A 57225-nucleotide genomic window follows, 5' to 3' on the forward strand; every position below is an offset into this window, starting at 1 on the left:
GAAGCGTGCCTCTTTTCTTTTGACGTTTTTAAGGAGTAAGGATATTTAGCAAGATTCGATTTCTGTGACAAAGGAGACGTCCTGGCCATTTAAAATGCGGTTGGTGGTCCGGACGGCGCACATCTTACCGCACATGGAGCAGGTGTGACGCTCGGCGATGGGGGTGCTTTCGTAGTAGCGCTGGGCCTTTTCCGGGTCCAGGGCCAGCTTGAACATCCGGGGCCAGTTCAGGGCGTGGCGGGCATCGCCCATGGCATTATCCCGGTCCCGGGCGCCGGGCAGGCCCAGGGCAATGTCAGCCGCATGGGCAGCGATTTTAGAGGCCATAATCCCTTCCCGGACGTCGTCTAAGTCCGGCAGGCGGAGGTGCTCGGCCGGGGTCACGTAGCAGAGGAAGTTGGCCCCATGCTGGGCGGCAATGGCCCCGCCAATGGCTGAGGTGATGTGGTCATAGCCTGGGGCAATGTCGGTGACCAGGGGCCCAAGGACATAGAAGGGAGCCCCGTGGCAGATCCGTTTTTCCAGGGCCATATTGGCGGCGATTTCGTTCATGGCCATGTGGCCCGGCCCTTCGACAAGGACTTGGACATCGGCGGCCCAGGCCCGCTTGGTCAGGTGGCCGATCTCAATGAGCTCGGAGATTTGGGCGGCATCGGATGCATCGTCAATGCAGCCGGGCCGGAGGGCGTCACCGATGGAGATGGTGCAGTCATAGGCCCGTAAAATTTCCAGGACCTCATCATAGTGTTCGAAAAAGGGGTTTTCATTGTCGGTCATCATCATCCAGGCAAAGAGGAGGGAGCCCCCGCGGCTGACGATGTTCATCCGGCGGCCCTCCCGGCGGAAGGCTTCCACCGCCCGGCGGTTAATGCCGGCGTGGATGGTCATGAAGTCGACCCCTTCCTTGGCGTGGGCTTCGACCACTTTTAGGAAGTCATCGGCGGTGATGTTCATCAGGTCCTTTTCCAGGTAGCCGATGGCGTCATACATGGGGACGGTCCCGATCATGGCTGTGGATTCATTGACGAGGGCGGTCCGGAAGTCCCGGGTTTTACCGTAGTTGGACAGGTCCATAATGGACTCGGCGCCCATATCGATGGCCATCCGGACCTTGTTCATCTCCAGGTCATAGTCCTTGGCATCGCCGCTGATGCCTAGGTTGACATTGATCTTGGTCCGTAGGCCGTCGCCGATGCCCTCGGCGGAAATGCTCTTGTGGTTGATGTTACAGGGAATAGCAATTGTCCCTTGGGCGACCCTTTCGCGGATCCAGTCCGGGTCACGATGCTCTTTTTCAGCGACGAGGGCGATTTCCGGGGTGATAACCCCTGCTTTGGCAGCTGCCATTTGGGTTGGGTGGTTCATTGGCAGACCTCCTTACTGTTCAAATTGATGAAATAATTGAATCAGTGATGTCGGATCGTCGGCAGTCATCAGAGGGCTGCGTACGGCGTAACCGGCAGCACCGGTAGATAAGACGGTAGGGACCCTCTCCGGGGTGATGCCGCCAATAGCAATAACAGCTTTATCCGTTAGCTGGACACAGCGGGCCAAAAAGTCCAGGCCGGCTGCAGCCTTACCGGGTTTACAACTGGTTTCAAAAATATTACCGAGAAGAAAATAAAGGGTAGAACTCTCATTTAAAGCGCGGATTTCATCAGGCCTATGGACAGATACCGCAAAGGGGGTGCCGACCGGCTGGTCCTTGGCCACCGCAAAGGGGAGCTGGACATAGGTGCCCGGGTAGCGCATGACGGGGGCCCGCCAGTTTAAGATGAGCTGGACACCGGCAGCCCGGCAGAGGGGGGCCAGCTGGTCCACCAGGCTGAAGTAGGCGGAAAAGGACAGGTCTTTCTCCCGCAGAATAAGGGCCTGGGGCTGGGCTGAGATGATTTTCTCCAAGTGGGTCAGGAAGTTGCCGGCAACGAGCCGGCGGTCGGTGACCACAAAGAGCCTAGACATAGATGTCGTCGGCGTAGGAGGGCTGCATCCCGTGGGCCCGGATGGTATCGGCCATTTCTTTGACACTCCGGGTGTCGTTGATATCAAACTGGGCATCGCCGGTTTTTTCGGCCTCAGAGGTGTGCTCCCCAATGCCGGTAGATACCCCGCCGGAAACTTTGGTAGCGGCAATGGTGATGATGTTATCCCGGAAGCCGGCCCGTTCCCGGGTGGAAACGGTAATCGGCGCATAGGGGGCCAGGAGCCGGTAGGCGCAGATGATCTGGAGGAGCTGGGCCTCGCTAATGCCCCGGTGGGGGTAGTCGCTCTGGCCCTTGATGGGCCGGAGGCGGGGGCAGGAAAAGGCAATGGAGGCGTGGGGATACTTCTTCTGCAGCCGGGTGGCGTGTAGGCCGGTGGCTAAGGCGTCCCGCCGCCAGTCGGCCAGGCCGAGGAGGGCGGCAAAGCCAACGCCCCGCATACCGCCCATGAGGGCCCGTTCCTGGGCGTTAAAGCGATAGGGGAAGATCCGCTTGTGGCCGCCTAGGTGGAGTTCAGCATAAATGTCCGGCTGGTAGGTTTCCTGGAAGACAGTGACATAGTCGCAGCCGGCTTCGTGGAGCTCCCGGTATTCATCAGAGTTGACCGGGTAGATTTCTACCCCGACGGTGCGGAATTTTTTGCTGGCCATCCGGCAGGCTTCCGCAATGTAGGATACCGGTGAAGCCCCCCGGCTTTCCCCGGTGAGGATGAGGACCTCTTTTAGGCCGGTGGCGGCAATGGCGTCCAGTTCTTTTTCGATTTGGTCGTAGTCCAGTTTTAACCGGGCGATTTTATTGTGGCTGTTGAAGCCGCAGTAAACGCAGTGGTTTTCGCAGTAGTTGGCAATGTAGAGAGGGGTAAAGATAGAGACCGTATTGCCGAACTGCCGGCGGGTCAGGGCCTGGGCCTTGTGGGCCAACTCTTCTAAAAAGGGCTCAGCAGCCGGTGAAAGGAGGGCCGCAAAATCGGTCTCGGTCAGCTGGCCGGCATTTAAGGCCCGACGGACATCCTTAGCGGTGAAGGCGTCGAAGTCGGTGGTATAGATGGTGGAGACGATATCTTCCATCAAGCTGCCATCAATGACCTCCATCCCTTCCTGGTATTCCATATGGTTGGTGTTTTGGTCAATCATGGTCTTCCTCCGGGGCACGTAAGAAACCGGTCAGGGGAGAAGAGGCACTGGCCCCTTGTCCCGGGTCTAAGACCCGGCCCAACCGGGCATGGTAGGCAGCTCGACCGGCCTTGATGGCATCGGCAAAGGCCTTGGCCATGGCCGGGATATCTTCAGCGGTGGCAATGGCTGTGTTGACCATGCAGGCCGCAGCGCCCATTTCCATGCAGGCACAGGCTTCAGAGGGCCGGCCCAGACCGGCGTCCACAATAATCGGCAGGTCAATTTCATTAATTAATATTTGAATAAAGTCCTTGGTGGACAGGCCCCGGTTCGACCCGATGGGGGAGGCCAGGGGCATGACAGCTGCCGCCCCGGCATTGACCAGGTCCCGGGCCACATTCAGGTCCGGATACATATAGGGGAGGACGGTGAACCCTTCCTTAGCTAAAATTTCCGTAGCCCGGATGGTTTCGACATTATCCGGCAGCAGGTACTTGCTGTCCCGGATGACCTCAATCTTGACCATGTCGCCGCAGCCCAGTTCCCGGGATAAGCGGGCAATGGTGACGGCTTCGTCGGCATTGCGGGCACCACTGGTATTGGGCAAGAGGCTAACCCCTTGGGGGATAAAGTCCAGGATATTTTCCTCGCCGCCCTGGTTGGCCCGCCGCAAGGCCAGGGTGATGATTTCCGCCCCGGCATCTTCCACCGCTGCCTTGATAAGGGGCAGGGAAAACTTCCCGGAGCCTAGAATAAAGCGTGATTCAAAGCTATGGTTACCTAAAATCAATCGATCGTCTGACATAGGTCCTCCTCCTTAAGGTTCATCGTATCCAAGTAACAAACGTAAGACTAAAAGGGCCGCATGGTTGGCACACAGGGCCACCCGCGGGGCATATAAATGCCCATCGACCGCTACATCGCTTTCCCCGTCTCCACAAAGCCAGAGCCTGTCAAAGCGCTTTTCGCTGTGGATGAGGTTTCCGCTGGCGCAGCCGGCCATGCCTGAATTGGCAATGACCCGGGCCTGGGTTTGGGCCAGCAGGGTAGAAACCAGCATGGCCTTTTGGCCGCTGTCGTCAAAGGCCTCACAGACCAGGCTGCAGCTGGTGAAAACATCCGGAATATTGGCCGGCGTGAGCCGGTCCGGGTAGAGGTCCAGCTGGATGTCCGGGTGGACGGCCCTGAGGTTGGCCGCCGTGGCTTCGGTTTTCAGCTCGCCAACCTGGGCCAGGGTATAGTTTTGTCGCTGGATATTGGACAGGTCAACCCGGTCAAAGTCTGCCAATACCAAGTGGCCAACCCCCATCCGGGCCAGGGCCATGGCAATGTGAGAGCCCAGGCCGCCCAAGCCGGCAATCCCGACCTTGGCCGCCGCCAGTTTTTCAGTGGCAGCCAGGCCGTGCCGGGCCACCCGGATGGCATAGAGGTCATCTGCCAGCATCAGCCACCACCTACAAACTGGACCACTTCCAAGGCATCCTCTGCCTGGACCTGGGTCTCTGCAAAAGCCGCCTTGGGCAGGACGGCCCCATTTAAGAGTACCGCCACCCGGTTGCTATCGTAATCCAAAGATGCCAGCAGGTCGCTGACTGAGCAGGGCCCCTCCAGGCTTATTTCTTTACCGTTTACAAGCATAAGCGCCTCCCTTCCATCCAAAGGCATAAAAAAAAGACCGGCTATCGCCGGTCCATGCAGACACTATCGCTCCCTTTTGGTACTAACCAACAGGTTCAACGGGTTTAATCTCAGCTTATGCACCCCGGCTAATACCTAGTATAGGTCTCTCTTATGACCTTGTCAAGGGGGCCTTTTATTTAATCCATCTTGCTTAAAGTCAAATCACCGGCCTTGATGAGACCACGAGCCGTCAGCCCCTTGGCCACTAAAATAGAAATGACCGCCGGGGCAATAAAGTGCATGACCGCCATTTGCAAGAGGACATCCGGCGTGTGGCCCATGACCTCCAGCATGGCAAACTGGCCCACTAGGCCACTGGTCCCCATGCCGGCCCCGGAAGCACTGGAGGTCATGCCCAGGACCGCCGTTGAAATAGGCCCTAGGATGGCCGAAGCCACAATGGCCGGGAGCCAGATCCAGGGGTTTTTGATAATATTGGGCACCTGGAGCATACTGGTCCCAATTCCCTGGGCAATCAGGCCGCCAAGCCCGTTTTCCTTAAAGGAAATGACCGCAAAGCCAATCATGTTGGCCGCACAGCCGACGGTTGCCGCCCCGGCCGCCAGGCCCGTTAAGTTCAGGGCAATGGCCAGGGCTGCCGAAGAAATCGGCAGGGTTAGGATCATCCCCATGAGGACCGCCACCGCAATCCCCATGGGGATGGGCTGCAATTCCGTTGCCGAATTAATGACCTGGCCCAGGCTCTTCATCATCGCCGAGAAGATGGGGGAGAGGTAAATTCCCGTTACCCCGCCGGTCACAATGGTCACCAGGGGCACCAGGACAATATCCACACTGGTCTTCCCGGCCACCCGCCGGCCGATTTCCGCCGCTAGAAGCGCCGCCACAAAAGCCCCGACCGGCTCCCCGATGACCGCTGTCGCCAGCCCATCGGAAAAGGTCAGCGTCCCGGCCCCGATGGCCCCGACCGTCGCACAACTCATCACCACTAGGGAAGGGGCATTTAATATGTAAGCCACCCCGACCCCAATCGCCGGCCCCATGAGCCGTTGGGCTACATCCCCCACCTGGACCAGAATCTCTAAGCCACTCAGGGTCCCAATCTGCTTAATAATCAGGCCAATCAATAAGGAGGAAAAAAGCCCCCAGGCCATACCGTTTAAAACCTTCGTAATATAATCGCGCACAGAATACGCCTTTGCCATCATCGTCGCCTCACTTTGTTTAAAAGCTATAAATCGTGTACAATAGGTATCCATGATAGGAGAAAGGGTGATACCAATGACCTACGCCATCTTTGATATGGATGGTACCTTAATAGACTCCATGCCCCTCTGGCAGGACGTCGGCACCGCCTTTAGACAAAAACGCAAGCTCCCGCCCCTGGGCGATATGACCAAACTATTCCATAAAATGACCATCATCCAAGCCGCTGCCTACCTCAAAGAAGCCTACCAGTTGCCTGACAGCCTGGAAACCGTCCACGACGACATCCGGGCCATCGCCTGGCAGGCCTACGCCGAGCAAGTCCCCCTAAAGACCGGCGTCCTCGACGCCCTCGCCGCCTTTCAACAAGCCGGCATCCACATGGGCATCGCCACCGCCAATGAACGCCCCCTGGTCAATCTGGTCCTCGACCGGTTAGGCCTCAGCCCCTACATTCAAGCCGTCCACACCTGTTCAGAAGTCGGCGCCACCAAAAGAGAAGGCCCCGCCGTCTACCGGGCCTGCCTCCAGGACCTGGGCGGGGAGAGCCCCCAAGACTGCTACGTCTTTGAAGACGCCCCCCACGCCGCCGAAAGCGCCGCCTCCGCCGGCTTCCAAGTCATCGGCGTCTACGACCAAGCCTACGCCTATGACCTCCCCCGGCTAAAAAAAGCCAGCCAACACTACTTTGAAAGCGCCAGCCAATGGCCAACCCTCCTCGAGTGACTAGACAAGTGTAAAGACAGTGACGATTAGATTATACCATAGAATTCCCCGCTGGAAATAATAGATTTCCAACGGGGGATTTTTTGTGGGAAAAATCTCGTATCGCCGTTAGAATGACGCGATTCATTCAACCCGGGCCTTTTTGTATAACTGACTCCATTGGCCAGTCGCCAGCAGCGCACAAAAGGGAAATAGAAAGTTATTTCAGAGATTATTTAATTGAGAGATTTTGCTTAGCATAGTACAATATTAGCTAAGACGAACTGAAGATAAAATAAAGGAGGGGTTTGATGCTGGGTAAAATGCGGTTTGAAATAGCCGGGCAGAGGGCATTTAACCAGAGTATGTATGTAAACCAGGGAATACGACTTGGGTTCGTCACAATATTTACTCGAATCCTCTTATCCGAAACCAGGAAATAGGTCAATTAATAGTACAAAACATAATATAAAAGGTGCGTAAAAATATAACCAATAAGACTATGCGCCTAATTTTTTTGATTTTAAAGTCAGAGAAGGGTAAACAATGACTAAAGAAATGGAAAGAAATGAAGATTGTATTGAAGAGAAGGATCTTGTTTACTTAATTAGTACTCCGGAGAAACGTGGAGCTGTTTTATCGGTTTCAAGCGTAGGAGCTAGAAAAAGGTATCAGGTATTTATTGATGGAGCGGTAAAAACCTTTTACGCCGGTCAAATAGCGAGAGTCGATGATTCCAATGAGTATGAGTGGACACCGATCAACAAATTCAGAAGTATACTAACGGCGTATCAACTTAATAATCCCTCAATGCACGACTTGTATTCACTAAATTCAGCAAGAATTGATTTTGTGCCCTATCAGTTTCGACCGGCCCTCAAACTAATCCATGCTGATGAACCTAGAATATTAATTGCGGATAGTGTAGGCGTCGGTAAAACGATTGAAGCCGGCTTAATCATAAAAGAGTTAGCTGCTAGAAAAGATTTAAAAAATATCTTAATCATATGCCCCAAGCCCTTAGTGACTGAGCGTAAGTGGGAGTTGGAGATGAAACGCTTCGACGAGCAATTTTATCCTGTGGATGGGGCTACATTACGTCAAATTATTTTAGATACAGAATGCGATGGTAGATGGCCGTCGCGCTATAGCAGAATCATTATCCCTTACTCTATTTTAGACAGCACTATTTACGAAGGAAAAGGCAGGAAGACTAGTACAGGTTTTGGACTAAAAAATTTAAATCCGGCACCTCATTTTGATTTAGTTATTGTAGATGAGGCTCACCATATAAGAAATGGAAGTATGCAAAAAGAAAAAGCTTTTGCATATAAGAGTACCAGGTATTTTTGTGATCACGCTGATGCGGTCGTTATGTTAACAGCCACACCTCTCCAAACCAGTGATAGGGACCTCTTTACTTTATTGAATGTACTAAGGCCTGATGTCGTGATAGATGAATCTACTTTCTCTACAATGATGGAACCGAATGAATATATCTCAGAGGCTGTGCACGTTATTCGTTCAGCTGGTGAACACTGGCAACAGAAAACGATAAATACATTGAAATCTATAGAAGATACATCTTGGGGAGATAAGGTGATTTCTCGTCATCCTAACTATCAGGCGGTTATCAGCACGCTAAAAAAACCGAATTTGTCTCGTTCTGAGCGTGTTAAGCTAATTTCTAGAACGGAATCTTTGCATAGCTTTGATACCATGATCAATCGGACGAGAAGAAGGGATATCCAGGATTTCTGTATACGGCGGTCACATACATTGGAAACGAGGTTTACCGACTATCAGCGCAATCTGCATGATGCTGTCCAAAAGTTTGAAGCGGAAGTTCTATCGATTTTGCATAGTGAAAGCAGTATTTTATTTATGATGACCACGCTACGGCGACAGACGGCCAGCTGCATTTTTGGCTTAGCACCATTTTTAGAAGATATCATTCATCGCCGTCTTGGACAAATTAACGAGTATGTAGATCTGTTTATGGATGACTTGAGTGACGGCGCATGCAATAAATTTGTGAAAATGGCTGAAGAAATCATGGACCTAGCGAATAACTTGCCTACTGAAGATCCAAAATTTGATAGCGTACTGGAGATTATTAAGCAAAAACAAGAGCAGGGAAATAATAAAATCATTCTCTTTAGCACGTTTAGACACACATTAAATTATTTGAAAAGGAAATTGAACCAGGAAGGGCTCCGTGTCGCTCAAATTGATGGCAGCGTTGAGGATTTTCAGAGGTTAGAGTATCGCAGGCGTTTTGAACTTCATAAAGCAGATAGGGAGGCTATTGATATCCTGCTATTTACTGAAGTTGGATCTGAAGGCCTAGACTATCAGTTTTGCGACATGCTTATTAATTATGACTTGCCTTGGAACCCCATGAGAATTGAGCAACGGATAGGGCGGATTGATCGTCGAGGTCAACAAAGTGACGTTGTTAATATATACAACGTTATTACTGCAGATACAGTTGATGCGGATATATATCACCGTTGCTTAAATAGAATAGGTATATTTGAAAGAAGCTTAGGTGAATGTGAAGCCATTATTGGTGAAATGGCTAGCAAAATCGAGCGCATTATCGTCAATGATGAATTAACACAAGACGAAAGAGAAATAAAGCTTGAACAGATGGCCGATAATGAAGTGAGGCGTATACAAGAGCTAAATAATTTGGAAGAAGCACAAAAAGAGCTCTTTGGTTTTGACTTATCTAATATGAATATGACCACAGAGCTTGAACAGGCAACAAATGATTGGTTAAGTGCACCCTTGGTTCAAAAACTTATCGAAAATTATCTGGATGAACGGTTAGAAGAAGGCAATCATGTTATGGGTGATGATAAAATAAAAAGATTGCGTCTGAATGCTGGTTCCAGGCAAAAACTACTTGAAGATTTTAGAAATCTGGAAGTGGTGAGTGACTCAAGTTCAGTTGGTTGGGAGCGTTTTTTGAAAGGGGGCAAGGCAACACATGAGATTACTTTTGAAGCGGAAGCAGCAGAAGCAAATGAAAACATATTTTTTATCACTTCGATGCACCCGCTATCTAGACAAGCGGCAAAATATTATGCGACTGATCAAGTCGCACGTATTTGTATGACTTGTGATTATGACCAAATAGCTCCCGGAGAGTACCCCTTTTCTCTCTATGCATGGAAGTATACGGGGCTGAAAAATAATTTTGAGCTTATTTGTATATCTGAAGAGGATGACCTGTCTCAAAATTTGCTTGAAATTATTCTGGGTGACTGTAGGGACTTAAAGACGGTTTCAGATGCTGATTACAAGGAGGCCTGGGATCACTTAGAAGAAAGTCATATAAAAAAGTGGGAACAGTCAAAAAACCGCTATTTACAAGAAGTTAGCGCTACAAGTACATTCAGACTGGAAAGTTTAAAGGACAGTTTTGAGCGGAAGCGGACTCGCTTAGAAAAACAAATTGATGAAGCGCAAGATGAAGGTATAAAACGTATGAGAACGAGTGAGTTAGCAACTATAGAAAGAAGATACTCTTCAAAAGTTGAAGAAATCAGAGATTTAGCTGGTCGTGCAGATGTACACACCAGCCTGCTTGCAAATGGCATCATAAAGGTAAAATGAGGGATTGATTATGGGTATTATTGAAGAGTTGAAAGATAGATATTCTGATAAATTGACTGAAGATGAGGCCCTAGAGCTTAGTAGGATTTTAAGAGAGGAGATTAAGGAGAGTGACCTTGTAACGATAGATGACCATAAGGAATTTCTGGCACTAGTGACAAAGGTACGTAAATTAGCTGATCTTGGTTTGAAACTGTCTGGAAAAAATTGTAGACAAACAATAACGGACTTGTTGGCTGTAGGTGAGAATGGGGTCTACCAAAACAGTTTGAGGTTTTTGTATGAGCTGATACAAAATATAGATGACTGTGAGTATGACAGCATAGAAGACTGTCATCTAGACATAAAGTTTAATGCTCAGGGAGAAGTAGGCTATATCGAATTACGTTACAACGAAAGAGGGTTTACACCAAAAGATGTTTTTGCCATTACGGGTATTGCAGAAGCATCTAAAAATATATCAGCAGATAAGATGGAGATTGGGGAAAAAGGCTTAGGATTTAAGTCTGTGTTTGGGATTGCGGATAAGGTTTTGATTCAGAGTGGGAAATTTTCTTTTGAACTGGATAAAGAGGAGATTATGATTCCCAAACCGCAATATGACCATTTTGAAGGTATCTCCGGGAGTAAGCTGGTACTTCAAATGTCACCTCAAACCTGTCAGGATTTTTTTGGAAAAATATTTGATGTTTATAAGGACAAGGAGGCTCTTTTAACACAAAACCCCATCCTGTTTCTTAATAAGTTAACCCATTTAAAGATATATATGGATAGCTTTCGTCGTCTGGAATTTAATGTAAATAGGGTTCCGAAAGAGAAAGTAGGGGATTTATTCATTGAAAAAAATGTTGGCATTTCTATAGATATGGAATTTTCTACATGTGATAGAAAAATAGACCCTCAATCTAATGTTATTAATTGTTGCCGTTACACCATGCCTATTACCTATGGAAAAGAAGAGTGTTTTTCGCGGTATGGTAATAATGTTCAATTTGACGAACGTAAGCATAATTTGGTAGCTGTTATCCCTCTTGACGATTTAGAGGTCAAAACAGGGCTTTTATACTCCTTTCTGCCCACACAAATCAAAACAAATATTCCACTTTTTCTTCATGTGCCTTTTAAATTAGATGTTTCGAGAGAGTTTGTTGATCCACAAGGATACAATGCCTGGTTCAGTAAGTCGATTACCTACTTATCGGAATTTCTTAAAGTGGTTTATATAGACTTGGCTCATAATATTCAAAATAAGATTGTTGATTATATCCCAAAGTCTAGCGAGAGTATATTTAAAATCGGCGAAAATGAGAAGGTGGCTTGTCTGGATCATGAGGAGCTTAAGGGTGAAATCATCTGCAGTCAAAATATTTTTTATACAGCCATCGGTAACTATCAACCTGCTAACCGGGTCGTTTCATTCAGTAAAGACATTGAATTAGCTGATCCACTTGCAGTCTATCAGCTCTTGGGGGAACAGCGAGAGCTTTTCATCCCGTCAACGGCAAAGAACATGCGGCCTTTTGGTATAGAGATTATAAAAGAGGTGTACGAGAAATTATTTGAAAATGCAGTTGGAAATCCTGAGTATTTTGAGCAAATCATGAGTTGCTTAGAGACCTTAAAAGTGACAGAGGAGGACTATCGACTTTTAATAGAACAGTCTGACTCAATTGTTCTACGAGAAAGTGAACTTAGTGTTGTTGGCAAATATGTTAAATTTCTGAAAGAAGTACAGAGCGTTTCAGCTAACTTCATTCATCTGGGAAAGAAGCCGCCTGTCCAGGTGACTGGTGAAACGGCTCCTATTGATGAAAAAGCGCGTCAAGAAATTATTAAACTGGTGCAGGAGGCTAATCTAAAGTCAGTCTTTGAAAATTATTTTAATCAAAATAAGGATAAAATTTTCACAGTAAAATCAGAAGCAGACCTTGCCCTACTGGGAGAGAATGGGATTGTTTTGAAGAAGGGGGAAGAGCTCAACTCTTTAGCCATCTTGGTAGAACCCTTTGATTCTAATAAAATTTTTTCCTTATCTTTAAAACTAAGGGCTGCGACTAAGCGTTTAGATAGAATTGAAGAGGATGATGCTTGCTCTAACTTACAGTATTTGGAGCACTTGAGAGATGTTCGTAAAAGCATAAAAATAGCTTATGGGGAAAAGACCTACCAAGGTTATGTTTCAGTCATAAAAAAAATTGGCGCCAATCCAGATAGATTTTTGAACGAACTCCTGCAAAATGCCGATGACTGTTCTTTTTCGACAGATATAGTGCCCAGTTTTTCCCTGGAAATACAGGATAAGCTTATTAAGACGATTTCGAACGAAGAGGGCTTTACAAAAGCAAATGTTAGAGCAATAACAGCTATTGGGGATTCCACTAAAAAGTTTTTACAGAAGAAGGATTTCGAACCCATTGGTGAGAAAGGGGTTGGCTTTAAATCTGTATTTGGGATTGCTGACTCTGTTGAAATACACAGTAATGGTTTTGATTTTGAAATTAAGGCAACAGCACCAACCATTCCGGCTAAGTGTTCCGCCTTACAACATGGCAAGGGTACCGTTATGGTATTTAAGACCAAAGAAGGAGTGGGAGAAGGTCTTAGAAAAAAAGATAAGAATGAGCAACTTAGACTTTGCCTATGCCTGCGTAAATTAAAGCGTATTTCTTTTCCAGGGATAGATATCGAAATCAAGGACCTACCCTCGGAAAGGCAGATAACGTTAATAGGATCCAATAATAAGAAAGAAAACTACGCCTTAAAGCGATTTGAATATAACTTCATAGTCCGGGATGAAGCCGCTTTAAAGGACAGAAGGAGTGGTGGTAGGGAAATCAGCCGTGATCAAAAGATTACAATTTATGCTTATATAAACAAAGTGCCGGCTGAATCCTTTGTATATTCAGGCCTTCCGACGGAAATCAGGAGCGATGTGCCCCTCATTATTGATGCACCTTTTGACTTAACCTCATCTAGAGAGGGCATCCTAGAAAACCATTGGAACAATATCATTCGAGACGAAGTTTATCAGGCTGTTTTTTCTTTTATTGAACAAGAACAAAACCTGGCAAAAGGAGGCGGCCGTACAAGCATTGGTGGCTTGAATGTATTAGACTACGTGCACTTTGAATCGGTAGGTGGCCGACTCCAATCTAAGAATTTTGGGAATCACTACCTGAACGCATATGATTGGAGCGACTTGCTTAAAAACTTTCAGTTCATTCCGATCGTAGGCAGGGAAAATTTCGTTTCCCCCCAGGAAGGTGGAGTAATTATCCCGGAGTTTATGCTCAAGTTGACCAATAAGAGGATTCTTGAGAATTTTTTTAAGAAACCTATTCTGGATACTTCGGAAAAGGAGAAATATATCCCCCAGTTGAAGGAGCTTGGTTGTGAGAAAGTAGCAGAGGGGGAAGTCTTCAGTTTTTTGCAGCAATATGTGTCTCAATATATTCATGAAAAGGAATTTAGAAACGCACTTTATGATTACCTAGCTAAACAAAATGGAGCTTTGGGGCTACATGATGTAAAAAATCTCAGCATCTTTCCACTTAAGAATGAACAGGGGACTGAATATGTCCCGTACTCGGATGAAATATATTTAATGCCCGCAGTCAGTGAAACTAATATCGATATTGCTCAGTATCAAATTTTAGATACATCTATTATGAGCGCTAGTCTTGCAGATGCTATTTTGGGTGAGTATATCAGAATCCAGACGTTATCCCAAGAAGTGCTCGATGCTAGAGAGCAGGAGCAACGTATAAATCTCATAGAGTCATTAGATGGTCACGACGATTCAAAGCGTCTTGAAGAGGTGGCAAAATATTTACTTGATGATTTTAAAAAAGGAAAATTGAACCCCTCTATAATTAAAAGAGGTCTACAAGGGATACTAAAGAAAATTCCTATGTTAATGAGAAGCGGTGAATATAGAAGAGAAGGTAAGTTCATAGCAGGTCATTTGACAACCCGGGGCTCCTTGCTAAAACGTATTGTTGTAGGCGATGAATTTTTGGCTTTTGCTCACTTTCTTGAAATGTACCCCGTAAGTTCTATTCATTATGATAATCTGGTTTTGATAGATAAAGTTTCAGATGAAGATATAAAGGATCTATCCCAGCTGGATAATTATGAAGACATAATAAGAAGGCTAATCCGAGAAGGATATATTTCAGAGGAGCAGCTACAAAAGTTCAAGCTGGAATTTTTGGTTGATACGCAAGACAGCTTTGAATCTAAAGAGGAATTTCCTGAAGAATGCGTTGTCAACTACGGTAAAATACAAAAACATATAAAGGAACTATGGAGTAAGGATAAAAATAGATATATTGAAAAAAAAGTAACAAGATGGGAACCTGAACATGCCTTTGAAGAAAAAGTTTATGTGAATACAATGTATAGGAGTAAAGAGCATCACGGGGCATATTTCTGCCAGATGTGTGGGAAAGTATTTCCAGGGAAATATATTGAATGTGATCAAATTGAAAGGGAACCGGTGTATGCTTGGAAACAGATGCATCTCAATCTTTGCTTAGAATGCAGTAAAGACTTCAAATCTATGCGGGCTAATGACGATTTTTATGAGAAATTCCTAAGGAATTTAGAAGATCTGGATATTATTATTTCAACGGAACGAGGTTTTTTTGACATATCCATGGATTCTGAAAAAACTATACGATTTACTGCGAAACACTTGGCTGAAGTGCGGGAAATTTTAAAGAGGCAAAAGCAAGAGGGAAAAGGCCGGCGATTAAGACGCGTAAATAATAAGAGACCTTAGCTGTTATATATCTTATACTTATAGGGCTTTGGAGCATTAATAGTCCACAAGCATGACAGATTTATAAATTTTCCCTAAATTTTTCCCTAAAGGAAACTAATTTTGAAGGTCCTGGCGAAACGGCCTTACGCTCTCCGCCCACACACAAAAGCTCCCACACCTGAATGGTGCGGGGGCTTTGCTATATCTCTTACGCTCTCATGCCAGCTTATAGGGCTTTAATATCCACCAGGCTGGTGTTTTCTTCGGTGAAGTCACCGGCGATGCTGTCGATGAGGGCGTTGGCGGTGTCGAGGGAGGTGAGGGTGGGGATGCCGAGGCTGACGGCTTTGCGGCGCATGATGACGGAGTCCCGTTCGGGGTCGCGGCCGCGGGTGGAGGTGGAGATGATGTAGTCGACCTCGTGGCTTTCCAGGAGGCCCCAGGCGTTTTCGTCGGTGCCTTCGTGCATTTTATCGACTTCTGTGAGGTCGATGCCGACGGACCGGAGGACTTTGGCGGTGCCGCTGGTGGCGTAGATCCGGAAGCCTTGGTTGAAGAATTTTTTGGCGATGGGGGCGATTTCGTTTTTATCGGAATCGCGGACGCTGATGAAGACGCCGCCTTCTTTGGTGAGGGTGTAGCCGGCGCCGATGAGGCCCTTGTAGAGGGCTTCCAGCATGGTCTTGCCAATGCCCAGGACTTCCCCGGTGGACTTCATTTCCGGCCCCAGGTGGGTGTCTACGTCGATGAGTTTTTCAAAGCTGAAGACGGGGATTTTAACGGCGATGTGGGTACTGGCGGGGTAGATGCCGGTGCCGTAGCCCAGGTCTTGGAGCTTTTCGCCCAGGGAGACCCGGGTGGCCAGGTCGATCATGGGGACGCCGGTGACTTTGGAAATATAGGGGACGGTCCGGGAGGCCCGGGGGTTGACTTCGATGACGTAGACGTCATTGCCGTAGACAATGTACTGGATATTGGCCAGGCCGATGACGCCTAGGCCCCGGCAGAGGGCCTTGGTGTGGTCCAGGATTTGCATGGCGACTTTGGGGCGGATATTGGGGGCCGGGTAAACGGCGATGGAGTCGCCGGAGTGGATGCCGGTTCTTTCGACGTGTTCCAGGATGCCGGGGATGAGGACGTCTTGGCCGTCGGTGATGGCGTCGACTTCGACTTCAATGCCGGACAGGTATTTGTCGATGAGGATGGGGTTTTCCGCTTCGCCGGCGTTGATGATGACTTTCATATACTCCCGGATATCGGCATCGCTCCAGGCGATGATCATGTTCTGCCCACCCAGGACGTAGGAGGGCCGCATGAGAACGGGGTAGCCGATGTCGCTGGCGGCCTTGAGGGCTTCTTCTTCGGTGAAGACGGTGTGGCCGGCGGGGCGCTTGATGTCGAGCTCGGTTAAGAGGTTGTCAAAGCGTTCCCGGTCTTCGGCCATATCGATGCCGTCAGCGGTGGTGCCGATGATGGGGATGCCGGCCTTGGCCAGGTCAGCGGTGAGCTTAATGGCGGTTTGGCCGCCGTAGGCGACGACCACGCCGATGGGTTGCTCCAGGTCCAGGATGGGCTTGACGTCTTCCCAGGTGACCGGTTCAAAGTAGAGGCGGTCAGCGGTGTCGAAGTCGGTGGAGACGGTTTCCGGGTTGTTGTTGATGATGATGACTTCATATCCCAGGTTTTTGAGGGCCCAGACGGAGTGGACACTGGAATAGTCAAACTCGATCCCCTGGCCAATCCGAATGGGGCCGGACCCAAAGACGACGACCCGGTCCTTCTTGGAGGCCTTGACGTGGTCTTCGGCCTCGTTCAGGGCCCCTTCGTCAGGGGTGTAGAAGGCGGAGTAGAAGTAGGGGGTCTCGGCCTGGTATTCGCCGGCGCAGGTGTCTACCATGTGGTAGACGGGCTTGAGGGTCATGGGGAGGGCCTGGCCGGAAAGGGCCCGGAGGGTTTTATCGGTAAAGCCCATCTTCTTACCGGTGATGTAGTCTTCTTCGGAGAGGGCCTTGCCGGTGATGGCCTGTTCGTATTCGGCCAGGCGGCGGAAGCCATTGAGGAACCATTCGTCAATCATGGTGATGGCATGGAGCTCATCGACGGTCATCCCCCGGCGGAGGCCTTCGTAGCAGGCGAAGAGGCGGAGGTCGGTGGCTTTACCGATTTCTTGGCGGAGGTCTTCGTCGGAGAGGGCCTGCATGCCGGCATCGGCCAGGGTGTCGTGGCGGATTTCTGCGCCGCGAACGGCTTTCATGAGGGCTTCTTCAAAGCTCTTGCCGATGGACATGACTTCGCCGGTGGCCTTCATCTGGGTGCCCAGGTCTCGCTTGGCGTAGACGAATTTGTCGAAGGGCCACTTGGGGAATTTCACCGCGACATAGTCAACGGTCGGTTCGCTGGCGGCGGTGGTGCAGCCGGTGACGGCGTTTTGGATTTCGTCTAACCGGTAGCCGATGGCGATTTTAGTGGCGATTTTAGCAATCGGGTAGCCGGTGGCCTTACTGGCCAGGGCGGAAGACCGGCTGACCCGGGGGTTGACTTCAATAACAGCGTAGTCATAGCTTTCCGGGTGGAGGGCGAACTGAACGTTACAGCCCCCTTCCACTTCCAGGGCGTTGACGATATTCAGGGCGGCGGTCCGCAGCATCTGGAATTCTCGGTCAGCCAGGGTGATGGCCGGGGCGATGACGACGGAGTCGCCGGTATGGACGCCGACGGGGTCGACGTTTTCCATGGAGCAGACGATGATGGCGTTGCCGTCCTTGTCGCGGATGACTTCGAATTCGATTTCCTTCCAGCCGGAAATGCACTTTTCAACCAGGATTTGGTTGATGGGGGACAGGTCAATCCCGTGCTGGGCAATTTCAGCCAGGGCCTGGTGGTCATCGGCAATGCCGCCGCCGCTGCCGCCCAGGGTAAAGGCCGGGCGGACGATGACCGGGTAGCCGATTTCGTCGGCGTAGGCCAGGGCGTCTTCCACGTGGGTGACGACCTTGGAGGCGATGGTGGGCTGGCCGATAGCGGTCATGGTATCCTTGAAGATTTGCCGGTCTTCGGCCTTGTCGATGGTTTCCGGCTTGGCCCCTAGGAGGCGGACGCCCATCTTATCCAGGAAGCCTTCCTTGGCCAGCTGCATGGACAGGGTCAGGCCGGTTTGCCCGCCCAGGGTAGAGAGGACGGCGTCCGGTTTTTCTTTTTCGATGACCCGCTTGACGGTTTCCAGGGTGAGGGGCTCGATGTAGATGTGGTCGGCCATGGCCTCGTCGGTCATGATGGTGGCCGGGTTGGAGTTGATGAGGACAATGTCCAGGCCGTCTTCCTTTAAGGCCCGGCAGGCCTGGGTACCGGCGTAGTCAAATTCAGCTGCCTGGCCAATGACAATGGGGCCGGAGCCGATAACAAGTACTTTTTTTAAGTCTGGATTCAGTGGCACGATTATTCCTCCCCTAGTTCAAAAAAGCGTGCGAGCGCATCTAAACCGTCTAAGACACCGGCCCTGCCTTCAGGGCGAAATTGCAGGCCGATGGCCGGGGCGGTCTTGTAATCCAGGCCGGCGCAGGTCTGGTCATTGACACACTGGTAGCGGAGGTCTGCAATGGAGCTGTCCAGGCTTTCTAAGGCAACGGTTTCATGGTTGCTCTGGTTGGTTAAAAAGAGCCGGCCGGTTTGCAGGTCGCGGACGGCCTGGGCCCCGTGGTGGGCCGGAATGAGGGGGGTAACAGCCAGGCCTTGGGCTTGGGCCAGTAGAAGGTGGCCCAGGCCAATGCCCAGGAGGGGCACCTTGGCGGCCAGGACTTCTTTGATGACCGGGACCAGGTCGGCGTAATCGGCCAGGTCGCCGGGGCCGTCGGAGATGACGATGCCGGCAGTTTGCAGGTCAAGGAGGGTCTTGGCATCGGTATCTTTCGGCAGGGCACAGACGGTGTGGTCACCGGCTTGGAGGGCTTCATAAAGGCCCTGGCTGGCGCCTAAATTCCATAAAATAACCTGTCGGTCGGCAAGGCCACGACAGGTCGGGAATATGGAGTCTGACTGCGCTTTAGGCAGGTCTGACGTTGCCCGACCGGTGAGGACATCCAAGGATGCTTGTGCTGGATCGGTGGTAAGGACGGCCTTGACTTTACCCCGGCTGCGTAAGATTTTGGTTAAAGCCCGGGTATCAATACCGCTAATAGCAACGACATTTTCTTTTTTCAGGAAAGAAGGCAAGTCACCTTCCGAACGGAAGTTAGAGGGGGTATCACTTAATTGGCCAATAACGTAACCCTTAATCGCGGCTGACTTTGAAGACATATCGGCTTCATTCAGACCGTAGTTACCAATTAAGGGAAAGGTTTGGACTAAAATCTGGTCTTGGTGGGCCGGGTCGGTAATCCCTTCAAGATAACCGACAAGGCCGGTGGTAAAGACGAGATCGGCAATGACCGTCCCCTCAGCGCCGGCAGACTGCCCTTCAAAGCGGCTGCCGTCAGAGAGCAATAATATGGCTTTTTTGCGCATGGTCGCACTCCTTTACAGGTTATAAGCTGGTGATTAAAATCAAGATATTATATCATATCCCAAAGGGAAATCAAGTCTAGCCGATGCCAAAATCGGTGTTTTCCATTAAAATATCCACCCGGGAATTGTCTTTGATAAGGGGGTAGATGTGGTCTTTGAAAAGGGCGATGACGCCTGGGTCCGGTTGGATTTGCCGGCTGTTGGCCGTAAAGATATTCAAGGTGACCCGGTCAAAGTAGGTTAGGCCAATGGCCAGGTCCCGGGTCATCTGGGCCAGGTGCTGGCCGGGCAGGCCGAATAGGAGACAGGTCTGGTCAAAGTGCTGGGCCAGGTCTGCCGGCGTGACGTCAGCCGGAATCCCCTTATTGAGGTAGGCCTCCCGGACCAGGCCGTCAAAGGTTTCAATCCCGCTGCTGACCTTGAGGCTGATGCCGGCGGCCCGGCACCGGTCCCGTAAGGCCGGCAGGCTGTCCCGGTCTCGCCAGTGGCATTCGATGGTCAGGGTATGGATGCCCTTGTCTTGGCAGACCTTGAAGATTTCATCGACGGTTTGGGCGTCCAGGTCGCAAAAGGAGCCGGAATTAACCGCTTCCAGGTGTTGGTAGCGGCCGTCTACCTGGGCCAGGGCCTGGGCGTTTAAGGCGTAATTGGCGGCAGGGTCACTGGACCGGTCCAGGTGGTAGTCACAGTAGCGGCAGGCGCTCCACTTGCAGCCGCTGCCCCGTAAGAGGACAATTTCCCGGGGGCACTTGTCCGGCACGATGCCATATCGGTTTAAGTCTTGTATGAGAACCACTCCTCTCTGTTAGCGTCATCATAGCAGGCAAAAAAACAGTTTGCAAATAATCCGGTCGATTTCAGCAAATTTAGTAAATATACATGACGAACGGGCTAAAACATGGTATGATTATTTTTGAAAAAATGGCAGTAAAGCTTGTTTTTTTGGCAGTCAAACTTTCAGGAGGTAGAAGACGATGAAAAAAAGAATCCTAGGGTTAGCCTTGGCCGCAGGTGCCATTGGTGGCCTCGGTATGGCTAAGCGCGACTTAGTTGAAGCAATCGTAAAACTGGAAAGACCCCAAGCTGAACTCTTCACCAAATATGAAGGGGCAGGGGCTTATGCTTATATTATGAAAAACCAAAGCAAGAGCGAAGACCTCTTCTTAGACTGGATTGATTACAAGGGCTGGAAAAAAGCCGACCAGGTGGGTGAGGGTTATTTCTTTATTAATGATGACCAGGAAACCCTGATTTTAAACCGCGAGGCCTTCCTTGGTGGCCGCTACCTGGTATTCCGTGCCTCCAGACCGGTTGATGCTTAAAAAACAATGAAGGGGTGAGGTCATGCAGACGGACAAACATTTTGTCATTGTCACCGGCATGTCCGGTGCAGGGAAGACCCAGGCCAGTAAAGTCTTGGAAGACATGGGGTATTTCTGTGTAGATAATTTGCCGTCGCCACTCATCTCCCGATTTGCAGACCTGATTGTTACGAGCGAGGGTAACATCAATAAAGTCTGTCTGGTCGTCGATTTAAGGGACGGCTCCTTTTTAGACAGTATTGATGATGCGCTCGCTTATTTGCATGCCATCGGCATCCATTATGAAATCATCTTCCTGGATGCGTCTGATGAAGTCCTGGTGCGGCGGTTTAAGGAGTCCAGACGGAGCCACCCCCAAAGCCCGGCCGGGTCTCTTTTGACCGGGATCCAGCTGGAGCGGGAGGCCCTGGCCTATTTGCGTGACCGGGCCCAGACCATCATCGACACCAGCAACCTGACCAATGCCGACCTGAGGCAGACCCTTATTGATACCCTGACCTCAGAAGAGACCGGCATCCAGGTGATGATCACCTCCTTTGGCTTTAAGCACGGGATTCCCATTGATGCAGACATCGTTATGGATGTCCGCTTCATGGCCAACCCCTACTATGTGCCGGAGCTCCGCCAGCTGACCGGCCGGGACCCGGAGGTTCAATCCTATATTTATGACCGGCCGGAAACCCAGCGCTTTTTGCGCCACTTTTCCGACCTGGTCCTGGAGCTCCTGCCGGAGTACATCAAGGAGGGCAAGAACCAGCTCTCCATCGGGATTGGCTGTACAGGTGGCCAGCACCGGTCGATTGCCATGGCCATTGCCCTGGGCCGGCGGGTGGCAGAACAGGGCTATGAGGTGACGGTGAACCACCGCGACCATTAGTTGAGATGAGGTGATGGCTTGAAGCCACGCAAGCGACTTTCCAAATGGCTTTCTCCCGGTTTAGGGCTGAAACGCTGGGCCATTTTAGGCGGGGTAGCCTTAGGGCTTGTGGTGTTGGGCTTGTGGTCCATGGTCAACAACCAGACTGCCAAGCAATTCACCTATGATGTCGTCCATTTCCTACAACTGAATCTTCCAGACCTTTCCTTTTGGCAAGGTCTCATTTGCGTGTTTATCGGTATAGGGCTCATTCTTTACAGCAGTATGCAGGTTTCCAGTCGCTTTCACAGCACCAAGGGGTCCAGCATAGATGCTTATTATGAAGAAACCATCCTCGCCAATGGCCCCAAGATTGTGGTTATTGGCGGCGGGACCGGCCTGGGGGTCCTCCTGCGGGGGCTGAAAAAGTACACTTCTAATATCACCGCAGCGGTGACCGTTGGCGATGATGGCGGGTCTTCGGGCAAGCTCCGGGAGGCCTTTGATGTTATCCCGGTTGGGGATATTCGTAACTGCATTGTGGCCCTGGCCGATGAGCAGGATATTATGGAGAAGCTTTTCAGCTACCGTTTTGCCAAGGGGGAGGGGCTCAAGGGCCACAGTCTGGGGAATTTACTCCTCCTTGGATTGACCGCTGTCCAGGGAAACTTCCAGGATGCGGTGGCCAATATTGACCAGGTCCTACATATTTCCGGCCGGGTCCTGCCCATTACCATGGAGCCCCTGACCCTGGTGGCCAAGATGACTGACGGCAAGCGGATTGTCGGCGAATGCCATATTACCGATGCCGAGGCCGCCATTGCAAAATTAAGCATCCGGCCCGGTGATGCGGAAGTCCTGCCGGAGGTCCTGGCGGCCATTGCTGAGGCCGACGCCATTGTCCTCGGGCCGGGCAGCCTCTACACCTCGGTCCTGCCCAACTTGTGTGTGAAGGGGGTCACAGAGGCCCTGGCCAAGGCTCGGGGCCGGGTCTTTTATGTCTGCAATGTCATGACCCAGCCCGGAGAGACGACCAACTACACCGCCACCGACCACCTCCAGGCCATCCTTGCCCACAGCCAGGAGGGCCTGGTGGACTATGTTATCGCTGATGATGGCACTACCTCGTCGGATGTGGCCCTGGCCGACTTTATCACCGGCGGTGGGGCCCATGTCCAGGTGGATGCAGCCGGGATCAAGAAGCTCGGTGCCGACCTGGTGACCGCCCCCCTGGTTGCTTCAGATAATCCCTACCGGCATGCCTCCCTGCCCCTGGCCAAGACCATTATGGAGACCCTCTACAACGATAACTACTTTAGACTTCACCGGGGCCTGGTCAAGTCCTACTGGGACTGGCAAACCTACAAACATAGAAAGGATTTGGACACGTGAGCTACTCGGCAAAGGTAAAAAACGAACTGGTCCACCTGTCTGACTTGGATGAAAGGGAGCAGGTGGCTCAATTGGCCGGGATTGCCCGTATGGACGGGTCCATTCTCATCGGTGCAGGCAAGCAGATATCCCTGGCCCTGGTTTCAGAGCACGCCGCTGTGGCCCGCCAGGCCTACAGCTGGTTGAGACAATTATTTCATTTAAATGCCCGGATAGAAATCCAGCGGCATACCAAGTTAAAGAAAAATATCCGCTATGTGGTCCGGGTGCCCGGCCAGGGCCGGCTCAAGACGGCCCTGACCACCCTGGGAATGATGAATGAGGACGGGCTCCTCTTCCGATCGGATATCGCGCCGGAATTCACCGGCGGGGACCAGGTTCGCCGGGCCTATATCCGGGGCATCTTCCTGGGCAGCGGGTCCCTGACCGACCCCCAGCGGAGCTACCACCTGGAAATCGTCACCCAAAGCGAGGAATACGCCGAGCAGATCACCGACCTGGTGGCCGGCTATGGGATTGACTTCCGGATGAGCTACCGGAAGGAAAACTGTGTCCTCTACCTGAAAGAAAGCGAGCAGATCAGCGACTTTTTGGCCCTGATTGGTGCCCATGAGGCGGTCATGGACCTGGAAAATGTCCGGGTGGCCAAGGGGGTCCGCAACCGGGTCAACCGCCTGGTCAACTGTGAAACGGCCAATATGAATAAGGCCATTGATGCGGCCCTCCGCCAGGTAGAGATGATTGAGTACATCCAGGCTCAGGATGCCTTTGACAAGCTGCCCCGGGCCCTACAACAGGTGGCCAACCTCCGCCTCTTGGCCCCGGAGGCCAGCCTGAAGGAGCTGGGCGAAATGTGTGACCCGCCCATCGGCAAGAGTGGGATTAACCACCGGATGCGGCGGCTGGAACAATTTGCCGAAAAACTCAAGGCAGAAGGCGACGTTTGGTGATCATGATGATTGATTAATGACCTATCCATGCGTATAATAAAGGTAAATATGACGCACAAGGAGGCAAACATGGGTAAAAAAACGCTAGAAGATTACGATGTAGCTGGTAAACGGGTGCTCTTACGGGTGGACTTCAATGTCCCTCTGGATAAGGAAACCGGGGCCATCAGCAATGATGAGCGGATCCAGGCCGCCCTGCCGACCATCCGCTATTTGCTGGACCATGAGGCCCGGCTGATTATTATGAGCCACTTGGGCCGGCCCAAGGGCCAGGTGGTCGACAGCCTGCGGCTGGACCCGGTGGCCGACCGGTTATCGGCCCTCCTGGGCCAACCGGTGGCCAAGGCAGACGATTGCATTGGCGAGCTGGCTGAAAAGGCCGTCGCTGACCTACAACCGGGCCAGGCCCTCCTTTTGGAAAATGTCCGCTTCCATCCGGAAGAAGAAAAGAACAGCCTTGAATTTGTGAAAAAATTGGCTGCCCTGGGGGATATCTTCGTGAACGATGCCTTCGGGACCGCCCACCGGGCCCATGCCTCGACGGAGGGGGTTGGCCACTTTTTACCGGCCGTTGCCGGCTACCTGATGAAAAAAGAAATTTCCGCCCTGGCCCGGGCCGGCAAGCGGCCGGTCCGCCCCTATGTGGCCATTATTGGCGGGGCGAAAATCTCCGATAAAATTTTAGTCATTGAAGAGCTTATGAAAATTGCCGATAAGGTCATTATCGGTGGGGGAATGGCCAATACCTTCTTGGCCGCCCAGGGCTATGATATGCAGGCCTCCCTGGTCGAAACAGATAAGATTGACCTGGCCAAGGGCCTTTTAGACCAACAGGCCGAAACCGGCAAGGCCTTCTTACTGCCGACAGATGTGGTCGTAGCGAAGAGCCTGGATGATGCCGAAGGGACCGTCAAAAAGGTGGACGACCTGGCCGCCGGGGATATGGCCCTGGATATTGGGCCGGCCACCCGGGACCTTTATGTCAAGGCCCTGGAAGGGGCCCAGACCATTTTCTGGAACGGCCCCATGGGGGTCTTTGAAAAAGAAGCCTTTGCCCAGGGGACCAATGCCCTGGCTCAAGGGGTGGCCGATAGCGCGGGTTACACCATTATTGGCGGGGGCGACTCCGTCGCTGCTGTGGCCCAAGCCGGCCTTAGTGAACAAATCGATCATATTTCCACCGGTGGCGGGGCCTCCCTGGTCTTCTTAGAAGGACGGATGCTCCCCGGTTTAGCGGTATTGGAAGAACGGGAGGATGAGCCGGTATGAGAAAGCTACTCATTATGGCCAACTGGAAGATGAATAAGACCGCAGGCGAGGCGGTGGCCTTTTTTGACAGCCTACCGGCCCTGCCTGCAGAAGTGGATACGGCCGTTTTTGCCCCGCTGACAGCCCTGGATGCCCTATCCAAGGCGCCCTTGGCCGGGGTTGGCCTGGGGGCTCAGAACTTTCATCCAGCAGCTGCCGGTGCCTTTACCGGTGAGGTCAGCCTGGCCATGCTGGCCCCCTTTGGTGTCCGCTATGTCTTAACCGGCCATTCGGAACGCCGGGACTTATTTAAGGAATCAGATGCCTTTGTGGCAGAAAAATACTGGGCAGCAGCGGATTACGGCATGATGCCCGTCCTTTGTGTTGGCGAAAGCATGGCCATCCGGGAGGCCGGCGGGGCTGAAGCCCACACCCGGGCCCAGCTGGATGCAGTCTTTGGGGACATGACCGGCAGGGTCCTCCCCAAGGAAGTCATCATTGCCTATGAACCGATTTGGGCCATTGGCACCGGCCTCACCGCGACAGCGGAAGATGCCGAGGCCATGTGTGCCAGCCTCCGGGCTCATTTAGCCGACCGCCTGGGTAAGGACGTGGCCGCCCAGGCCCGGATCCTTTACGGGGGCAGTGTGAAACCGGATAACTGTGCAGCCCTTTTTGCCCAGGAAAATATTGACGGTGGCTTGATTGGCGGGGCCTCTTTGGAGCCGGCCAGCTTTGCCGCCCTTGTCGAGAAGGGGTGTGCCAGCTGTGGCTAAACCGGTGGTCCTCTGTATCTTAGACGGCTGGGGCCTGGCCCCGGCAGGGCCGACCAATGCGGCCAGCCAAGCCCGGACCCCTCACCTGGATGACCTCTTTGCGACAGTGCCCCATACCCAGTTGGAAGCCTCCGGCGAAGCCGTTGGTCTGCCGGCGGGACAAATGGGGAATTCAGAAGTCGGCCACTTGAATTTAGGGGCTGGCCGGGTGGTCTACCAGGACCTGGTCCGGATCAGCCGGGCCATCCAAGACGGCAGTTTTTTCAGGCAGCCGGCCCTGGCCTCCCTGGCAGACCGGCTCAAGGCCAACGGCGGGACCCTCCACCTGATGGGGCTCCTATCGGATGGGGGCGTCCACTCCCATAACAGCCACCTCTACGCCCTCCTGGCCTGGGCCAAGGACCAGGGGCTCAGCCAGGTGGCGGTCCATGTCATTACCGATGGCCGGGATGTGCCGCCGGATTCGGGCCTGGCCTATGTCCAGGACCTGGAATCGGAAATCGCCCGCCAGGGCCTTGGCCGGATTGCCTCGGTCAGTGGTCGCTATTATGCCATGGACCGGGACAACCGCTGGGACCGGGTCCAGAAGGCCTGGGCGGTAGTGGTCCAGGCTCAGGGGCGGACCGCTAATGATGCGGTGGCCTGTGTCCAGGCTTCCTATGACGAAGGGGTGACGGATGAATTTATCCTGCCCACGGTTATCGGCCCCGGCCGGCCCATAGCCGATGGAGACGGGGTCATCTTCTTTAACTTCCGGGCCGACCGGGCCCGGGAATTTTGCCAGGCCTTGGTCAAGGAGGACTTTTCCGGCTTTGACCGCGGCAGCCATCCCCAGGTGACCCTCCGGACCTTGACCGAATATGAAGCCGGCCTGGTGCCCGCAGAAGACATCGTCTATCCGCCGGAAAGCATTGAGAATACCCTGGGGGCCTGGCTGGCCAAGCAGGGCAAAAACCAGCTCCGGACGGCGGAAACGGAAAAATATGCCCATGTCACCTTTTTCTTTAACGGAGGGGTGGAAGAAGCCAACCCCGGCGAAGACCGGCGGCTGGTGCCCTCGCCGAAGGTGGCCACCTACGACCTGGCCCCGGAAATGAGTGCCGCCGCTGTGGCCGATGGGGTCGTCCAGGCCCTAGAAGCCGGCGACAAGGACTTTATCCTGGTGAACTTTGCCAACCCGGACATGGTCGGCCATACCGGCCAGCTGCCGGCTGCCATCCAGGCCATGGAGGCCGTTGACCAGGCTCTAGGCCGGATTTTACAGGCCCTGGCCCATACCGACGGGGCCATGCTCATCTGTGCTGACCATGGCAACTGCGAAAAGATGCAGGATGAAAGTGGCAAGCCGGTGACCAGCCACACCACCAACCCGGTGCCCTTATTACTCGTTCAGGGCCGGGGGAGGACCCTCCGTCCGGGGGCCCTCTGTGATATTGCCCCGACCCTTTTAGATTTAATGGATTGTCCGCAACCGTCGGAAATGACCGGTTGCTCTTTACTGGAAGGAGACCAGCATGCATAAAATTAAAAGCATTATTGCCCGGGAAATCCTCGATTCCCGTGCCAATCCGACGGTTGAAGTAGATGTATGGACCGATACCGGCTTTATGGGCCGGGCGGCCGTCCCCTCCGGGGCCTCAACCGGGGCCTTTGAAGCCGTTGAACTGCGGGATGGCGACAAGGGCCGTTACCTGGGCAAGGGCGTCCAACAGGCTGTGGCCAATGTCAACGACAGCCTGGCCCCGGCCCTCCTGGGCATGGACGTCTGTCGGCAAAATGAACTGGACACCAAGCTCCTCGCCCTAGATGGGACCGATAACAAGGGGGCCTGTGGGGCCAATGCTCTTCTGGGCGTTTCCCTGGCCTGCGCCAAGGCAGCTGCCGCCGCCAATGGCCTGTCCCTCTACCGGTATATCGGCGGGGCCAATGCCCATGTCATGCCGGCCCCGATGATGAATATCTTAAACGGGGGCAAGCATGCCGATAATAACGTCGACATCCAGGAATTTATGATTATGCCCCTGGGGGCGCCCAGCTTTAAAGAAGCCCTTCGGATGGGGTCGGAAATTTACCATGCCCTGAAAAACGTCCTCAGCAGCCGGGGGCTAGCCACTGCTGTTGGCGACGAAGGGGGCTTTGCCCCGAACCTGGCCTCCAATGAAGAAGCCCTCCAGGTCATCGTCGAAGCCATCAAGGAAGCCGGCTATGAACCGGGCAAGGACATCTTCCTGGCCCTGGATGTCGCCTCCTCCGAACTCTACAAGGACGGCAAGTATAACTTGGCCGGTGAAGGGACCAGTAAAACCGCCGGCGAAATGATTGATTTCTACGAAGGCCTCATCGACCGCTATCCCATCATTTCTATTGAAGACGGCTTAGACGAAGAAGACTGGGAAGGCTGGCAGCAGCTGACCGACCGGCTCGGCGACCGCCTGCAAATCGTCGGGGATGACCTTTTCGTTACCAATACCAAGCGGCTGGCCCGGGGTATTGAAAAAGGCGTCGGCAACAGCATCCTCATCAAGGTCAACCAAATCGGGACCCTGAGCGAAACCCTGGCCGCCATTGAAATGGCCGCCCGGGCCGGCTACACTAGCGTCATCTCCCACCGGTCCGGTGAAACGGAAGACGCCACTATTGCCGATATCGCTGTGGCTGTCAACGCCGGCCAAATCAAAACCGGCGCCCCCGCCCGCACCGACCGGGTTGCCAAGTACAACCAGCTCCTACGGATTGAAGAAGAACTGGGCGACAGCGCCGTCTACCTGGGCCGGGAAGGCTTTTTCAACTTAAAATAATTTTTTAATGACCGTTCGGCAGCCCGCCGGGCGGTTTTTTGCTGGCTGAAAGCCCCCAGCCGGAGGGGCCGGGCAGGCCTGGCGAGTGACGAATCCGGTCTTTTAGTCTTGTATATGGGGCGGGGTTATGGTATAATCATGTGTGTTATTTATGTAATACTGGGCGTAAGGAGGCTTTTACATATGTATCTAGCATTACAAGTGGTACAACTGATTTGTGCCCTTGGTGTTATTGCAACGGTCCTTTTACAGTCCGGCCGGAGCGCCGGCTTGTCCGGGTCTATTTCCGGTGGTGCTGAAACCTTTTTAGGTAAACGCGGCCTGGATGACCAGCTTGCAAAAGCATCAGCGGTCTTTTCCCTGCTCTTTATGGTACTGACCTTTAGCATGACCTTATTAAAATAAGTTTACTTAAGATGCCGGAAGGGTCTGTGACGCTTGACGTTACAGGCGGGTTCGGGTATTATTTTAAAGGGCACGGCCTGCCGCCCCGTTCAGGTGAATGGGGCGGTTTTTATATTATTTATAGTGGGCACCGTTAAGATAAATATGATGAGGAGGCAATTATGGCAAAATATATTTTTGTCACTGGGGGCGTGGTATCGTCCATCGGTAAAGGTATTGTGGCAGCATCTCTGGGCCGGTTGTTAAAGAACCGGGGGTTCAAGATTACCATTCAAAAGTTTGACCCCTATATAAACGTGGACCCGGGCACCATGAGTCCTTATCAGCATGGGGAAGTCTATGTCACTGATGACGGGTCTGAAACAGACTTGGACTTGGGCCATTACGAACGTTTTATTGATGTCCGCCTGAACAAGTATTCCAATGTGACCACCGGCAAAATTTATTCTGAAGTCCTTAAAAAAGAACGCCGGGGGGACTACCTGGGGGCAACGGTCCAGGTGATTCCACACATTACGGATATGCTCAAGGAAAAAATCATCCGGGCCGGGGAAACCACCGGGGCGGATATTGTCATTACCGAGGTTGGCGGTACTGTTGGGGATATTGAGTCGACGCCCTTTATTGAAGCCCTCCGACAGATGAAAAAGGATGTCGGTTCGGAAAATGTCTGCTACATCCACACAACCCTCATTCCCTACCTCAGTGCTGCCGGTGAAATGAAGACCAAGCCCACCCAGCACAGTGTCAAGGAGCTGCGGGGAATGGGGATTCAGCCGGATATCTTAGTGGTGCGGACCGAAAAGCCCATGCCGACCAGCATGCGGGCCAAGCTTTCCCTCTTCTGCGATGTCGATGAAGAGGCTGTTATTGAAAACAGGGACGTTGAGCACCTGTACGAAATGCCCCTCCAACTCCAGGCCCAGCACATGGACGATATTGTCCTGAAAAAGCTCAATACCACTGCGCCTCAGGCGGACATGGCCGATTGGGAGGCCCTTCTGAAACGGATTAAGGCCATTAAGGAAAGCGTCGACATTGCCCTGGTTGGGAAATATGTTGAGCTTCCGGATGCCTACCTGTCGGTAGTGGAGGCCCTCACCCACGCCGGTTATGAAAACAATGTTGAGGTGAAGGTCCACTGGGTTAATTCTGAAGAGCTGGAACATAAGCCGGCGCTCTTAGCCTCCCTGAAGGATATGGATGGCATCCTGGTGCCCGGCGGGTTTGGTGACCGGGGCATTGAAGGGAAGATTGACGCTATCCGCCTGGCCCGGGAAGGTCAGCTGCCCTTTATGGGCATTTGCCTGGGTATGCAGCTGGCCTGCGTGGAATTTGCCCGGAATGTTCTGGGCTGGGATGATGCCCAGAGTGCTGAATTTGATAAAAATACCCCTCATAATATCATCGACCTCATGGAGGACCAAACCCGGGTCGAAAATATGGGTGGGACCCAACGGTTAGGTCTCTATCCCTGCCGCCTGCAGGAAGGGAGCCTGGCTCGGCAGCTCTATGATGCCGAAGAAATCCAGGAACGTCACCGCCACCGGTATGAGTTCAATAACGATTTCCGCGACCGTCTCCAGGAAGCCGGCCTGCGCTTTTCCGGCACTTCTCCGGATGGCCGCCTGGTCGAAGTCATCGAACTCCCCGGCCACCCCTTCTTTGTGGCCAGCCAGTTTCATCCGGAATTTTTAAGCCGGCCGACCCATGCCCACCCGATTTTCCGCGGCTTTATTGCTGCCGCCAAAGACCAGCAAAAATAAAAGTAACCGCCACCGGGAAGGTGGCGGTTTTTATATAGGCCTTATTTATAGATTGGCTTAACCCTTGTCGGGGTATGTAAATATTTTGTATAATTTATGTAAACAGACCCTGAGGAGGCGAGGCATGGATACTGTTCTCTTAGAAAAAAATCGGGTATTGACCCACTTTATCAAGCAGCAGCATATTTCTGAAGAACTTTTCCTACAACGGATCCTGGTCCGCTACCGGGATGTCATCCGGTTGCACCCTGAAAAAATAAAAACAGTGCCGGGGGCCCGCTATAAAGGCCGCCTGATTTTTGAATTCAAGCTACCCTATGATGCCTTCCGCAGCTTCCGCATTGCCTTTATTAAGTGTGATGGGAACCTGGTGGTTATTTTTGCGTCAAATCAGATTAAGAAAAAAGAATTTACCAAGGAGCTGAAAAAAACCAGCCTGGTGGATTAAGGTCAGGGCCTACGAGGCCAGCGGTGCCTTTTCCTTTTCAGCCCTTGGTTCTGAACTGAATATCAAAAGAGGCTGTGTCAGAATGAAATCTCATTCCGGCACAGCCTCTTTTATTTTAAGGATCTTGTAAGCGTTAAGGGCCTGGCTGGAGCGGAAGAAGAGGGCCGGCGGCTCGCCTTGGTCAATCCTTAGCGGGAAAGTGCCCTTGGGCGGCCTCCCGGGCCAGGGCAAAGCAGCCGATGGTGGCGGCGTTGTCCTGCAAGGCCGGGCCCTGGATGTAGTCTTCCGGGGTTGGGGTTTTGATGTAACCGGCGGTCAGGCTTTCAAACTGGGCCCGGACCCGGTCGAGGAGGTGCCCCTGTTTCATGACGCCACCGCCGAGGATGATCATTTCCGGGGCCAGGATGAGGCTGGTATTGACCAGGGCCTGGGCCAGGTAGTAGGCTTCGATGTCCCAAAAGGGGTCATCGGCTGGGAGGTCGCTGGCCGGTCGTCCCATCCGGGCTGCGATGGCCGGCCCCGAGGCCAGGCCTTCCAGGCAGGTCTGATGGAAGGGACAGTGGCCCGGAAAGGCGTCGTCCGGGTGGACTTGAACCCGCATGTGGCCCATTTCCGGATGGCTCAGTCCCCCGATAAAGCGGCCGGCCTGGATGGCCCCGCCGCCAATGCCGGTACCGATGGTGTAGTAGACCAGGCTCCGGACCTGGCGGCCGGCGCCCAGGCTGTACTCCCCATAGGCTGCCGCATTGACATCGGTGGTCCAGGCTATGGGCAGCTGGAAGTGGGCTTTCAGCTGACCGAGAAAGTTGACCGACTGCCAGTTGGGCTTGGGGGTGGAGGTGATATAGCCGTAGCTGGGGGACTGGGGACAGGTATCAATGGGCCCAAAGGAGCCAATCCCAATGGCGGCCAGGTCTCCGGCATGCCCTTGTAAAAAGTGGATGACCCGGCCCAGGGTTTCGCCGGGTACAGTGGTCGGGAAGGTGAACTGGTCAAGCAGGCCTCCCTGGGCATCGCCGACCGAGCAGACAAACTTGGTGCCGCCGGCTTCAATGGCTGCATACGTCATGGCATCGCCTCTTTCTGGATAGTCTATTAAATTCTATTTTAGCACGCCGGCTGGAAAAAGAGGAGGGCATGAACTATTTTTTTTGTTTCAGTACTTGACAATGCTAGGTACATAGAATAACATGGTACTTGAAAAATGAAAGGTACTAAGAAAAAGAAGTACTAGGAGGGATAAGAATGCGTCGAAGGGTTTGGCTGGCCGGCTTGCTTGGCCTGGCCCTGCTTGTTGTTATTGCCGGCATTGGCCTCATGCAGGTCAAAGGGGCTACCGGGCTGCCGGCCCGGGACCAGGCTCGGGTCCTGGATGCCTGGGACCACCCAATCCTCCAGGCAGAGAACCAGACAGCCCGGACCTACCTGGCTGCTGTGACGGCCACAAGCCGGCAGACCGGGACTTGTGCCTTTGTCAAAAGGCCCAAGGACGCCCAGCTGCTCTACCGCTACCAGTTTAGCCACCAAGGCCATGTCCTGGGCAGGCGGGTCCTGTATTTTGACATTTATAGCAACTATCCCCTGGTAACCGTAGGTGGCCTTCCTTTTTTGAGAGACCTGACCTGGTCCCTGGATGACCGGACCTACAAGCAAATGAAGCAGCCGCGCCTATTTCTAAAAGGCGAGGGGCAAGGAGGTGACTCTATGTGAACAGTCAATTTAAAAAAGGCGTCTTAGAGCTGGTGGTATTAGCTGTCATTGCAGAAAAAGACCGGTATGGCTATGAAATCATTAACCTGGTGGAAGATGTGATGGATGTCAATGAAGGGACGATTTACCCCCTCTTGAAAAGGCTAACCAACGAGCACTACTTTGAGACCTACCTCAAGGAGTCAACAGAGGGACCACCGCGGAAGTACTACCGGTTAACGGCAGCCGGGGCCCTGCAATTGGGCCGGTTAAAAGAAGAATGGTTTTTGTTTACAGAACGGATTGAAAGATTTTTAAAGGAGGTCGAAGGTCGTGACCAAGGCAACCTTCCTAGCAAGGCTGAATAACCGCTTGCAGGTGCTGAATAAAAAAGAACGCGAAGATATTTTAAACGAATACGCTGGTCATATTGACATGAAGCTGGCAGAGGGGCTCACAGAGGACCAGGCCATTGCCGGTTTCGGTGATTTTGATGACCTGGTGGAGGGGCTTCTGGAAGCCTACCATGTGGACCCGGGCTTTGCTACAGAAGAGACGGATACCATTGGTGGCTTCATCAGACGCTTTGGCTACTTCCTGGAAGATACCCTGGATGCGCTCCTGAATTTAGACCGTCGGGCTGCCGGCCAGCTGATTGCCAAGGGGGTCATCCTCCTGGTCATTGTGCTGATTATTGCCGGCGGCTTGGAAACGCTCTTTTCCCCGCTCCGGGGCTACCTCTATGGCTATGAAAACAACCCCCTCGGGGCGGTCCTCATTAGCCTGACGGCGGTCGTTTTGGAACTTCTTAAACTGGCGGTGGCGATATATGCCGTCTATTTCTTGATCAAGCACTACCTCCTGCCGACCCTTGAAGAGACAGATGACCCGGTCGATGATTCGGCGCCGGCAGAGGGGGCGACTTCGCCGGGGCATCCAGCCGAACCGGCTGCTGTCAGGACAGAAAGAAGGAGCCACAGGAACCAGGCCGCCCGGGCCTCACAAGGGGCCGATAAGAATGACCCCCTCATCCGCCTGGCCTACTTCACCATCAAGGCCCTGGTCTTTATCTTTATCCTCCTGCCTGCCCTAGCGACCATGCTCAGCTTATTTGTGGTCGGGGTCCTGGCGATAGCCGGACTCGCTGTAGGCCTGCCCATTTGGGGGCCCACTCTCTTGGTCATTGGCATCGGCCTCTTATCCCTGGCCCTGGTCCTCCTCATCTGGCATGTCATTTATGCAGACCGTAAGTTTTCCGCTAAGCCGGTGGCTAAGACCAAGGCGCCGGCTGCTCAAGGGAGGGAAGGTCAATGAAAAGAAATATTCTTGTCATAACTGTGTTAGGTCTCCTGCTTTGTGTTGTCGGTGCCATCATGACCGTGGTACAATTGGCAGAGACCGAGTATGTATCGGAAGAAGAATACCGCCAGGCCCTGGGCTATGAGACTATGGAAAAGACCTTTACCCTGGATCCGGCCAAGGGGCCGGTGGTCATTAGTGACCGTTTGATGGATCAGTGCTACCTGGTGGTCGATAACCGGCTCAAGGACAATCAAGTCTATGTCAATGCCTGCTACCTACCCGGGAAGGGTGGCCGGCCCCTATTTGAAGTGAATGACAGTAACCGGCTGGACCTGGTCCAGGAGGGAGGGCTGGTCTTTACAGACGAGACCTCCCCCCGGGATGTTAAGGACCTGCTTTTTAAGGCCGGACAGCTCTATAAGGATAAGCGAATGATCGGTTCATTCACTGAGGGTACCCGGGTGGTTGTGAACCAGAAAAATTTTGACCGCATTAATGAGGCCTATTATGGGTCAGCCGCAGTCTATGAAGATGATGGCCTGGATGATGATGGAGAACAGGCAGTGGTTAACGCTTAGGGATTGAAAAAGTAAGAGGTGACAGCCTTGGAGGCACAAGGGGTTGAAGGAAGAAAGAGGGGCCTTAGCGGGTCTACATTGAAGATCATCGCTATGATTACCATGCTGATTGACCACATTGGTGCAGCGGTCATAGAGCGGGGCTTTTTATTTGACCGCCTCCATGCGGAGGGCATGCGGCTGAATTTCTCCATGATTCGAGATAACTTCAGCGCCCTGTCTCCGGCCCTCCAGCAGTCGCTGATGGCGGATGGGGTCCTCCGGCTCATTGGCCGGATTGCCTTCCCTATCTTCTGTTTCCTCCTGGTTGAAGGCTTTATCCATACCCGGTCCAAGGACCGGTATGCAGGCCGGCTCCTGCTTGTGGCCCTCTTGTCGGAGCTCCCCTTTGACTATGCCATCTATGGTGGGGAGAACATCTGGGGGGCCCAGAACGTCCTCTGGACCCTGCTCTTTGGCCTCTTAGGCTTATGGGCCTGGGAGGGGGTCCGGGACCTGTCCCGCCGTCATCTCAAGAGGGATGTCGGGGTCCTGGGCTTTCTGGCTGCGGTCCCCTTTATGGTCCTGGCGGAATTTTGTCACACAGACTATGGGGCCTTCGGGGTCATCCTCATTGCCATCCTCTACATCCCCCTGGCCGGCCAGGTCAAAAAGGCCCGGCTCGCCCAGAGCCTTTCCGGGGGCCTGTGCGTGGCCTTTGAGTTTACGGCACCCCTGGCCTTTGTTCTGACCTACTTCTATAATGGCAGGCGGGGCTTGGATATCAAGTGGCTCTTTTACTTCTTCTACCCGGTTCACCTGGCCATCCTCTACGGGGTCCGGGTCCTTTTTATCACATAAGTTCAGAGACAGGCTGCGGCCTGTCTCTTTTCCTTTTATTGTGGCGGGCTTTACGGTAAAATGGTAGCGATTATATCTATCGGCTAAGGGGGTTTATTGATGACAGACCAAAGGCAGGCGGCCCTGACGGATTTGGCGAAAAAGCTCAGTCCGGCGGCGCCCATTTCCTTAGACTTATTGCATAGGGCCCTGATCCATCCCTCCTATGTCCAGGAGCATGGGGGTGGGACCAACCAGCGCCTGGAATTTTTAGGCGATGCGGTGGTGGGATTGGTCATGGCCACTTATTTTTACCGGGAATACCCCGGTGATGATGAAGGTAAGCTGACCCAGCGCCGGGCCACCGTCGTCTGTGAAGAGGCGTTGGCCCAGGCAGCCGGCCGCCTGGGGATTGGCGACCTGATGCTCTTTGGCCGGGGGGAGAGTGCCCACGGTGGGGCCAGCCGGGCTTCAAACCTGGCTGATGCCATGGAGGCTGTTTGTGCAGCGGTGTATTTATCCGTTGGCTTGGCCCCTCTGGAAGACCTGCTGTGCCGGATCCTGGCTCCGGAACTCAAGAAGGTAGCGGCCGGCTATTACGGGGACTACAAGACCCGGTTACAGGAGTATGTCCAAAGTCACCACCAGGGCCAGATCAGCTACCGGCTCCTGGAAAGCCATGGGCCGGACCACGACAAGCATTTCAAGATGGAAGTCTGGGTCGATGACGAATGCCTTGGCACCGGCGAGGGCCGGTCCAAGAAAAATGCCGAACGGGCAGCAGCCTATGAGGCCCTGGTCCATTTTGGCCTGGAAGCTGAGACGGATGTGCTATAGGAGCATAAGGAGGCAGTTTGTACCTAAAACGATTAGAATTACAGGGGTTTAAATCCTTCGCCGATCGCACGGTATTTGAGTTTTCACCCGGGGTGTCTGCTATTGTCGGACCGAACGGCAGTGGCAAGTCCAATGTCGTGGATGCGGTCCGTTGGGTTTTAGGGGAGCAGAGCGCTAAAACCTTGCGGGGCGGCAAAATGGAGGATGTCATTTTCTCCGGCAGTCATGGCCGCAAACCGGTCGGTATGGCCAAGGTCACCCTTGTACTGGACAATAGCGACGGTGGCCTCCCCCTGGACTACCAGGAGGTGGCCGTTTCCCGGACCCTCTACCGGTCCGGCGAGAGCCGGTATGAAATCAACCGGCAGGAAACCCGTCTGCGGGATGTACACGAGCTCTTTATGGATACCGGCCTGGGTAAGGATGGCTTTTCCATCATTGGCCAGGGGAAGATTGACGATATCCTCTCCCTCCAGGCGGACGAACGGCGGGGGCTCATTGAAGAAGCCGCCGGCATCAGCAAGTATAAGTACCGGAAGCGAGAGGCCGAACGGCGGCTGCAGAGTACAGAAGGGGATATTGACCGGCTGGAGGATATTTTTTATGAGCTGGACAGCCGGCTACCGGGCCTGGCTGACCAGGCCGAGGCCGTCCAGACCTACCGGGCCCTGGATGAGAAGGAAAAGGCCCTCCACCTGGCCCAAGTGGTCAACCAGTATCAGTTGGCTGAAAAGGACCGGGAACCGGCCCTGGCCGCCCTGGCCGAGGCGGAAGATGCCTATGTAGCCAAGGTCAACGCCGTCCGGCAGGTGTCTACGGAAGAAGTGGAAGTCCGGACCCAGCGGTTGGTCCTGGCCGACCGGGTAGAGGCGGACAATGAACGCCACCTGGCCCTGGTTCAGGGCTATAACGAGGCCGAGCGGCAGCGGGCTCTTGCTGAAGAACGGCTGAAACAGTTAGCCTACCTGGCCGAGGAAGATGAAGCCAGCCTGGGCCAGGAAAGGGACCGGCTCCAGGCCGCTGAAGACCGCCTGGCAGCCCTTAGTGAAAAGAAAGCTGCCCTGCTGGCAACCTGTAACCGGCTCAAGGCAGACCTGGCCGGCTTTGACCGGGCCCTGTCCGACCGGCGCCGCCGGCAGCAGGAAGACAATCAGGCCTTGGAGGCCTTGGGCCAGGCCCAGTTCAAGCTCTTACGGGACCAGGCTGAGGCCCGAAACAACCTGGCCCGGCTGGAAGAACAAGCCCGGGCCGAAAGCATTCAGCAAAACCGTTATGAGGGGGCCATAGCGGCCCTGGCAGATAAAAAAGAAGACTTGGAGGCCCGGCTAGCTGAAGCCCAGTATCGGGCCGGCCAAGAAGAAGGGGCCTTGCAGGCCGCCCAAGAAGAGGCCCAGCGCCTGGACGAAGACCGGCACCGTCTGGCCCGGCAGGAGGAGGCTGCGGCCGCCAGCCTGGCCCAACTGAGCCGGGAGACCATCCAGGCCCAGAGCCGGCTCAAGGCCCTGGCCGACATGGAGGCCGCCGGCAGCGGCTATTATGGTGGGGTCCAGGCTGTCCTGAGAAATAAGGGCCAGTTCCCGGGGCTCATTGGCACGGTGGCCCAGCGGATCAGCTTTGATCCTCAGTATGCCCATGCCCTGGAAAGTGCCCTGGGGGGCGCTGCCCAGCATATTATCGCCAGCGATGACCAGGCCGCTCAAGGGGCCATCCAGTGGCTCAAGACCCATAAAAGCGGCCGGGCCACTTTCCTGCCGCGGAATACCGTCCATGGCCTGGCCCCGGGCAAGGCCATCGATGACGAGGCCTTTATCGGCTACGCCGTTGACCTGGTGACCTATGCCCCCGAAGATGAGGGCATTATGCGCCAGCTCCTCAGCCGGATTGCCATTGTTAAAAGCCTGCCGGATGCCGTCCGCCTGGCTAAGGCCGGCGGCTTCCGCCAGCGGCTGGTGACCCTGGAGGGGGATTTGGTCAGTCCGGGTGGGAGCCTGTCCGGCGGCCGGGGCAAGGGCCAGTCGGTCCTGAGCCGGACCGCCGAGCGGCTGGCCTTGAAGGACCGGCTCCAGGCCCTGGCCGGGGATGAAAAAGAGGCCCAGGTCAAGCTGGACCGGTGCCGGACAGAAGGAGCCCAGGTAAAAGAGGCCTTCCAGACCGTCCAGGCCCAGTTAACGGACTTGCGGCAAAGCCAGGCCCTTCATAAGCAGACCCTGGCCGGCCTGGCAAAAGAAGCCGAGGCCCTGGATCGGGAAGACCGGGTTCTAGCCCTGGATGGAGAGAGTCTGGCCACTGCTCGGCAAGACCGGGAGAAGGCCCATATAGAGGCCCAGGCCGCCCTGGAAAAGGCCCTGGACCAGTATGCAGCCAATGAGGCTCAAGAGGCTGCCCTGAAAGAAAAACTGGCTGCCGGCCATGGGGAAGATGACGACCTGACTGGCAAGCGCCAGCAGAGCCAGGTGGCCCTGGCCCAAGCCCAGGAAAGCCTGCGCCACCAGGTCGACCTCCTGGCCGAAGCTCAAGATCGACAGGCCAGCCTTCAAGCCGGCATCAACCGGCTGGAAGACCGGTGCCAGGGGCGGGCTGAAGAAAAAGGGGCCCTGGAAAGGAGCTTGGCCAAGAACCAGACCGCGGTCAAGGGGGGCAAAGAAGCCCTGGAAAGCCTGCAAAAGGCCCTCCTGGCAGACCGGGAAGCCCTCCAGGCCCTCCAGACCCGGGAGGCTGCTATGACCGAGACCTTGGCCCAAGCGACCAAGGACCGGGACCAGGCCAAGGCGGGCTATGACAAGGCCCTGGCCAAGATGACCGGGATCCAGGATAAAAGGGACCGGGCCGCTGCCGACCTGACCGCCAACTTTGACTGGGCCATGGATGAGGCCATCCAGGCAGCTGACCTGTCCCTCCTGGACCAGTATTCCAGCAGGGACTTGGCCCGTTGGCGGCGGGAAAAAGCCGCCATGGGACCCCTGAACTTTAACGCCCCCGAAGAGTACCAGGCCCTGCACGACCGAAGCCAGTTCCTCCGTCAGCAGCTGGATGACCTGGAAGGGGCTAAAAAACGCCTAATCAAGGTCATCAGCGAAATGGAAGAAGTCATGGCCGACCGGTTCGCCCAAACCTTCCATGCCTTAAATGACCGTTTTAACCGGATTTTCCAGCAAATCTTTTTAGGCGGCCAGGCCCGACTGTCCCTGTCCATGCCGGAAAATATGCTGGAAACCGGGGTGGATATTATGGCCCAGCCGCCCGGCAAGAGGGAGCGGACCCTGACCCTCCTATCCGGTGGGGAAAGGGCCATGACCGCCATCGCCCTCCTCTTTGCCCTCCTGGAAGTCCGGCCCAGCCCCTTCGTCATCCTGGACGAAATCGAAGCGGCCCTAGATGCGGCCAATGTCGAACGCTTTGCCCGCTTCATTGAAGCCTATGCCGAGGGGACACAATTTGTCATTATCAGCCACCGGCAGGGGACTATGGAGGCGGCTGAAAGCCTCTATGGGGTGACCATGGACAAGGATGGTATCAGCCGACTGGTGTCGGTACAAATAGACGATTACCTGGAAAAGGAGACCTGATATGGGATTATTTGACCGCTTTTTTAAATCTTCTGCGGATAAGGCTGCAGATAAGGATAAGTCTGCAGGTAAAGTAGCAACGACTGATAGCGAAGCCCTTAACCGAGAACTCAACCAGGGCCTGGCCAAGACCCGCCATGGTTTTATGGATAAATTATTTGGCATGATTTCCGGTAAGGAAATCGATGATGACTTATATGAAGAGCTGGAAGAGGCCCTGATTTCCGGGGATGTCGGCGTCCAAACAGCCCTGGACCTGGTTGAAAACTTACGGGAGCGGGAGCGGAAGGACAAGCTCAAGACCGCTGAAGACCTCCAAAAGGCCCTGGCCGAAGAGCTCCAGGCTCGGCTGGCCGCCCCGGAAGAGATCCTGGATGAAGTGCCCGGCGCCCTGAATATCATCCTGGTCGTCGGGGTCAACGGGGTCGGCAAGACGACCTCTATCGGGAAGATGGCCCACCTGCTCCAAAAGGAAGGCAAGCAGGTCCTCCTGGCTGCCGGGGACACCTTCCGGGCCGCCGCGGCCGACCAGCTGAAAATCTGGGGCGAGCGGGTCGGCTGTGGGGTCATTGCCCACCAGGAAGGGGCGGACCCTGCAGCGGTGGTTTTTGACGCCATTGCAGCTGCGAAAAGCCGGGGCATTGACTGGCTCATTATTGATACGGCCGGCCGGCTCCATAACAAGGTCAATCTGATGAACGAGCTCAATAAAATCCGCCGGATTATTGACCGGGAGGCCCCGGAAGCCCTCCGGGAAGTCCTCCTGGTCCTGGATGCTACCACCGGGCAGAATGCCCTTTCCCAGGCCAAGGCCTTTAGCGAAGCCACCGGCCTGACCGGGGTCATCCTGACCAAGCTTGACGGAACCGCCAAGGGTGGGGTGGTCATCGGAATCAATTCCGAGTATGACCTGCCGGTCAAGTTCGTTGGGGTTGGGGAGCAAATGGACCAGCTCCTCCCCTTTAGTGCAGATGACTTTGCCGAAGCCCTCTTTGCCGGGATCACAGACCTGGATCAAGACGCAAAAGAGGCTGAAGAAGGGGCAGAAGGGCCGACGGCAGAGGATGCGGACCTCTTTGAAGAAGAGGGGGCCAAGAGCCATGACTAAGGGCACCCTGCTTCAAAATGCCAGCTACCTAGCCGGGGATGGCCTGACGCCAACCCGGGGGGACATCCTCATCAAGGATGGAAAAATTGCCGGGCTGGGAGAGGGTCTTAACCCGGAAGCCGGCCTGGACCTTGTAGATGCCAGCCATTACCTGGTGACCCCGGGCTTTGTCAACACCCACAGCCATGCGGCCATGAGCCTCCTTAGGGGCTATGGAGGAGACCAGAACCTAAAGACCTGGCTTACCGAATATATTTGGCCGGTAGAGGCCAAGCTCACCGATGAAGACGTCTACTGGGGCACCCTGGTCAGCCTGGTTGAAATGCTGGCAGCCGGGGTGACGGTCATCGCCGATATGTATGACCATATGGATGCTGTGGCCCAGGCCTGCCTGGATGCCGGCATCCGGGCCAACCTCTCCCGGGGGATGATCGGCTTTAACGATGACGACCGTCATTCCCTCAAAGAAAATGACGCCCTCTATGACCGCTGGCACAATGCCGAAGGCGGGCGGATCAAGGTCTGGTACGGCCCCCATGCCACCAATACCTGCTCGCCCGACTACCTGGCGGAAGTGGCTGCCCATGCCCAGAACCGGGCAACCGGCATCCATATCCATGTCAGCGAGACCAAGGAAGAGTTTGACGAATTACAGGAAAAATACGGCCAGACCCCGGTGGCCCTGGCCCAGGCCGCCGGTCTCTTCAAGGGCCCCTGCCTAATTGCCCATGGGGTCTGGCTCACAGAGGAGGACAAGGCCATCCTGGCCGCCAATGACGTTGGCCTGGCCCATAACCCGGCCAGCAACATGAAGCTGGCCAGTGGCGCCTGCCCGGTCGCTGACCTCCGCCAGGCCGGGGTCAAGGTGGGCATCGGTACAGACGGGGCCTCTTCCAATAATGCTCAGTCTGTCCTGCGGGACGCCCAACTGGCCGCCCTCATGCAGAAGCTCACCCGTCTGGACCCGACCCTGGTCTCTGCCCAAGAGGCTCTGACCATGGCCACCATCGAAGGGGCCCAGGCCCTCCACTGGGATGAGGAAATCGGCAGCATCGCCGTCGGCAAGGCGGCTGACCTGGTCTGCTTTGATACAGACAAACCCTGGTGGATTCCCAACCATGAGCCGGCAGCCACCCTGATTTACGCCGCCCATTCGGATGACGTCGACCGGGTCTATGCCGCCGGCCAGCTGGTTTACCACCAGGGCGACTGGCCCCGGCTGGATACCGAGCGGATTTTTTACGAAGGCTGCAGCCGGGCGAAAAAACTTTTACAAGGCTAGTCGGAAGACGACCCGCCTAGCTATAAATAAAAAGACCTGCGCACGATTGAATCGTGCGCAGGTCTTTCTTGCTTTGATGATTAGAAGTTAATCAGCTTGAAGAGCCGGGTATTCTTGATGGCGTTGTAAAGGCCGGAAATTTTATAGTCGGTTAAGGTTTCGACAAACTTCTTCAGCCGCATGGAGAGGAAGCCGGTAATCGTAAACCCGTAGACAGAAGCCAGGCCGTGTCTAGCCCCTAGGGAGCAAACCGTACCGCTGTTTTTGAAGACAAAGTCATGGCGGGGACGGTGCGCCAGGGTCCGGGCAATGTTATCTGCCGTAGCGGTCCCCATTTGGGTAGCGATTTGAGCAGTGGTCCCTTCAGGACGGTCAGACCCCTTGGAAATAAAGGCGGCAACGTCACCGATGACAAAGATGTTTTCATGGCCCGGGACGGTTAAGTCCTGGTTAACCACCAAGCGGCCCCGTCTGACAGCATCCCCGAAGGTCTCCTTCATGATAGGGCTGCCGCTGACACCGCCGGTCCAAATCAAGGTATTGGCCTTGAATTCGTGTTCGCCGTTCTTATCCTTGAACTTAAAGCTGTTGGGGGTGGCTTCATTGATCATGGCATCCATGTAGAATTCAACGCCGCCGTCGGATAAGTAGTCCATGATGTACTGGGCCTGTTTATCCGTGAACATCGGTAAGAATTTTTTGTCGGCGCTGACGCAACGCAGGCTGACTAAGGATTGGCTGATCCCGTATTTTTTGCATAAGAGGGGGATACGGTCGACCATTTCCCCGAGTAATTCAACCCCGGTAAAACCGGAGCCCCCAACCAGGATGGATAGGTCAAGGGGGTCACGTTGTAAGGAATCGGTAAAGGCATATTCGCGGAAGCGGTCTTCGATGTGACGGGAAATGGCCTCACTTTGAATAAAGTTTTCAATATGGAAGGCATGTTCATCCATCCCTTTAATACCAAAGGTTTCCGTTACGAAGCCCAGGGCAATGACCAGGTAGTCATACGCTAAGTCTTCGGCAGAGGTGTGGACCACCTGGTTTTCAATATCGATGCTGATGACCTCAGCCTGGAGGACCCGGGCATGGGGTTCACGGACAACAGGCACCAAGTCATAAGAAACGTCCTGGGCCAGGGCGTTCCCTAAGGCAACCTCGTGCAGGGAGATATTATTGACATGGTAGCTTCGACGGTCAACCAGGGTAATCATAGCGTTACCCGGCTTTACCTTTTTCTGTAAACGGTGGGCAGTACATAAGCCGGCATATCCGGCACCTAAAATAACAATTTGTGGACGATTTCTCATTTGCTGGCCTTCTCTCATATGTATTTTAAATTGAAATGTAATAAAAAATAAAACAATAGAAATAAGTGTCTGTGTCTATTATAGACGAAATTTTAGAAAATTAAAAAATAATAAACTAGATAGAATCCTTTTAAAAAATTTATATAGTTTTTAAAACTAGATTGACTAATCATGCAAACGTGATATACTGATTATGGTTTTTAAATGGAGGGTAGTTATGTCTCAATTTGAAGATAAACTAAAGGCTTGGGGGCAGAGCCTTGAAGCGGTTCACCTGCCTCGCTGGGAAGAACTACCGGATTTTCAAATATATATGGATCAATTGGTGCCGCTCATCAATGAGCACTGCGCCTTCTTGAAAATCACTGAAGCGGATAAGCTGCTGACGCCGGCCATGATCAATAACTATGTGAAATTAAGAATTATCCCCAAGCCGGTGAAAAAGAGGTATAGCCGCATCCACCTGGCCTATCTTTTGGTTATCGTCTTGCTGAAGCCGGTTTTATCTATTCAGGATATTTCGGACGGCCTCAAGTTACAGGTGATGGCCTTTCGGGGAGACTACCAGGCGGCCTATAACCTTTTTTGCAAGCAGTATGAGCGCAGCCTCCACCATACCGGACGGCTGGCTCAGGGCAACCACGATAGCCGCCACATGATCGACAAACTCCCCACAGCCATGATGGGGATGCATATGGCTACCCTATCTGTGGCCAGCCAGCTTTTTGCTAAGGAAGTCCTCGCCATCCTCCATGAAAGTGGCGAGCCGCTTAGTCGGCGTGGAGAACGAAACCGGATGGGGCGGGCTCTCACTGAGGCCGGCCAGGACCAAGAACCAAGAAAGTAGGGAAAGTATGACAGCAAACAGCCAAATAGCCGTAGTCGTTGATACCGGATGCGATTTACCGGAAGCCTACCTGGAGCGGGCAGACGTTTTTGAATTGCCTTTCCACGTTATTTACGGCAATGAAGACCTTATCGCCAATCTGGATATTACCACTGATGACATTATTGCGCGGATGCCTGCAGAAATTCCGACCACTTCCCTGCCCAGTGGTGATGACATCACCCGGGTTTTTGATGCCATTCGAGCACGCGGCTTTAAACAAGTCATCGTGATCAATATTTCCGCCAACCTTTCCGGTACCCATAACATGGTGAACCTAATGGTTAAGGAGATGACCGACCTGGAAATCTTCACCTTTGACACGAAAAATATCGGTATCGGCGCCGGCTTTTTTGCCCTGGACGTCATCCACAAGATTGACGAAGGGGCCAGCTTTGAAGCCATCTGCCCCTACCTGGAAAGCCAACTTAAAAAGTCCAAGGTCTTCTTTTCTTTAGACACCCTGGAATACCTGAAAAAAGGGGGCCGGATTGGCCTGGTGGCCTCCTTATTCGGCACTGCCCTGCGGATTAAGCCGGTTATTTCCTGTAATGACGATGGGATCTACTATGTCGTAAAAAAAACACGGGGCAGACGCCAGTCCCTGACCCAAATTATTGAGCAGGTGCGCGAATTTTCCTTACAAAGCGACCACTACCTATCTGCCATCTGTAGCGCCGCTGATCCGGATGAAGAAGCCCAGGTCAAGGCTCAGATGGAGGAAGGCCTGACCCCGGTCAAACCCATGGTCGACGCCGTATTGGACCCGGCCCTAGCCGTTCATACAGGCCCCGGCCTCATCGGCGTAGGGGTCTACCATGTCGGTCAAATCGAGTAGATGATGAGATATTAAAAGCCAAGCCCCATAGTGCGTGGGGCTTGGCTTTTGTGCTGGGGTATGTTTATAAAGACGGAGATCTAATTTTTGGATTTTTCCTGCTAGGCTTCTACATCCACTGGTTGAGTGGCAGTGGCTTCTTGCTTATCTTGGTCAAAAGGCTTGTTCTTCACTGGCCTAACTCGCTTTGTAGGGAGCTCTTCGATACCTTTTTTCCTGTACTGCCTTCGTCAATTTGCTATTAGAGATGGATTGGTCAGTCTAAGTGCTAAGGCTAGATTTTGATAGCTACATTCACTGGTTTCATAACCTGTAATCGCTTCTGATACCTTTCGTTTGAATTTGTAATTATATTTTGCCATGCAAAACCCCTAATGTTGGATTTTCTAGGTTCAACTTTAGGGGCAATGCATTTATAGAATATTCATTTGTTTAATGCGGTGAAAGCCGTGGCAAGCTAATTTTGGTTCGAAAATGGTTCGGAATTTTGCTAACGGATGCAAATAGTTGGCAAATAGGGAAAATAAAAAAGGCTCAACCATCACGTTTTTGGCCATAGGTAAAGCCTGTAATTTAAACAAACGGAGAGTCAGGGATTCGAACCCTGGGTACCCTATCGGGTACACGACATTTCGAGTGTCGCACCTTCAACCGCTCGGACAACTCTCCAAAATACTTACCGGCGTTTCTCTTTAAAAAAACGACGCGTTAAGGCGGCACATGTTTCTTGCGCCAGGGGACCGACCACATGGACGTTGTGGGGGAAGCCGGGGAACTGAACCAGGTTTAGCCGGCTGCCGCAGGCGCCGGTTAAGGGTTCATCACAGCCGTAGTAGAGGGTGTGGATCCGGGCCATGACAAGGGCGCCGGCGCACATGGGGCAGGGTTCGTGGGTGACGTAGAGGTCACAGTCGTCCAGCTGCCAGCGGTTTAGGTGTTCACCTGCCCGGCGGAGGGCAATGATTTCCGCATGTCCAGTGGGGTCATGCTGGGCCTCTCGCAGGTTGTGCCCGCGTGCGATAATTTCACCCTTTCGGACGATGACACAGCCAACGGGGACATCGCCCTTTAAGGCGGCTTTTTCCGCTTCTTCTATGGCTGCACGTAAAAATTCCTGATGCTTTGTCATGGATAACCTCCCAAAAGCTCCGTAATATCATAGCGAAGGATGTTTTTCTTGTCAAGTTTACAGGTCATCATTTTGGGTATGTATATAAACATGAAGGTTAAATAGTATTCAAGTGCAGCCCCGGGTTGGCTTGGTGCTTCGCTGAAGTATAATATGAGGAGGAGCTACATGTCTAAAACATTAAAAGACGCTATGGTTTGGCGTCGGTCTAATTATGATTTAACTGCAGAGTTGCCTATTTCTGATGAAGAACTGGCCTCTCTGATTAAAACGATTGCTGAAGAAGCCCCGTCCCCGATGAATGTACAAAGCGGCCGCTTGGTTTTACTCCTAGGAGATAACCATAAAAAGCTCTGGGAAATCGTCCGTGAAACCCTCCGTAAAGTCGTGGATGATGCGGAAAAATTCAAGTCCACAGATGCGAAAATCGATGGCTTTGCTGCCGGTTATGGGACCATCTTATACTATAACGTCCCCCAACGGATCAAAGACCTCAAGGAAGAATACCCGACCTATGCCCACAATTTCCCCCGTTGGGCAGACCAGGTTCAAGGGGTCCTGCTCCAGTCCATCTGGACGGCCTTAGCTGCTGAAGGGATTGCTGCCAATATCCAGCACTACAACCCCTTAATCGACGAAGAAGTGGCCAAGACCTTTGACATTTCTCCGGACTGGGAATTAATCGGTCAAATGCCCTTTGGTTTACCGGGCAGCATGCCGGAACCGCGAGACACCGATGACCTTTTAACCGTTAAAAAATAAGGCTGATGTTGGCCCTGCCCCTGCGGCAGGGCTTTTTTTTGCCTAGCTTTCAGGCAAGGACTGGGCATAGAGACCTTTAGAGTGGTCATTGATTTTTTCCGCTAAGCGGGCCAGGGCTTCTCCGGCAGTGCCGCGGGGGGAGAGGGGTGGGACCTGGGCCTTGGATCCGTCGGTCAATAGGCAGACATAGGTCATAAAGCCTATGGCAGCCAACTGGGGCGGGTCTGTTTCCGGGATGATTTCGCAATAGATGATGGTATCCATGGCACTCCGGCCGGTGCGGATGATGCTGGCTGTAAAGCGCAGGAGGTCGCCGGGCTGGGGGGCTTTGAAATAGCGGATGTCATGGATGGCTGCGGTAAAGATCTGGAAGCCTTCACCGTAGTCACCATAAGTGAGGACCCAGTCATAGCAGCAGGTGCCGGCTGTGTCATCCATATAGGTGACCATGTGGCCGCCGTGCATGGTGTGATTGGGGTTTAGGTTTTCCGGCTGGACCTGGTACAGGTAGGCCTTGCTGGATAAGTTTTGGTGAATGGACATAAGCTCCTCCTCTCTGAGCTGGTCTTATCTTAGCACAAAATAGGGGCTGGATAGGGCTTTGGCATAAAAAAACCGCCAGGCGGCGGCTTAAATATCTAAAACATAGATGGTGTCTAAGAGTTCCTTTAACAGGTCGGTCTTATACTTCCACTTGAAGTTGTGCCCCAGGGACACATTAACATAGGTGGTGCCGTTTTTCATGAGGGTCCGGCGGATGTGGGAGTGGGCACAGATGCAGAGGTCTACGCCGTAACTTTCGTATAATTCGGCGTAGTACTTGCTGCCCATAAAGGCCACCGTCGTTGCCCAGACATGGCTGCTCTTGTACATTTCAGCCAAGGGCAGCATGTGGATGGCGGAACAGATCTTGTATTCCTTGCCGTGGGCCCGCTCCCGGATGGTCCGCAGCTGGCGTTCCATGAGCATCAGGCTTCTGGCAGTGATTTTTTCGTTGATAAAGGGGTTTTGGTCAGTATTTTGCAGGTACTTATACTCCGGATTGCGCCGGAGAAAGCGGTGCTTGGCCATGGCGTCCATCCGCCGGTAGTTCCGGTGGAGGGAGTAGTCATACCAGCTGGGCCCGCCAATAATGCACCACTGCCCGTGGACGATGGGGTTTTTAAAAAGGGAGGTGGCCTCATCGTTGAGCATGAGGTCCATGTATTCATCGGCATCCAGGCAGAGGCTGGTCTTGTTTTTTTCCGACAAGCAGTAAAGCTCGTGGTTACCGGGAATTTGTAAGACCCGGGTCTGGGTGCGGTCCTGCAAGCGGCCATAAAAGGAGAGGGCCTTTTCAGCGCCGGTCAGGGTATCCCCGCAAAAGACGATGGTATCCAGGTCTAACTGGTCGCAGGCCTGGGCCAGGGCGGTCAGGAAGTCATGGTGGGTGTTATAGTCAATGTGTAAGTCGCCGATAAAGCCAATCCGCATGGGTCTCCCTCCTCTCTCATACAATTATGCTATCATTGGGGTAAAATCATGTCAAGATAGGCCGGCTACTGTTTTATGGCGGGCGAATATGGTATACTGGCTACAATAAAACTGAGCAAAAGAGGTGTATCATGGACAAACGAATTTATAATAAATTGGTGCGGGACCGGGTCCCCGAGGCCATCGTTGCCGGCGGCGACAAGTGTGTGCATGAAGTGATAGATGACGACCAGGCTTTTTTAGACGCCTTGGATGAAAAACTCGATGAAGAATTGGCTGAGTACCAGACCAGCAAGGATATTGATAAGCTGGCAGATGTCTTAGAAGTCATTTACGCCATTTGTGAAGCCCATGACCTGTCCTTTCAGGACCTAGAGCAAATCCGCTTGGACAAACGGGCCCGCCGTGGCGGCTTTACTAAGAAATTTTTAGTCACAGAAATCCACGAAAAAAGATAACGGCGTGCCCCTGGTGCGTCGTTTCTTTTTCATGTAAATATCCAGTCAATGAGAGGTGTATTTTGTATGGACAAATTACAAGTGGCCCTGCTGCAGCTGCCGGTGGTGGCCGACAAGGATGAAAACCTGACCAAGGCGGCCCTGGGCCTGCGGGAGGCAGCCGGCAAAGGGGCTCGGCTTGTCGTCCTGCCGGAAATGTGGACGACCCCCTATGATACCGCTGTCTTCGCTGACTATGCTGAAGGGCGGACCGGTAAAACAGCGACCTTTTTATCCAACATGGCCAGGGAGCTGGAGATGGTCATCGTCGGCGGGTCCATCCCGGAAAAGGACAAGGCGGGGCGAATTTATAATACAGCCTTTGTTTTCGACGCCCAAGGCGAGCCCCTTGCCTACCACCGCAAGAAACACCTCTTTGATATTGATATCGCCGGTGGGCAATATTTTCGGGAGTCGGATGTCCTGACCCCGGGCGAGGAAAGCACGACCTTCGAGACCCTGGGCTGGACCTTTGGCCTGGGTATCTGCTTTGATGTCCGCTTTCCGGACCAGGCCCTGGATATGGTCCGCCAGGGGGCAGACTGTCTCATTTACCCGGCGGCCTTTAACCCCAGCACCGGCCCCCTTCACTGGGAGCTCCTGATGCGGGCCCGGGCCATGGATGCTCAAAGCTGGCTCTTGGCCTGTGCCCCGGCCCGGCAAACCGACGGGGGCTATGTCAGCTGGGCCCATTCTTTGGTCGTCAACCCCTGGGGCACTGTTGAGCATGACCTGGGCACCGGGGCCCAGGTCCGGATCGCCAGCCTGTATAAGGAAAGTATAGAGACGGTCCGGGCTCAAATCCCCATTCGCGGGATTCAGGCATGACCCTCTTTTACCTGGAAGTGGACCTCCACCTGCCCGAGGCCCACAGCCTCAAAGAAAAACGGATGCCCCTGGAAAGCCTCAAGGCCGGCCTGAAAAACCACTTTAACATTTCCCTCCTGGAAATAGGAGACCGGAGTAAATGGCAGCGGGCGACCCTGGCCCTAACGGGCCTGGCCGGCACCGACGCCCAGGCAGACCAAATTATGGATAAGCTCATTAGCTATATCGACCGGACCTGGGTTGGTGAAGCCCTGGTCCAGGATAGACTCTACCTCTTGTAAAGCCTAGAAGGAGGCCACTGATGCATATTTTACTGACCAATGATGATGGGATTTTTGCCCCGGGCATTGCCACCCTGGCCAGGCATATTATGGAAAAAACAGACCACCGGCTGAGTATTATTGCCCCGGAAGTGGAGCAAAGCGGGAAGAGCCGGGCCATTACCCTCTTCCGCTCTATGGCCTTGAAAAAGGTGCAGATTCCTTCCCTGATGACCCCGGCTTATAGCGTCTCAGGGACCCCGGCCGACTGCGTCCGGGTAGGCCTCCGCTACCTGCTCCAGGATGTCGACCTGGTCTTGTCCGGCATCAATTTCGGGGTCAATGTTGGTGGGGACGTGCCCTATTCCGGCACCGTCAGCGCCGCCCTGGAGGCGGCCCGGCTGGAAAAGCCGGCCATTGCTGTTTCGGCTCAAATTGCCGGCCAGCATATCTACTTTGATACGGCAGCAGAGGTGGTGCTTAACCTGTTGGAGACCCTGCCGACCAGTTACTTTGCCGGCCGGACCGTCTTAAGCGTTAATACGCCGGCCCTACCCTATGACCAGATCAAGGGCCTAAAGGCCATCAATTGCGATGCCCACATCACCGATGAATATGAGTGGGTGGGATCTTTCGGGGAAGAGGAGCACATCCGCATTTGTAACCGTTATCCGGATGAACTGGAAGTGGAAACCGACCTGTACTACGTCCGGGCCGGCTATGCTACCATCTCGCCCCTGTCGCAAATTGTCAGCACTGATGCGGAAATGGCCCGCCTGTCGGACTGGCTTCAAGATTAGCTTGTAAAAAAGCAATATCCTCTTGACATTTGTCTGGTAAAGTCATATGATAGTACGGTATGATTACCACCGATGACAGATCCAGAGCCCCGGATCACATGGTGAATAGTCACAAACACACATGAGATTCCGTATCAAGGAGGATAAATAATGCGTACAACCTACATGGCCAAAGCCGGCGAGGTCGATCGTAAATGGTATGTCATCGATGCCGCAGGCAAACCCCTAGGCCGCGTTGCTACCCAAGTGGCAGCTATTCTTCGCGGTAAACATAAACCGACTTACACCCCGAACGTTGACTGCGGTGACTTTGTTATCGTTATCAACGCTAAAGACGTTGTCTTAACGGGTAAAAAAGAAAGCCAAAAGAAATACTACCGTCACAGCGGCCACCCCGGTGGTTTAAAATCCGTTACTTACGGCGAACTGAAAGAACGCAAACCGTCTTTCATGTTTGAACGCACCGTTAAGGGGATGCTCCCGCACAATCGTCTTGGCCGGAAAATGTTCGGCAAACTGAAAGTTTACGATGGTGCCGATCATCCGCATGCTGCGCAACAGCCAATCGTTTTAGATAAGTAAGAACAGGAGGGACCTATATGGCTCAGATTCAATACTACGGCACTGGTCGTCGCAAAAGCTCTGTTGCACGTGTCTATCTTGTTCCCGGCAATGGCAATGTGACGATTAACGGCAAAGAAATGTCCGATTACTTCGGCCTTAAAACCTTAGAAATGATTGTTATGCAACCCCTCGAATTAACCGAAACCACCGGCCGCTTTGATGTTCGCGTCAATGCCACCGGCGGCGGCAGCACCGGCCAGGCCGGGGCTATCCGGATGGGGATTGCCCGCGCCCTTTTGCAGGCAGATCCGGACTACCGTCCGGCCTTAAAACGTGCCGGTTACTTAACCCGTGACCCGCGGATGAAAGAACGTCACAAATACGGTCTTAAAAAAGCCCGTCGTGCACCGCAGTTCTCCAAGAGATAACCAGCACCCATATCTACAATGGATTTATCCGCCAACCGGACTTGGTTGGCGGTTTTTTTATCCCATTGGCCCTGAAAAATAATCGTAACACCGGGGGTCTTTTGCCTATCAAAAGACTGGCGAGAAAAAAGCAGAAAAGGCGTTAGACCGGGCTTTGTAACTATACTGATGTTTGTTGTTCTGCAGGGCTTTTGATATACTTATCTGTGAGGGCCGCGCCTCTTGGCGGGCCAAAAATAAGGGATATATTTTGGTAGGAGCGACAGAAATGAAAATTCTCATTGTTACTGAGACCTTCTATCCTTCCATAAATGGTACAGTCACGCGTCTCGTGGAGGCGATACGCTATCTCAAGAAAGCCGGTCATGACGTAACAGTAATAACGGCAGCGGGACAGTCAGGGATATTTGAAGGTGCAGATATCGTTAGCTTGGGCCGGTATGACATCCCCCTCTGGCGGGCGGTTCGCTGGAAGCGGGTGTCACTCCCCCTACGGCGGCTCATTTATGAGTTGGAACCGGATGTGGTCCACATCGTCAATGCCAGCCTCTTTGGGGCTTGCGGGGCCCTGATGGTCAAGCAGCTGGGTATTCCCCTGGTTATGAGCCACCACTTTGATATAGATAAATGGTTAAAGAAACACCGCCTGGGTCTGAAAGCCTTGGGGCGGCTTTATTGGCAAATCATCCGCCGACTCCACAACCTGGCCAATATCAACCTGGCGACCTCGGTCAAGTGGCGGGACGTCTTGCGCAGCCACGGGATTGAGCGGGTTGCCTGTTTAAAAGTAGGGGTTTCAACGAGCCACTTCCACCCCCGGCATGCAGATGAAACCATGCGGCGGCAGTTAACCGGGGGCCATGAGGAGGGCCTGCTTTTTCTTTTTGTGGGCAAGGTCGAAAAAGAAAAGCAAATCGACCGGTTGGAAAGCCTCTTGCAGCGGGCACCGGATATCCACCTGGCCGTTATCGGCGATGGGCCTTACTTGCGCCACTTGCGCAAGCTCTTGCCGAGCGACCAGGTTGTTTTTACAGGCCAGCTGAGTGGTGAAACCTTAGCCCAGGCCTATGCCTCGGCAGATGCCCTGGTCTACCCCAGCGACAAGGCCGACCTGGCCCTGGTTATTTTAGAGGGGATGGCCTCCGGTTTACCGGTCCTGGCCCAGGACACGCCCACCATGCGGTTACAGGTTAAAGATGGCGAAACCGGTTATCTGGTTTCCTTCACCAATACAGATGATTTAATGGAAAAGATTAATGGTCTCCGGGATGCCGGCCGGCTCAAGACCATGTCTGTGGCGGCCCGGCATTATGCGGAAGGCTACAGCTGGACAGTGAGCAGCCAGCAGCTCTTGGACTACTACCACCTGGCCATCGCCCATAGGCGGAAAGAGGCCTTTACAGGCAGCTGATGAAAGGATGATTGGATGCAGGAGAAACTTTTAGTTGTTGAGGATGAAGAAAACATTCGTCAAAACATAACCGATTATTTTATAGACCAAGGCTACAAGGTGGTCGAAGCCAGAGATGGGGAAGAGGCCCTAACCCTTTTTGATGCAGAAAAACCGGACCTGGTCATCTTAGACCTGATGTTGCCCAAGCTGGATGGGATTGATGTCTGCAAGACCATCCGCAAGGAGCATACGACCCCGATTATTATGGTTACCGCCCGAAGCGAAGAAATAGACAAGCTCCTGGGCCTGGAGCTGGGCGCAGATGATTACATCACCAAGCCCTTCTCCCTCCGGGAACTGAATGCCCGGGTCAAGGCTGTTTTCCGGCGCAGCCGGCCGGTGGCCGACCACCTGGAAGATGTCCGGGTCTTTGGCCCTCTTAAGATTAACCTGGACCGGCGGGAAGTCCGCTACAATGATGAAACAGTGGACTTAACCCCCTCGGAATACGCCATTCTCATTACCCTGTCGGAAAATGTCGGCCGGCCCTACAGCCGCCTGCAGCTGTTGACCGCAACCCTGGGCGAAAGTTATGCCGGCTATGAACGAGCCATCGATACCCATGTCAGTAATTTGCGGAAAAAAATCGAACCGAACCCACAAAAACCGATCTTTATCCAGACCGTTTACGGGCTAGGCTATAAGTTTGGGGACCAGTATGAGCCTATCCAAGAAGATTAGCTTTGTCCTGCTCTCGGTGGTAACCATAGGCGGCCTGCTGATTGGCGGCTTAACCATCGATAGCACCACCCGGTCCTTTGACCAGTTTTTATTTGAAACTCGCCAGTCGGAAATAACCGAATGGTATGACATTTTTATGGACTACTACGAGACCCATGACAACAGTTGGGAGGGGGTCGAGCGGTTAAATGTCAGCGAGGAGCCGGATCGGACCATGTCCCTCGGCCAGGCTTATCAGCGGCCCATTGTCCTGGTTTCCCAGTCCGGGCAGATTTTGGTCCATCCTCAGAAAAACTTCATCGGCCTGACGGTCGATTCTTCCCTTTTAAATCACGGCTTTCCCCTGGAAAGGGGGGAGGAGGTCATCGGCTACCTCCTGCCGGTGGACTACTTTGACCACAAGTTTTGGGTCCTGGAAGAAAGCTTTATCCGCAATGTCAGCCACTCAGTCATCAAGGGAATCCTGGCGACCAACCTCATCGCCTTTATTATTGCCCTGGTTCTATCGCAAAATATGGTCCAGCCCCTGCGCAAGCTTATTGAAAATGTGCGCAAGATGGGCAAGAGTGACCACTTTGTGCCGGTGGTGGTCTACTCTGATGACGAAATTGGCGAATTGGCATCTGCCTTTAACCAAATGGGCCTGGAAATCGAAAAAAACAGCGAGGCCCGGACCCGGCTCTTCAGCGATGTCAGCCATGAACTCCGGACCCCGCTCACTGCCATTGCCGCCTCCCTGGAAAACAAACTGCTCCGCACCGAGTCCCTGTCGCCGGTGGAAATATCAGCCCTCTATGATGAGGTCCTCCGGATGACCAACCTGGTCAAGGAGCTCCAGAGCATTTCCCGGCTGGATGCCGGCCATATTGACCTTTCGAAAACCCTCATTGATTTCAAGTCCTTCTTTGCGGACTTTTTCGTCCTGCTTGACGCTGAAGCCGCCTCCCGGGATATCCAGGTGACCATCGATACCCCGGATAACCTGCCCTATTGCTATGCCGACCCTGAGCGGTTAAAGCAAATTGTCCTCAACCTGGTGAGCAATGCCATGCGCTACTCCAACGATGGCGGCCAGGTGACTCTGGCTGCAGAAGCGGACGACAAATACTTTATCATTACCGTTAAAGACAACGGTCTGGGCATGAGCCCCCAGGACCTGGCCCATGTTTTCGATCGTTTTTACCGGTCCGACGCCTCCCGGGCGCGGGATACCGGCGGTAGCGGCCTGGGCTTGGCTATTACCAAGGGTCTGGTCGACGCCCATGACGGGGTCATCCAGGTGTCCAGCCAGCTTGGGGAAGGGACCATCTTCACCGTTCGCCTCCCCCTTTACCAGGGGACTGAAGCGGAGGACTGATTTTTTTCTTAATGCTTGCAGGAAAGGTTCTTCACGTGTAGAATAGACTTAGACAGCATTGGCGGTTGCGCGTATTGGGATGGATAGGAGGTTTTGCTTTGGACGCGAGAGCCAGGATAATACTCCACAAATTACGTTTTGTTTGGATAGGCCTCCTTGTGGTCGCTTTATTGGCCTTGGTTGCTTTTATAGCTTTGAATTTAAGTTTTAACCAATCAGCCGGCGCCTTTGATAAAGTAAAAGCCCCCTACCAGTTGGAAATACCCGTTTCCAACCGGGATTTCGACCGCCTGGCCATTGATGTCGCCGATGCCAAGCTCGAGTTGGGTATGACCTCATCCATCAAAAAGCCGACGGCTTACCTGTATGGTGAGAACTATACCGATGAAAAAGTGATGGCGGATATTAAAGACGGTCGGGTGCAAGTGACCTACCAGCCCAAAGAAGAAGGCCGGACAGCCAAGCCCCTGACCCTCCGCATCCTTTTACCGGAAGCGGACCTCCGCCAGGTGCGGATCAGTGCGAACCAAGGCGGCATGACCATTGACCACCTGCGGACCGATGACCTGGCCATCCAAAAGGGTGCCGGCGACATCGTCTTGAAAAACATCAATGCCAACAGCGCTAAAGTAGAGAGCACAGATGGCCCCATGCGGGTTGAAGACAATCGCATCAGCCAGTTTAGTCTGGCCTCAGACCGGGGGGGCCTGGTCCTGCGGAACAACAAAGTTCAGCAGCTGACTGTTGATAACCAGACAGGGGATGTCTTCCTCTACACGCCAAACTTTAAAGGCATTACCGATATTCAAACGGTTAGCGGCCATATCACCGCCATATCCAAGCGCCTGCCCTGGTCCCTCCTGGTCGAAGCCACAGCAGAAAGCCAAGGGGATGTCCAAGTCAACTATGCAAAGCGTTACTGGAAAAAACCGGATATCAGCGAAAAGAGTAAGCAGGCCTGGAAGGGCGCCGTTGGGGATAACCCCCGCAACATTCTCCGCCTTAAAACAGAGGATGGACACATTACCCTTGACCAGCGTAGCCGGTATACTGATACCCAAAGCGACCGGCTCTAGGGCAGCATAGATTAGTTCATCTCCTTCTTGTCTTCAAGAAGGAGATTTTTTCTTTTCTTTCATCTCCGAGGCTTGCAATTTATAAAAACATCTTTTATAATGATTAGCACATCGCAAAAGTCGGTCGCAAGAAAAGTGAAAAATCTTGTTGACAGAACAAAAACGATGTGCTATATTTAAATAGTTGTTTCGTTCAGAAA

Annotated in this window: 51 protein-coding genes and 1 tRNA gene; 36 read left to right on the plus strand and 16 right to left on the minus strand. The window is 53.3% G+C overall.

The genetic code is table 11. The features are described from left to right. Positions 1-45 precede the first annotated feature (45 nt). The 7 genes from thiC to ACKQTC_RS07675 form a co-directional block, all read right to left on the minus strand. Entirely contained in the window at positions 46-1365 is a 1320-nt protein-coding gene (gene thiC / locus ACKQTC_RS07645; RefSeq protein ID WP_408977854.1) for a phosphomethylpyrimidine synthase ThiC, read from the minus strand. A gap of 12 nt (positions 1366-1377) precedes the next feature. Continuing rightward, entirely contained in the window at positions 1378-1962 is a 585-nt protein-coding gene (locus tag ACKQTC_RS07650) for a thiamine phosphate synthase (RefSeq protein WP_408977855.1), read from the minus strand. Continuing rightward, positions 1955-3115, minus strand: a complete 1161-nt coding sequence (gene thiH / locus ACKQTC_RS07655) for a 2-iminoacetate synthase ThiH (protein ID WP_408977856.1) — start codon at positions 3113-3115, stop codon at positions 1955-1957. The genes ACKQTC_RS07650 and thiH overlap by 8 nt, the downstream gene beginning before the upstream one ends. Then, positions 3108-3902 (minus strand): thiazole synthase, encoded by a 795-nt coding sequence (locus ACKQTC_RS07660; RefSeq protein ID WP_408977857.1) that lies wholly within the window; start codon positions 3900-3902, stop codon positions 3108-3110. Before ACKQTC_RS07660 ends, thiH begins: the two co-directional genes overlap by 8 nt. Before the next feature lie 12 nt (positions 3903-3914). Further along, positions 3915-4541 (minus strand): sulfur carrier protein ThiS adenylyltransferase ThiF, encoded by a 627-nt coding sequence (thiF, locus tag ACKQTC_RS07665; RefSeq protein ID WP_408977858.1) that lies wholly within the window; start codon positions 4539-4541, stop codon positions 3915-3917. Beyond that, the gene (gene thiS, locus ACKQTC_RS07670; RefSeq protein WP_408977859.1) at positions 4541-4735 is read right to left on the minus strand and encodes a sulfur carrier protein ThiS; all 195 of its coding nucleotides are present in this window, start codon (positions 4733-4735) and stop codon (positions 4541-4543) included. The genes thiF and thiS overlap by 1 nt, the downstream gene beginning before the upstream one ends. Before the next feature lie 179 nt (positions 4736-4914). Further along, positions 4915-5943: a PTS transporter subunit IIC gene (locus ACKQTC_RS07675; RefSeq protein WP_408977860.1), complete on the minus strand. Its 1029-nt coding sequence runs from the start codon at positions 5941-5943 to the stop codon at positions 4915-4917. 76 nt (positions 5944-6019) lie between these two features. Between ACKQTC_RS07675 and ACKQTC_RS07680 the strand changes: the two genes are divergently transcribed. The 3 genes from ACKQTC_RS07680 to ACKQTC_RS07690 all read left to right on the plus strand — a co-directional run bounded on the left by ACKQTC_RS07680 (position 6020) and on the right by ACKQTC_RS07690 (position 15056). Beyond that, on the plus strand, positions 6020-6670 hold the full coding sequence (locus ACKQTC_RS07680; protein WP_408977861.1) for an HAD family hydrolase: 651 nt from the start codon (positions 6020-6022) through the stop codon (positions 6668-6670). Between the two features lie 525 nt (positions 6671-7195). Further along, positions 7196-10273: a DEAD/DEAH box helicase gene (locus tag ACKQTC_RS07685; protein WP_408977862.1), complete on the plus strand. Its 3078-nt coding sequence runs from the start codon at positions 7196-7198 to the stop codon at positions 10271-10273. Positions 10274-10283: 10 nt separating this feature from the next. Further along, a complete protein-coding gene (locus ACKQTC_RS07690) occupies positions 10284-15056 on the plus strand; it encodes a sacsin N-terminal ATP-binding-like domain-containing protein (protein WP_408977863.1) in 4773 nt (1590 codons plus the stop codon). A 208-nt stretch (positions 15057-15264) separates the two neighbouring features. Here the strand turns inward: ACKQTC_RS07690 and carB are convergent, their stop codons facing one another. The 3 genes from carB to ACKQTC_RS07705 form a co-directional block, all read right to left on the minus strand. Beyond that, entirely contained in the window at positions 15265-18471 is a 3207-nt protein-coding gene (gene carB, locus ACKQTC_RS07695) for a carbamoyl-phosphate synthase large subunit (RefSeq protein WP_408977864.1), read from the minus strand. Positions 18472-18473: 2 nt separating this feature from the next. Then, positions 18474-19538 (minus strand): carbamoyl phosphate synthase small subunit, encoded by a 1065-nt coding sequence (locus ACKQTC_RS07700; protein WP_408977865.1) that lies wholly within the window; start codon positions 19536-19538, stop codon positions 18474-18476. A 76-nt stretch (positions 19539-19614) separates the two neighbouring features. After that, a complete protein-coding gene (locus tag ACKQTC_RS07705; protein ID WP_408977866.1) occupies positions 19615-20334 on the minus strand; it encodes a radical SAM protein in 720 nt (239 codons plus the stop codon). A gap of 178 nt (positions 20335-20512) precedes the next feature. Here ACKQTC_RS07705 and ACKQTC_RS07710 point away from each other — a divergent pair, with 178 nt between their 5' ends. The 11 genes from ACKQTC_RS07710 (at position 20513) to ACKQTC_RS07760 (ending at position 31499) form a co-directional block, all read left to right on the plus strand. After that, complete coding sequence (locus ACKQTC_RS07710) at positions 20513-20860, plus strand: hypothetical protein (RefSeq protein WP_408977867.1); 348 nt, start codon at positions 20513-20515, stop codon at positions 20858-20860. Positions 20861-20882: 22 nt separating this feature from the next. Beyond that, positions 20883-21737: an RNase adapter RapZ gene (gene rapZ / locus ACKQTC_RS07715; RefSeq protein WP_408977868.1), complete on the plus strand. Its 855-nt coding sequence runs from the start codon at positions 20883-20885 to the stop codon at positions 21735-21737. 18 nt (positions 21738-21755) lie between these two features. Then, positions 21756-23108 carry a gluconeogenesis factor YvcK family protein gene (locus ACKQTC_RS07720; RefSeq protein WP_408977869.1) on the plus strand — a complete coding sequence of 451 codons (1353 nt, stop codon included), beginning with the start codon at positions 21756-21758 and terminating at the stop codon, positions 23106-23108. Further along, positions 23105-24058 (plus strand): DNA-binding protein WhiA, encoded by a 954-nt coding sequence (whiA, locus tag ACKQTC_RS07725; RefSeq protein ID WP_408977870.1) that lies wholly within the window; start codon positions 23105-23107, stop codon positions 24056-24058. Before ACKQTC_RS07720 ends, whiA begins: the two co-directional genes overlap by 4 nt. 69 nt (positions 24059-24127) lie before the next feature. Further along, positions 24128-25327, plus strand: a complete 1200-nt coding sequence (locus tag ACKQTC_RS07730; RefSeq protein WP_408977871.1) for a phosphoglycerate kinase — start codon at positions 24128-24130, stop codon at positions 25325-25327. Beyond that, a complete protein-coding gene (gene tpiA / locus ACKQTC_RS07735; RefSeq protein WP_408977872.1) occupies positions 25324-26082 on the plus strand; it encodes a triose-phosphate isomerase in 759 nt (252 codons plus the stop codon). Before ACKQTC_RS07730 ends, tpiA begins: the two co-directional genes overlap by 4 nt. Beyond that, positions 26075-27604 carry a 2,3-bisphosphoglycerate-independent phosphoglycerate mutase gene (gene gpmI / locus ACKQTC_RS07740; protein WP_408977873.1) on the plus strand — a complete coding sequence of 510 codons (1530 nt, stop codon included), beginning with the start codon at positions 26075-26077 and terminating at the stop codon, positions 27602-27604. The genes tpiA and gpmI overlap by 8 nt, the downstream gene beginning before the upstream one ends. Continuing rightward, positions 27597-28880, plus strand: coding sequence for a phosphopyruvate hydratase (gene eno, locus ACKQTC_RS07745; RefSeq protein WP_408977874.1), 1284 nt, complete (start codon positions 27597-27599; stop codon positions 28878-28880). Before gpmI ends, eno begins: the two co-directional genes overlap by 8 nt. A 183-nt stretch (positions 28881-29063) precedes the next feature. After that, a complete protein-coding gene (gene secG / locus ACKQTC_RS07750; protein WP_408977875.1) occupies positions 29064-29285 on the plus strand; it encodes a preprotein translocase subunit SecG in 222 nt (73 codons plus the stop codon). Between the two features lie 158 nt (positions 29286-29443). Further along, positions 29444-31051: a CTP synthase gene (locus ACKQTC_RS07755; protein WP_408977903.1), complete on the plus strand. Its 1608-nt coding sequence runs from the start codon at positions 29444-29446 to the stop codon at positions 31049-31051. A 124-nt stretch (positions 31052-31175) separates the two neighbouring features. Next, positions 31176-31499, plus strand: coding sequence for a hypothetical protein (locus ACKQTC_RS07760; protein ID WP_408977876.1), 324 nt, complete (start codon positions 31176-31178; stop codon positions 31497-31499). Between the two features lie 181 nt (positions 31500-31680). Here ACKQTC_RS07760 and ACKQTC_RS07765 read toward each other — a convergent pair whose 3' ends face one another. After that, a complete protein-coding gene (locus ACKQTC_RS07765; protein ID WP_408977877.1) occupies positions 31681-32568 on the minus strand; it encodes an ROK family protein in 888 nt (295 codons plus the stop codon). A gap of 176 nt (positions 32569-32744) precedes the next feature. Here ACKQTC_RS07765 and ACKQTC_RS07770 point away from each other — a divergent pair, with 176 nt between their 5' ends. From ACKQTC_RS07770 to ACKQTC_RS07810, 9 genes are all read left to right on the plus strand, one after another. After that, positions 32745-33209, plus strand: coding sequence for a hypothetical protein (locus ACKQTC_RS07770; RefSeq protein ID WP_408977878.1), 465 nt, complete (start codon positions 32745-32747; stop codon positions 33207-33209). Beyond that, positions 33206-33556: a PadR family transcriptional regulator gene (locus tag ACKQTC_RS07775; RefSeq protein ID WP_408977879.1), complete on the plus strand. Its 351-nt coding sequence runs from the start codon at positions 33206-33208 to the stop codon at positions 33554-33556. Before ACKQTC_RS07770 ends, ACKQTC_RS07775 begins: the two co-directional genes overlap by 4 nt. Continuing rightward, positions 33522-34502, plus strand: coding sequence for a DUF1700 domain-containing protein (locus ACKQTC_RS07780; protein WP_408977880.1), 981 nt, complete (start codon positions 33522-33524; stop codon positions 34500-34502). Before ACKQTC_RS07775 ends, ACKQTC_RS07780 begins: the two co-directional genes overlap by 35 nt. After that, positions 34499-35068 carry a hypothetical protein gene (locus tag ACKQTC_RS07785; protein ID WP_408977881.1) on the plus strand — a complete coding sequence of 190 codons (570 nt, stop codon included), beginning with the start codon at positions 34499-34501 and terminating at the stop codon, positions 35066-35068. Before ACKQTC_RS07780 ends, ACKQTC_RS07785 begins: the two co-directional genes overlap by 4 nt. Before the next feature lie 78 nt (positions 35069-35146). After that, positions 35147-35908 (plus strand): TraX family protein, encoded by a 762-nt coding sequence (locus ACKQTC_RS07790; protein ID WP_408977882.1) that lies wholly within the window; start codon positions 35147-35149, stop codon positions 35906-35908. A 99-nt stretch (positions 35909-36007) separates the two neighbouring features. After that, entirely contained in the window at positions 36008-36724 is a 717-nt protein-coding gene (rnc, locus tag ACKQTC_RS07795) for a ribonuclease III (RefSeq protein ID WP_408977883.1), read from the plus strand. 17 nt (positions 36725-36741) lie between these two features. Continuing rightward, the gene (gene smc, locus ACKQTC_RS07800) at positions 36742-40290 is read left to right on the plus strand and encodes a chromosome segregation protein SMC (RefSeq protein ID WP_408977884.1); all 3549 of its coding nucleotides are present in this window, start codon (positions 36742-36744) and stop codon (positions 40288-40290) included. A gap of 145 nt (positions 40291-40435) precedes the next feature. After that, complete coding sequence (ftsY, locus tag ACKQTC_RS07805) at positions 40436-41398, plus strand: signal recognition particle-docking protein FtsY (protein ID WP_408977904.1); 963 nt, start codon at positions 40436-40438, stop codon at positions 41396-41398. Then, positions 41391-42680, plus strand: a complete 1290-nt coding sequence (locus tag ACKQTC_RS07810; protein WP_408977885.1) for an amidohydrolase — start codon at positions 41391-41393, stop codon at positions 42678-42680. The genes ftsY and ACKQTC_RS07810 overlap by 8 nt, the downstream gene beginning before the upstream one ends. A gap of 80 nt (positions 42681-42760) precedes the next feature. Here the strand turns inward: ACKQTC_RS07810 and ACKQTC_RS07815 are convergent, their stop codons facing one another. After that, complete coding sequence (locus tag ACKQTC_RS07815; RefSeq protein WP_408977886.1) at positions 42761-43993, minus strand: NAD(P)/FAD-dependent oxidoreductase; 1233 nt, start codon at positions 43991-43993, stop codon at positions 42761-42763. A 217-nt stretch (positions 43994-44210) separates the two neighbouring features. On the opposite strand from ACKQTC_RS07815, the gene ACKQTC_RS07820 reads away from it, so the two are divergent. Beyond that, a complete protein-coding gene (locus tag ACKQTC_RS07820) occupies positions 44211-44840 on the plus strand; it encodes a DUF1836 domain-containing protein (RefSeq protein WP_408977887.1) in 630 nt (209 codons plus the stop codon). 7 nt (positions 44841-44847) lie between these two features. Beyond that, positions 44848-45717 (plus strand): DegV family protein, encoded by an 870-nt coding sequence (locus tag ACKQTC_RS07825; protein WP_408977888.1) that lies wholly within the window; start codon positions 44848-44850, stop codon positions 45715-45717. A 582-nt stretch (positions 45718-46299) separates the two neighbouring features. Here ACKQTC_RS07825 and ACKQTC_RS07830 read toward each other — a convergent pair. Both ACKQTC_RS07830 and tadA read right to left on the minus strand, forming a co-directional pair. Next, positions 46300-46386: transfer RNA gene (locus ACKQTC_RS07830), tRNA-Ser, on the minus strand. A gap of 7 nt (positions 46387-46393) precedes the next feature. After that, positions 46394-46846: a tRNA adenosine(34) deaminase TadA gene (tadA, locus tag ACKQTC_RS07835; RefSeq protein ID WP_408977889.1), complete on the minus strand. Its 453-nt coding sequence runs from the start codon at positions 46844-46846 to the stop codon at positions 46394-46396. Positions 46847-47014: 168 nt separating this feature from the next. Here tadA and ACKQTC_RS07840 point away from each other — a divergent pair, with 168 nt between their 5' ends. Further along, positions 47015-47608, plus strand: coding sequence for a nitroreductase family protein (locus tag ACKQTC_RS07840; protein WP_408977890.1), 594 nt, complete (start codon positions 47015-47017; stop codon positions 47606-47608). 42 nt (positions 47609-47650) lie between these two features. Here ACKQTC_RS07840 and ACKQTC_RS07845 read toward each other — a convergent pair whose 3' ends face one another. Together ACKQTC_RS07845 and ACKQTC_RS07850 are read right to left on the minus strand one after the other, a co-directional pair. After that, the gene (locus tag ACKQTC_RS07845) at positions 47651-48151 is read right to left on the minus strand and encodes an acyl-CoA thioesterase (protein WP_408977891.1); all 501 of its coding nucleotides are present in this window, start codon (positions 48149-48151) and stop codon (positions 47651-47653) included. An 87-nt stretch (positions 48152-48238) separates the two neighbouring features. Next, on the minus strand, positions 48239-49081 hold the full coding sequence (locus ACKQTC_RS07850; protein ID WP_408977892.1) for a metallophosphoesterase: 843 nt from the start codon (positions 49079-49081) through the stop codon (positions 48239-48241). Between the two features lie 131 nt (positions 49082-49212). On the opposite strand from ACKQTC_RS07850, the gene ACKQTC_RS07855 reads away from it, so the two are divergent. The 10 genes from ACKQTC_RS07855 (at position 49213) to ACKQTC_RS07900 (ending at position 57025) form a co-directional block, all read left to right on the plus strand. Then, a complete protein-coding gene (locus tag ACKQTC_RS07855) occupies positions 49213-49539 on the plus strand; it encodes a phosphoribosyl-ATP pyrophosphohydrolase (protein ID WP_408977893.1) in 327 nt (108 codons plus the stop codon). Between the two features lie 66 nt (positions 49540-49605). Further along, a complete protein-coding gene (locus ACKQTC_RS07860; protein WP_408977894.1) occupies positions 49606-50406 on the plus strand; it encodes a carbon-nitrogen hydrolase family protein in 801 nt (266 codons plus the stop codon). After that, on the plus strand, positions 50403-50687 hold the full coding sequence (locus tag ACKQTC_RS07865; protein ID WP_408977895.1) for a DUF503 domain-containing protein: 285 nt from the start codon (positions 50403-50405) through the stop codon (positions 50685-50687). Before ACKQTC_RS07860 ends, ACKQTC_RS07865 begins: the two co-directional genes overlap by 4 nt. A 20-nt stretch (positions 50688-50707) precedes the next feature. Then, entirely contained in the window at positions 50708-51466 is a 759-nt protein-coding gene (surE, locus tag ACKQTC_RS07870; RefSeq protein ID WP_408977896.1) for a 5'/3'-nucleotidase SurE, read from the plus strand. A gap of 150 nt (positions 51467-51616) precedes the next feature. Beyond that, positions 51617-52048 (plus strand): 50S ribosomal protein L13, encoded by a 432-nt coding sequence (gene rplM, locus ACKQTC_RS07875; protein WP_408977897.1) that lies wholly within the window; start codon positions 51617-51619, stop codon positions 52046-52048. Positions 52049-52065: 17 nt separating this feature from the next. Next, positions 52066-52458, plus strand: coding sequence for a 30S ribosomal protein S9 (rpsI, locus tag ACKQTC_RS07880; protein ID WP_408977898.1), 393 nt, complete (start codon positions 52066-52068; stop codon positions 52456-52458). Between the two features lie 268 nt (positions 52459-52726). Further along, on the plus strand, positions 52727-53869 hold the full coding sequence (locus ACKQTC_RS07885) for a glycosyltransferase (RefSeq protein ID WP_408977899.1): 1143 nt from the start codon (positions 52727-52729) through the stop codon (positions 53867-53869). 15 nt (positions 53870-53884) lie between these two features. Next, positions 53885-54592 (plus strand): response regulator transcription factor, encoded by a 708-nt coding sequence (locus ACKQTC_RS07890; RefSeq protein ID WP_408977900.1) that lies wholly within the window; start codon positions 53885-53887, stop codon positions 54590-54592. After that, on the plus strand, positions 54570-55949 hold the full coding sequence (locus tag ACKQTC_RS07895) for a sensor histidine kinase (RefSeq protein ID WP_408977901.1): 1380 nt from the start codon (positions 54570-54572) through the stop codon (positions 55947-55949). Before ACKQTC_RS07890 ends, ACKQTC_RS07895 begins: the two co-directional genes overlap by 23 nt. A gap of 194 nt (positions 55950-56143) precedes the next feature. Next, the gene (locus ACKQTC_RS07900; RefSeq protein WP_408977902.1) at positions 56144-57025 is read left to right on the plus strand and encodes a DUF4097 family beta strand repeat-containing protein; all 882 of its coding nucleotides are present in this window, start codon (positions 56144-56146) and stop codon (positions 57023-57025) included. Positions 57026-57225 lie beyond the last annotated feature (200 nt).

It is taken from the genome of Peptococcus simiae (genome assembly GCF_046097595.1).
GTDB classification, from domain to species: domain Bacteria; phylum Bacillota; class Peptococcia; order Peptococcales; family Peptococcaceae; genus Peptococcus; species Peptococcus simiae.

Bases quoted from the DNA above. Each gene is read 5' to 3' on its own strand.
- ACKQTC_RS07850 (WP_408977892.1), bottom strand. From the start codon at position 49,081: ATGCGGATTGGCTTTATCGGCGACTTACACATTGACTATAACACCCAC.
- rapZ (WP_408977868.1), top strand. From the start codon at position 20,883: ATGCAGACGGACAAACATTTTGTCATTGTCACCGGCATGTCCGGTGCA.
- rpsI (WP_408977898.1), top strand. From the start codon at position 52,066: ATGGCTCAGATTCAATACTACGGCACTGGTCGTCGCAAAAGCTCTGTT.
- ACKQTC_RS07765 (WP_408977877.1), bottom strand. From the start codon at position 32,568: ATGACGTATGCAGCCATTGAAGCCGGCGGCACCAAGTTTGTCTGCTCG.
- ftsY (WP_408977904.1), top strand. From the start codon at position 40,436: ATGGATAAATTATTTGGCATGATTTCCGGTAAGGAAATCGATGATGAC.
- ACKQTC_RS07860 (WP_408977894.1), top strand. From the start codon at position 49,606: ATGGACAAATTACAAGTGGCCCTGCTGCAGCTGCCGGTGGTGGCCGAC.
- eno (WP_408977874.1), top strand. From the start codon at position 27,597: ATGCATAAAATTAAAAGCATTATTGCCCGGGAAATCCTCGATTCCCGT.
- ACKQTC_RS07885 (WP_408977899.1), top strand. From the start codon at position 52,727: ATGAAAATTCTCATTGTTACTGAGACCTTCTATCCTTCCATAAATGGT.
- rnc (WP_408977883.1), top strand. From the start codon at position 36,008: ATGACAGACCAAAGGCAGGCGGCCCTGACGGATTTGGCGAAAAAGCTC.
- ACKQTC_RS07825 (WP_408977888.1), top strand. From the start codon at position 44,848: ATGACAGCAAACAGCCAAATAGCCGTAGTCGTTGATACCGGATGCGAT.
- tpiA (WP_408977872.1), top strand. From the start codon at position 25,324: ATGAGAAAGCTACTCATTATGGCCAACTGGAAGATGAATAAGACCGCA.
- thiS (WP_408977859.1), bottom strand. From the start codon at position 4,735: ATGCTTGTAAACGGTAAAGAAATAAGCCTGGAGGGGCCCTGCTCAGTC.
- ACKQTC_RS07685 (WP_408977862.1), top strand. From the start codon at position 7,196: ATGACTAAAGAAATGGAAAGAAATGAAGATTGTATTGAAGAGAAGGAT.
- ACKQTC_RS07810 (WP_408977885.1), top strand. From the start codon at position 41,391: ATGACTAAGGGCACCCTGCTTCAAAATGCCAGCTACCTAGCCGGGGAT.
- ACKQTC_RS07650 (WP_408977855.1), bottom strand. From the start codon at position 1,962: ATGTCTAGGCTCTTTGTGGTCACCGACCGCCGGCTCGTTGCCGGCAAC.
- ACKQTC_RS07660 (WP_408977857.1), bottom strand. From the start codon at position 3,902: ATGTCAGACGATCGATTGATTTTAGGTAACCATAGCTTTGAATCACGC.
- ACKQTC_RS07760 (WP_408977876.1), top strand. From the start codon at position 31,176: ATGGATACTGTTCTCTTAGAAAAAAATCGGGTATTGACCCACTTTATC.
- ACKQTC_RS07690 (WP_408977863.1), top strand. From the start codon at position 10,284: ATGGGTATTATTGAAGAGTTGAAAGATAGATATTCTGATAAATTGACT.
- ACKQTC_RS07890 (WP_408977900.1), top strand. From the start codon at position 53,885: ATGCAGGAGAAACTTTTAGTTGTTGAGGATGAAGAAAACATTCGTCAA.
- thiC (WP_408977854.1), bottom strand. From the start codon at position 1,365: ATGAACCACCCAACCCAAATGGCAGCTGCCAAAGCAGGGGTTATCACC.
- ACKQTC_RS07895 (WP_408977901.1), top strand. From the start codon at position 54,570: ATGAGCCTATCCAAGAAGATTAGCTTTGTCCTGCTCTCGGTGGTAACC.
- ACKQTC_RS07730 (WP_408977871.1), top strand. From the start codon at position 24,128: ATGGGTAAAAAAACGCTAGAAGATTACGATGTAGCTGGTAAACGGGTG.
- surE (WP_408977896.1), top strand. From the start codon at position 50,708: ATGCATATTTTACTGACCAATGATGATGGGATTTTTGCCCCGGGCATT.
- ACKQTC_RS07815 (WP_408977886.1), bottom strand. From the start codon at position 43,993: ATGAGAAATCGTCCACAAATTGTTATTTTAGGTGCCGGATATGCCGGC.
- thiF (WP_408977858.1), bottom strand. From the start codon at position 4,541: ATGCTGGCAGATGACCTCTATGCCATCCGGGTGGCCCGGCACGGCCTG.
- ACKQTC_RS07840 (WP_408977890.1), top strand. From the start codon at position 47,015: ATGTCTAAAACATTAAAAGACGCTATGGTTTGGCGTCGGTCTAATTAT.
- ACKQTC_RS07785 (WP_408977881.1), top strand. From the start codon at position 34,499: ATGAAAAGAAATATTCTTGTCATAACTGTGTTAGGTCTCCTGCTTTGT.
- ACKQTC_RS07855 (WP_408977893.1), top strand. From the start codon at position 49,213: ATGGACAAACGAATTTATAATAAATTGGTGCGGGACCGGGTCCCCGAG.
- ACKQTC_RS07680 (WP_408977861.1), top strand. From the start codon at position 6,020: ATGACCTACGCCATCTTTGATATGGATGGTACCTTAATAGACTCCATG.
- tadA (WP_408977889.1), bottom strand. From the start codon at position 46,846: ATGACAAAGCATCAGGAATTTTTACGTGCAGCCATAGAAGAAGCGGAA.
- ACKQTC_RS07845 (WP_408977891.1), bottom strand. From the start codon at position 48,151: ATGTCCATTCACCAAAACTTATCCAGCAAGGCCTACCTGTACCAGGTC.
- ACKQTC_RS07865 (WP_408977895.1), top strand. From the start codon at position 50,403: ATGACCCTCTTTTACCTGGAAGTGGACCTCCACCTGCCCGAGGCCCAC.
- secG (WP_408977875.1), top strand. From the start codon at position 29,064: ATGTATCTAGCATTACAAGTGGTACAACTGATTTGTGCCCTTGGTGTT.
- ACKQTC_RS07710 (WP_408977867.1), top strand. From the start codon at position 20,513: ATGAAAAAAAGAATCCTAGGGTTAGCCTTGGCCGCAGGTGCCATTGGT.
- ACKQTC_RS07820 (WP_408977887.1), top strand. From the start codon at position 44,211: ATGTCTCAATTTGAAGATAAACTAAAGGCTTGGGGGCAGAGCCTTGAA.
- thiH (WP_408977856.1), bottom strand. From the start codon at position 3,115: ATGATTGACCAAAACACCAACCATATGGAATACCAGGAAGGGATGGAG.
- ACKQTC_RS07675 (WP_408977860.1), bottom strand. From the start codon at position 5,943: ATGGCAAAGGCGTATTCTGTGCGCGATTATATTACGAAGGTTTTAAAC.
- ACKQTC_RS07700 (WP_408977865.1), bottom strand. From the start codon at position 19,538: ATGCGCAAAAAAGCCATATTATTGCTCTCTGACGGCAGCCGCTTTGAA.
- rplM (WP_408977897.1), top strand. From the start codon at position 51,617: ATGCGTACAACCTACATGGCCAAAGCCGGCGAGGTCGATCGTAAATGG.
- ACKQTC_RS07770 (WP_408977878.1), top strand. From the start codon at position 32,745: ATGCGTCGAAGGGTTTGGCTGGCCGGCTTGCTTGGCCTGGCCCTGCTT.